Origin of the sequence: Amycolatopsis melonis, assembly GCF_040064235.1 — a bacterium.
GTDB lineage: Bacteria > Actinomycetota > Actinomycetes > Mycobacteriales > Pseudonocardiaceae > Amycolatopsis > Amycolatopsis melonis.
The window spans coordinates 254,883-310,438 of the sequence record NZ_JBDZYD010000007.1; the positions used below are offsets into that span (position 1 = coordinate 254,883).

Here is a 55,556-nt window from a genome sequence, read left to right on the forward strand (position 1 = left end):
CGGGCCCGCGTGCCGCCGGTTCGAAGAGCGGTTCGCGCAGGTCACCGGGACCGCGCACGCCCTGACGACCGCGAACTGCGGGTCGGCGCTCTTCCTCGGCCTCAAGGTGCTCGGCGTGCGGCCGGGCGACGAGGTCATCGTCGGCGACTACACCTTCCCGGCCACCGGCCACGCCGTCGTCCAGGCGGGCGCGACCCCGGTGTTCGCCGACATCCGGCCGGACATCTTCAGCGCCGACCCGGCGCACGTCGAGGCGCTGGTCACCCCGCGCACGGTCGGCATCCTCGCCGTCGACGTCGCGGGCCAGCCCGGCGACTTCGACGAATACCGCGCGATCGCCGACAAGCACGGCCTCTGGCTCTTCGAGGACGCCGCGTGCGCCGCGGGCGCGACGTACAAGACCCGCCCGGCAGGCAGCCTCGCCGACCTCGCCGCGTTCTCCTTCCACGGCCGCAAGGGCATCACGGCAGGCGAGGGCGGCGCGCTGGTCTCCGACCGCGAGGACCTCATCGCCCGTGCCCGCAAGCTGCACACCTACGGCATCGAGCCGGCGATCAGCCGCGAGGGCTCGGACACGCTGCCGATCCCGGAGTTCCACGAGCTCGGCTGGAACTTCCGCCTGTCGGACGTGCAGGCCGCGATCATGAACGTCCAGCTCGACCGCCTGCCGGACCTGCTCGCGGCCCGCCGTTCGGTCGCCAAGCGCTACCACGAGGCGTTCGCCGACGTCGACGCCCTGACCGTGCCTGCCGAGCTGCCCGACCGCGAGCACCCGTGGCAGGCCTACCTGCTCACGGTCGCGCCGGAGATCAGCCGCGACGCACTGGCCCTGCGGATCCGCTCCCAGGGCGTCCAGTGCAACTTCGGCACGTACGCCTCCCACCTCCAGCCGGTCTACGGCCCCCAGCCCCCGCTCCCCGTCTCGGCCGACGCGTTCGCGCGCCAGCTCGCCGTTCCCATGCACGCCAACCTCACCGACGCCGAGGTCACCCGCGTCGCCGAGGTCGTGCGCGCCGCCGTGCAGTCCCTGTCCTGAAGCCGCCTACCGAGGAGAAATTGGTGTCCGACAAGAAGGTGCTCTTCACCGGGGGCGGTGGGTTCATCGCCGCGCACGTCATCCCGCTGCTGATCGAGGGTGGCTACACGGTCCGGATCTTCGACAACATGACGCGCGGCGACCGGGCCCGCGTCAACGAGTTCGTCGCCACCGGCAAGGTCGAGCTGGTCGAGAAGGACGTCCGCTACGGCGGCGCGGTGCGCGAGGCGATGCGGGGCTGCACGCACGTCATCCACTTCGCGACGGTGTCGATCAACAAGTCGATCGCCGACCCGCACGAGTCGATCGACATCAACATGATCGGCAACCACAACGTGTTCGCCGCGGCCGCCGACGAAGGCGTCCAGCGCCTGGTGTTCGCCTCGACCGCGTCGGTCTACGGCGACCCGAAGCGGCTGCCGATGCACGAGGACGACGAGCTGCGCCCGCTGACGCCGTACTGCATCTCCAAGCGCGCGGGCGAGGACCTGCTGGGCTTCTACGAGCGCACCAAGGGCCTGTCCTGGACCGCGCTGCGGTTCTTCAACGTGTACGGGCCGGGCCAGAAGATCGAGGCGTACTACACCTCGGTCATCAACCACTTCATCCAGCGCCTGCGCGCGGGCCAGCCGCCGATCATCGACGGCCGCGGCGACCAGTCGATGGACTTCGTGCACGTGTCCGACCTCGCGCGGGCCGTCGTCGCGGCGCTGGAGTCGGAAAAGGCGAACCTGCCGATCAACATCGGCACCGGCATCGACACGTCGATCGCGGCGCTGGCCAAGATCCTCATCGAGGCCGTCGGCGTCGACGTCGAGCCGCTGTTCAACGAGCGTGACGTGCTGGTCTCGCGGCGCGCGGCCGACATCAGCCGGGCCCGCGAGGTGCTGGGCTGGGAGCCGCGGATCACCGTCGAGGACGGCATGCGGGACCTGGTCAAGGAAACCGAGTGAGTGCTACTGCGGGGCCTGCCCGAGGACGTGCGATGCGCATCGCGGTGGTGAACAACTTCTTTCCGCCGCGGGTGGGCGGCAGCGCGCACATGGCGGCCTCGCTGGCGGCGCAGTTCGTCGAAGCCGGGCACGAGGTCCTCGCGATCACGGCCGCGTACGGCGAGGCACCCGCCGAGGAGGAGCGCGACGGCTACCGCGTCGTGCGTCTCCCGGCGGTGAAGATGCCGCAGATCGGGCTGTCGATCGACTTCGACATGAGCTTCGCGTCGCTGCGGCCGGGCAACTGGCGGCGGCTGTGGAAGCTGCTCGACGAGTTCAAGCCGGACGCGATCCACCTGCACGGCCAGTTCTTCGACCTGTCGTGGCTGGCCGGTATCTGGGCACGCCGCCACGGCGTCCCGGCGCTTCTGACCATCCACACGCTGCTGATCAGCGAAAACAAGCTGTACGGCGGGGTGTTCCGGTTCCTGGACGCGGCGCTGGTGCGGCCGATCCTGAACTACATCAAGCCGCGCTACGTCATCCTCGACAAGCTGGGCGTCGACTACTGCGTCGAGCGCTACGGCACGAGCGACGCGAACTCGGAGTACTTCCCGATCGCGGTCGACACCGGCCACTTCGCGAAGCCGGTGACCAAGGACGTCCGCGCGGAGCACGGGATCGGCGACGCGCCGCTGATCGTGTCGCTGGGGCACGTGATCCCGCTGCGCAACCGGCTGCCGCTGATCGAGGCCCTGCCGTCCATTTTGGACAAGCACCCGGGTGTCCGGGTGATCGTGGTGGGCCGCGTCTACCACGACGCGTTCCTCAAGCGGGCGGCGGAACTGGGCGTCGCGGAGGCACTGGTCGTCACGGGCGCGGTCCCGAAGGAGGACGTCCCGGCGTACTTCGCGGCGGCGGACATCGTGACGCACGACCTCAACGGCGGCTGCGGCACGGCGTCGCTGGAGGCGATGCTGTCGGGCACGGCGACGATCGCGTCGGTCACCGAGGACAACTACCCCGGCATCGAGCTGCGCAACGGCGAGAACGTGCTGCTGGTCCGCCCGGACGACGCGGACGCGGTGGCCCGCACGGTGATCGAGCTGCTCGACGACCCGGAGAAGCGCGCGCTGATCGCGCAGCGGGAGAGCGAGCTGGTGCGGTCGAACTTCGGCCTCGACGTCGTCGCCGAGGAGCACCTGCGCACGTTCGAGAAACTGGTGTCGGAAGCCGATGTTCTTCGATGACGAGCGCAGCCACCGGCTGCGCCCGCAGATCCTGACCGAGCTGGTCTCGCAGTACATGAACGACGCCGAGCGGGCGGCGTTCTACGGGCTGCCGTCGACGTGCCGCGTACGCGAGCGCGTGAAGATCATCAGCCCCGAGAACCTGAAGATGGGCGACCACTGCTGGATCGGCGAGGGCGCGGCACTGGACGCGAGCGGCGGCCTGGAGATCGGCGAGCACACGAGCATCGGGCTGAACACGCTGATCTTCACGCATTCGAGCTGGCTGGCGAACATGACGCTGCAGAACCATTCGGGCAGCGACCTGATCGAGCGCAAGCCGGTGAAGATCGGCAAGGGCTGTTTCATCGGCGGCCTGGTGGTGATCATGGCGGGCGTGACGATCGGCGACTTCGCGACGGTCCAGCCGAACTCGGTGGTGGCCAAGGACGTCCCGCCGCGCACGCTGGTGGCGGGCAACCCGGCCCGGGTGTTCCAGCGCTACGACGAGGAGTACATCCAGGCCGAAGCCGAGCGCGTCCGCGCGGAGAACGCCCGCCGCCGCGCCCTCGCGGAGGAACGCGGCCAGTCATCGGGCTGGGGCGCCCCACCGGGTGACTTTTCGGAGTAGATTCCCCCGGTGACTGGGGAAAGAACAGCTACCGGGCGTCCCGACGACCGGATTTCGTCCGTGTTCCGCTTCGCGACCGAACTCGTGGCCTGGGTGGCGACACCGTGGGCGCTGGCGGGATATTCGTGGCCGCTGGCCGTGCTGTCGGTGGTGGTGCTGATCGGCCTGCCGACCTGCTTCTCGACACCGGGCGACAAGGCCAAGGTGATGGTCCCGGTCCCGGGCTGGGTGACGATCCTGCTGGTGCTGTTGCAACTGGTGGCGGCGGCGGTGAGTTCGTGGATCGCCTGGCCACTGTGGGCAGCGGTGGTGGTGACGCTGCTGGCGGCCGTCACGGTGGTCACCGAGCAGCCCCGCTGGCGGTGGCTGGCTGTCCGGCGCTCGTGACGGTTTCCGCTGGTGGGGCCCATTGGGCGGCTAGAGCCGGCCGCCGAGCAGCTTCGCCAGGGAGTCGTAGACGTCGGTCCGTGTCGGTGCGATGAAGAGCTGGGCGACCCGCAGCTGACCGTGGCTGTGTTTGCCCACGACGACCATCTCCGCGCCGTCGGCCATCTTGCACCGGGCGGCGGTGTCGCCGGCGCCCGGAACCGGCGTGGCGGCTTCGCCGCATTTCTTGGTGAGGGTGCCGATCATCGCCGACGGCGACGGGCCGCCGGGGAGGGCGGCCACGTAGAGCTTGGCACCCCGGCCGGGGTAGGTGCACTGGTATGCCTTGCCGGACCCCACGTTCTGCGCCGGCCCTTCGGTGCTTTCGTCGCTGCTCTTGTTCCCGTCCCCGACGACCTGCCGGAGTTCGATGCTCCCGAGGAACGGGCAGGCACCGGTCACCTTCGACGGCGACACGGCCGCGGCGAAGGTCGGCGTCGGCGTGGCCGTGGTGGTCTTGGGCTTGCTGACCGAAGCGGAAGTGGATGACGACGGCGCCGACGTCGTCGCCGGCGCCGCCGTCGTGGAGCCGCCCGAACACCCTGCGACCCAGGTCAGCAGGCATGTGGCGGCGAAGATTCCCCCCAATTTGCGCACGGAGGACAATCTAGCTCTCTGTAACCTGCTGTGGGATTGCGGTTACGCAACGTTTCGGCCGTGGCCGCGACGCAACCTTTCCCCGGCCCGTCCGTCGCTGGGGAAAGGAACGGGGGGTGCTGCATGGCGCGCGGGGACGAGGAGTTCGCGGAGTTCGTCCGCGCGTCGTCGGCCCGGCTCACGCACGCCGCCTACCTGCTCACCGGCGACCGTCACCAGGCGGAGGACGCCGCCCAGACCGCCTTCACCCGCACCTACGCGGCCTGGTCGCGGGTCCGGCACAAGGACGCCTACGGCTACGCCCGCACGGTACTGGTGAACCACGTCATCGACGGCTGGCGGCGCCCGCTCCGCGAGTACGCCACCGAGGCGATGCCCGAGCGGCCGGACCGGCTCGACGTCGACAAGGCCGTCACCCAGCGGGCCTGGCTGACCGCGGTGCTCAAGACGCTGACCGCGCGGGAACGCGCCGTCGTCGTGCTGCGGCACTTCTTCGACCTGCCGGAAGCCGATGTCGCCCGTGAGCTGGGCGTTTCGCTGGGTACCGTGAAGAGCACGAATTCGCGGGCGCTGGCCAAGCTGCGCGTCGAGGCAGGCACCGAGGACACGCTGATCGGAGGGAGCGGGCGATGAACGATCTCGACGACTTCCGCGCCGCACTCCGGCAGCCGCCCCGCGAGCCGTTCGCCGAGCCGGACCTGGCCCGGATCATGGCCGACGGGACGCGCCTGCGGCGTCGCCGCCGCGTGCTGACCGGTGCGGGCGGGATCGCCGCCGCGGCCGTCGTCGTGCTCGTCGTGGTGTTCGCCGTCCAGCTGCGGCAGCCCGCGCCCGCGCCGGTCGCGCAGCCGCCGTCGGCCGCCCTGTCCACGACGTCTCCGGCACCGTCCGGCGAGAAACCGATGGGGGACGTCGTCGGGACCGGGATCCGGACCCGCGACGGCCGCGGCGAGCTCGTCCTCTACGCCAGGGCCATCGCCCTGCCCGAACTGCCGGAAGTCGGGTTCGGCCTGGTCGTCGGCGTCCGGTCCGGGACGTCGCTGCAGTCACTGATGGTGACGAACGAGTTCCGCGGCTCCGACCGTTCGTTCGGCTTCCACGCCACCGACGGCGGCGAGACCGTCGGCAACCAGGTCATCCCGGTCTTCGGCTACTTCGCCGGCCCGGCGGCGCGGATCACGACCACGGTGCACGGCCGGACCGTCGAGGCTCGCCTCGCCCGGTGGAGCGAGGACCCGAAGGTGGTCATCTTCTGGTTCAACCCCGACGTCGTCCCCGACTCCGCCGTCCTGACACCCCTGATCGCCTACGACGCCGACGGCAAGCGCCTCACCAAGTAGGCGGCTAGGCCGCGGCCTGCGTCAGCACCTGCTCGACGACGTGGTGCGACGGCAGGATGAGGTCCCGCTCGGTGTCGGCGTCGATCTTGCCTTCGAGCAGGTCGCAGAACCGGTCCAGCTGCGTCGCGAGCGGCTCCCGCGCGGTCACCAGTTCCGGGATCTCGATGACCGTCTGCTGCCGGTAGCCGAGGCCGTCCGGGGTGACGGAGTCGTGCGAGACGTGCCGGTAGATCGTGACGTCGCGGCGGAGCAGGTCGATCTCGATCAGCCGGTCCAGTTCCGACACCACCAGCGAGCGGACCTTCTTCTGGCCCAGCCGGGACGCCGACACCGTGGCCAGGCCGGTCGGGAACGACAGCACCGTCTCGATCGTGTCCTCGGCGCCCTCGGCCGACTGCGGGTGGAAGTAGCCCGCGCCGGACGTCACGCGCGACGGCGTCGCGCCGCCGAAGAACTGGATCGCCAGGTCGACGTCGTGCACCAGCAGGTCCCACGCCACGCCGGTCTTGATCCGCGGCGCGTACGGGCCGTGGCGGCGCGCCATCAGGTGCACCGGCTCGTGTACCAGCGCCCGCGCCGTCATGACCGCCGGGTTGTAGCGCTCCAGCAACCCGCACATCAGCGGGACGCCCTTGGCGGCCGAGAGGCTGACGATCTCCTGCGACTTCTCGAAGCTGTTGCAGACCGGCTTCTCGACCAGCATCGGCTTGCCCTGGCCGAGGATCTCCTGCGCCAGGTCGTAGTGCGCCTCGGTCGCCGACGCGAGCACGACGGCGTCCACATCGGACAGTGAGCCGATCTCCGGCGTCCACTGCGTCTCGTACCGCTCGGCGACCGCCTTGCCGGCTTCTTCCCGCGGGTCGATCACGCGGACCAGGTCGACGCGTTCGTTGGCGGCGAGCACCCGGGCGTGCAGGGAGCCCATGTTCCCGGTCCCGACAAGAGCGATCCGATGCGTCATGCGCCCAGTACCTCGCGAACGGTCTCGATGATGGTGTCCAGGTCGGACTCGGACAGGTGCGGGTGGACCGGCAGCGACAGCGCCTGTTCCGCCACGGCGCGAGCCACCGGGAAGTCCTCGACGCGGGCGCCGGGGATCAGGTCGTGACCCGCGTAGCAGTCGTAGTCGAAGACGATCTTGGGGTAGTAGATGCCGTTGCCGATGCCGCGCTCGGTCAGCGCCGCGGACAGCTCGTCGCGCGAGAGCATCGCGTGCGGGCCGACCAGCACGGTGTACTGGTGCCAGACGTGCTCGCGGCCCGGCAGCACCTGCGGGACGTCCAGGCCCGGCGTGCCGGCGAGGCCCTCGGAGAGGCGCTTCGCGTTGGCCTGGCGGGCGGCGGTCAGCTGGTCGAGCTTCGCCAGCTGCGGGATGCCGACGGCGGCGTGCAGGTCGGTCATCCGGTAGTTGTGGCCGGCGACCTCGTACTGGTAGCGGGCGCGCATGCCCTGGTTGCGCAGCACGCGCAGCCGGTCGGCCAGCGCGTCGTCGTCGGTGGTGATGACGCCGCCCTCGGCGGTGGTGATGTTCTTCGTCGCGTACAGCGAGAAGCAGCCGATGCCGAACGAGCCCGCCGGCTTGCCCTCGAACGACGCGCCGACGGCCTGCGCCGAGTCCTCGATCACCTGCAGGCCGTGCTCGGCGGCCAGCGGGACGAGCTTGCCCATGTCCGCCGTCTGGCCGTAGAGGTGCACCGGCATGAGCACCTTCGTGCGGTCGGTCACGGCCGCGGCGACGGCGTCCGGGTCGATGCTGAAGTCGTCGCGCCGGATGTCGGCGAAGCGGACGGTCGCGCCGGCCTCGAGGATCGCGTTGAGCGTCGCCACGAAGGTGAACGGCGACGTGATGACCTCGTCGCCCGGCTGCAGGTCGAGCACCTGGATCGCGGCGACCAGCGCGGTGGTCCCGCTGTTGACCGCGATCGCGTGCTTCGTCCCGGAGACCGCCGCGAAGGCGTCTTCGAAGCGCTTGACCATCGGTCCCTGTGCGATGGCGCCGGAACGCAGCACCTCGACGACGAGGTCCTCCGCGTCGCGTACGTCGACCACGGTGATGGGGATCATGGGCAGTCTCTCTCGGCAGGCGATTTCGGCGCGTCCGGTACAGTGAGCCGCCGGTTCTGCGCCCGGCCGCCCTGCAGCAACGCGGGCCACACGTTACCGGGCGCGGTAGCACGCCCAGTACCCAGCCGCCGACGAACGGACGACCACCCGTGGCCAACCGCATCCACCCGACCGCCGTCATCGGCGAAGGCGTCGAACTCGGCGAGGACAACGTCATCGGCCCGTTCACCGTGATCGCCGGCCCGACGCGGATCGGCGACGGCAACTGGATCGGCCCGCACGTGACGATCGGCACGCCCGGCGAGGACCGTAACCGGCCGCACCCCGCCGCCTGGGCGGACGCGCCGTCCGGTGACCCGGATCACGACGGTCACGGCGTCGTCATCGGCAGCCGCAACCGCATCCGCGAGTACGTCAGTGTCCACCAAGGGACCTGGCGGACAACGACCGTCGGCAGCGACGGCTACTACCTCCGCAACTCCCACATCGCGCACGACTGCCTGGTCGGCGACGGCGTGACGATCGCCTCCAACGCGGTCACCGGTGGCCACTGCCACATCTGGGACGGTGCGAACCTCGGCATGGGCGCGATCCTGCACCAGAAGGTCGTGATCGGGCCCGGCGCGATGATCGGCATGGGCTCGGCGGTGCGGCGCGAGATCGGCGCGTTCACCATCGCCGTCGGCAACCCGGCCCGCGTGACCGGCGTCAACGTGGTGGGCCTGTCCCGCCGCGGTCTCGACGAGGAGACGATCGAGGCCCTCGGACCGTGGCTGAAGGGCAAGGCGGGTCTCCCGGACGTCACCCTGCCCGGCGACCTCTCTACCTTGGTAAAGGCGTGGGACGCCCGCCCGCGCGAAGAGCACTAGGAGCTGTGAGCATGTCGGAAGTCGCCCCCAAGCTGCGCGAGGTCTTCGTCGAGGCGCTGGATCTCGACGGTGACGTGGACGTCGAGAACCTGAAGTACCGCGACATCGAGGCGTGGGACTCGGTCGGTCACATGGCGCTGGTCGCGGCCATCGAGGACGAGTTCGACGTCGAGTTCGACACCGACCAGGTCATCGACATGTCGAGCTTCAAGGTCGCCGTGGACATGGTGACCGAGCTCCAGGCGAAGAATGACTGATCTGACCGGCCGCGTCGCGCTCGTCACCGGCGGGACGCGGGGGATCGGCCTGGCCACCGTCCGCGCCCTGGTCGAGGCGGGCGCGACGGTCGTGCTCACCGGCCGCGACGAGTCACGGGCCAAGGAGGCGGCCGCCTCCGCGGGCGCGGCTTCCGGGCTCGCCCTCGACGTCACCGACGCGAAGGCGGTGGCTTCGCTGGTCAGGGGCGTCGCCAAGGAGCACGGCAAGCTCGACATCGTCGTCGCGAACGCCGGGATCATGGAGGACGCGCTCCTCGGCATGATTCGCGAGGAGACCGTCGACACGACGCTGAGCACGAACGTCGCCGGCACGCTGCACACCGTCCAGGCCGCGGCCCGGGCGATGCTGCGGAAGAAGACCGGCGCCATCGTCGTGCTCGCCTCGATCGTCGGCGAGTACGGCAGCGCAGGTCAGACGGTGTATGCGGCGTCGAAGGCGGCGGTGGCGAACATCGCGCGGTCGGCGGCGAAGGAACTCGGCCGGTCCGGCATCCGCGTCAACGCGGTCGCGCCGGGCGTGATCGAAACCGACCTGACCGCGGGCCTGAGCGAGGACGCGAAGGCGGAGAACGCCGGCCGGACGCCGCTCGGGCGCCTCGGCCGCGCGGAAGAAGTGGCGAACGCGATCCGGTTCCTGGTGAGTGACGAGGCGTCCTTCGTCACCGGGCAGGTGCTGGGCGTCGACGGAGGCTTGGTGCTGTGACGTTGCTGGGTGCGGGGGCTCGGCTGGTGGACGTGGCCGGGGGCCGCACACTGGCGGGCGCGGAACTGTCGGCCGAGGTCGGCCGCTCGATGGAAGCGCTGAGCGCGCTGCCGGCCGGAGTCGTGTTCGCGCGGATGTCGGTCGACCTGCCCAGCGTGCTGACCTACCTTGGCGCGTTCGAATCCGGCCGGGCGATCGCGCTGATCGACCCGGCGCTGGACGCCGACGTGCTGGCCGGGCTGGTCTCGCGGTTCCGCCCGGCGGCCGTGCTGTCGGCGTCCGGCGACGCGCCCGCGGGGTACGTCACGCGTGGCGCCGACTGGGTCCGCACGTCAGCCGACGGCGTGACACCGCATCCCGACCTGGCCGTCCTGCTCCCGACCAGCGGATCGACCGGCAACCCCAAGCTCGTCCGGCTCTCGCGGCAGGCGATCCTGGCCAACGCCGACGCCATCGCGCAGGTGCTGCACATCGACGCCGACGAAGTCGCGCCGACCTGCCTGCCCCTGCACTACAGCTACGGGCTGTCGGTGCTGAACTCGCACCTGGTGCGGGACGCGACCATCGTGATCGAGCCGTCCGGTGTGCTCGGGCGCGGGTTCTGGGACGCGGTGAACACCTACGGCGTCACGTCCCTGTCGGGCGTCCCGTACCACTACGAAATGCTGCGGCGGCTCAAGTTCGACCCCGCGAAGTACCCGACGCTGCGCACGCTGACGCAGGCAGGCGGGAAGCTGCGCGACGACCTGATCGCCGAGTTCAACGACAAGATGCTCGCCGTCGGCGGCCGGATGTACGTCATGTACGGCCAGACCGAGGCGTCCCCGCGGATGACGACCGTGCCCGCCGAACGGCTGGCCGAAAAGCTCGGTTCCGCCGGGCCGGCGCTGCCGGGCGGGTCGTTCTCCGTGCGCCGGGACGACGGGTCGGAGACCACGCATCCGAAAATTGTCGGTGAGGTCGTCTACCGTGGGCCCAACGTGATGATGGGCTATGCGGACGACGAGTCCGGACTGGCCAAGGGTGACGAATACGGCGGCGTGCTCGCCACCGGTGACCTCGGGTACCTCGACGAAGAGGGGTACCTGTTCATCACCGGGCGGCTCAAGCGCATCGGCAAGGTGTTCGGCAACCGCGTCAGCCTCGACGACCTCGAGCACGCCGTGCGTGCCGCGGCGGTCGGGATCGACGTGGTGGCGGCGGTGCCCGCGGGTGACAAGGTGGTGCTGTTCGCCGAGGGCGCCGATGCCGGCATCTGCAAGGACGCGTCGAAGGCGCTGGCCGAGCGGCTGCACCTGCACGCCAGCGGGTTCGACGTGCGCCCGATCGACACCGTGCCGCTGCTGGCCAGCGGCAAGATCGACTACCGGACCTTGGAGGGGCGGGTATGAGCGTGTTCACGCGGTCGCAGGCAGACCGGGAAGCTTTGCTGCTGCCCGAACTTGCTTCGCTCACCGCCCACCATCGGGTGAATTCCGAGGGCTACGACCGGATCCTGGCCTCGCTCGGGATCGCGCCTTCCGCGTCCTTCGCCACGATCGCGGACCTGCCGTGGCTGCCGGTGCGAATGTTCAAGACGCACGATCTCAAGTCGATCCCGGACAGCGAGGTGTTCAAGACGCTGACGTCGTCGGGCACCACCGGTGCCGGCGCGTCCCGGATCTACCTGGACAAGGAGGCGGCGGGCGCGCAGACCAAGCAGCTGGGCGCGACGCTGCAGGAGGTCCTCGGCGGCGAGCGGCTGCCGATGCTGATGGTCGACACCATCGGCATCATCAAGAACCGCCGGTCGTTCTCGGCGCGCGGCGCGGGCGTGCTGGGCATGGCGAACTTCGGCCGCAAGCACACGTACGTGCTCGACGAGAACGACAAGCCGGACGTCGAGGCGGTCAAGAAGTTCCTCGCCGAGTACGGCGACAAGCCGTTCCTGATCTTCGGGTTCACGTTCATGGTCTGGCTGTACCTCTACGAGGTCGCGCGCGACCACGGGCTGGACCTGTCGAACGGCATCCTCATCCACAGCGGCGGCTGGAAGAAGCTGATCGACCGCGCGGTGGACAACGCCGAGTTCCGGCGGCGGTTCAAAGAGGACACCGGCCTGACCCGGATCCACAACTACTACGGGATGATCGAGCAGATCGGCACCGTGTTCCTCGAAGGCCCGTCCGGGAACTCGCTGTACTGCCCGGACTTCGCCGACGTCGTGATCCGCAACCCGGAGACGTGGGAGGAGCAGCCGGTCGGCGAGCCGGGCGTGATCGAGGTCGTCTCGACGCTGCCGCGGTCGTACCCGGGGCACGTGCTGCTCACCGAAGACCTGGGTGTCTACAACGGAATCGACGACGGCGACTGGCCGGGCAAGCACTTCTCCGTGCTCGGCAGACTGCCGAAGGCCGAGGCCCGCGGGTGCTCGGACACGTTCTCGGGAGCGGCCGCATGACGTCCCTGACTCAGCGTTTTCCTGCGGCGGCCCCGGTTCCGGTCGGCGCTCTGGTCGACGAGCTGCGTGCCGAGCCGCCCGGCGGACGGCTGCGCGTGGGCGACCCGCGGATCGTCGAGTTCGTCACGAAGTTCGCCCGCAAGCTGCTGGCCCCGGCCACCGCGCGCCGGTTCCCGGAGCTGGCGTCGCTCGGCTTCTTCCTGCGCAAGGGCGAAATCGCCAAGGCGTTGTCCACTCTGGACGCTTCCGGCACGGCGCTGCGCTTCCCGCGCGGCCTGGTGTTCCACGTGCCACCGGCGAACGTCGACACGATCTTCGTCTACTCGTGGGCGTTGTCCGCGCTGGCGGGCAACCACAACGTCGTGCGCGTGTCGTCGCGCTCGGCGGGTGCTGCGGAGGCGGTGCTGGAGGCACTGAACGCGGCACTGTCCGAAGTGGACGCCTCGGTGGCGGACGCCATCCGGGCGACCCAGCGCATGGTGACCTACGACCGCAGCGACGAGGTGAGCGGCGCCCTGTCGCTGGCGGCGGACCTGCGCGTAATCTGGGGCGGCGACGCCTCGGTGGCGGCGCTGCGGAAGTACCCGCTGGCCCCGCACGCGCGTGACCTGACGTTCCCGGACCGTTCGTCGTTCGCGGTGGCGTCGGTGGCGGGCTGGCAGCGAGCGTCGGCCGAAGAGCGCCGCGCGGCGGCCGAGGGCTTCTACAACGACTCGTACTGGTTCGACCAGGCCGCCTGCTCGTCCCCGCGCGCGGTGTTCTGGGTCGGCGACGCCGCCGGTGCCCAGGCCGCGGGCCAGGAGTTCCGCACGCTGCTGGCGTCGGTCCTGGCGGCGAAGCAGCACGTCACGGAGCCGGCGATGGCGGTCCAGAAGCGCGTCTCGGCCTACGGCGCGGCGGTCGACGGCCTGGTCAAGGAGATCGAGTTCCAGGGCAACGGCCTGGCGACGCTGGAGCTGACGGACCCGGCGGTGCTCCCGCGCGAGTGGCTGGGCGCGGGCACATTCGCGAACGCGCAGGTGTCGTCGCTGTCGGAGCTGGTCCCGATCGTGGTCCGCAAGGACCAGACGGTCAGCCAGTTCGGCTTCTCGGCGGAGGAGCTGACGGCGTTCGCGCACGAGCTGGCCGGCCGTGGGGTCGACCGGATCGTGCCGTTCGGCTCGGCCCTGACGTTCTCCGCGGTCTGGGACGGTTACGATCTGCTCTCCGAGTTCAGCCGCCTGGTGACGGTGCAGGCCTGAGGAGATGTGTCGATGACGACGGTCGAGGACCTGCCTGCTGCGGGAAAGCAGCCGAAGTCCGCCAGGGCGCGGATCCTCGACGTCGTCCGCTGGGCCGCGATCGTCCTGGTCATCGCGTTCGCGGCAAAGCAGCTGGCCGCGAACTGGGCCGAGTTCTGGCACACGCTGCGTGACGTCGCGTGGGAGTCCTCGCTGCTCAGCCTGCTGGCCCTGGTCGCGGCGATCATGGTGTCGACCTGGGGCTGGCAGGTGATGGTCGACGACCTGGGCAAGCCGGTCGGCTACGCCAGGGGAGCGCAGATCTGCCTGGTGGGTTCACTGGGCAAGTACGTGCCGGGTTCGGTCTGGGCGTACCTGCTGCAGATGGAGCTGGGCCGCAAGGCAGGCGTGGCCAGAGCCCGCATCTTCACGGGCTCACTGATCCAGCTGGCCGTGGGCGTGGTGTCGGCACTGGTGGTCTCCCTCCTGGCGGCCCCGGCGGTGTTCAGCAACAGCCCCCGGGCGCTGTGGTTGTTCGTCCTGATCCCGCTCGGCCTGGCGATGCTGCACCCGAAGATCCTGACCTGGGGAACCTCCCTGGTCCTGCGCATCCTCCGCCGCCCCCCGCTGCAGCATCCCCTGGGCTGGCGAGTGGTGACGAAGGTGTTCACCGCCTCGACGGCGGCCTGGTGCCTCCAGGGAGTCCACCTGTGGCTCCTGGCCAATTCGGTAGGAGCCCCCGGCTTCGGCGGTTTCGTCCTCTGCGTAGGCGCAATGGCAGTGGCGATGACGGTCGGCACGTTCGCCTTCATCCTCCCGAGCGGAGTAGGAGTCCGCGAAGTAGCCCAGGTAGCAGTCCTGACGGCCAGCGGCCTGACGGTAGGCCAGGCAACAGCGTTCGCGGTGGCCTCCCGAGTGATGTTCACGGTGGCCGACCTCCTGACGGCAGGCCTGGCAGCAGTAGCCGCCCGCTCAACCCGCCCCGCCGTCACCCCAGCCTGACCCAGCCCGCGGCCCTTGGCCGAGCGTGCCGTGGGCACCTCACCCCGGCCTGACGATCCGCCTCCACGCCCGCTGCCGCGAGTTCCCGCGGGTAAGCAATCCCCAGGTTGTCCACAGCCCTTACGCACATGTGGACAACTCCGCCGCCCAAGCGCCCAACCAGCCTTTTTGTCGCCCACCCCCGATAGAATGGACCTGGGGACGCCCCCCTGGGAGTGGCGGGGGCTGGTCCGGTGGTGTCGGCGGTGGTAGCGACCCATTCACCTCATCCGACGACATGAACGAGTCGTTCACGTCATCCGGGGCGGCCCGCGAGATCACGACGGGGTCCTGGGAGCGGCGGGGCCGACCTCAGCATCCCCGGCGAACTACCCCCAGCCGAGCCAGCCCCCCCCGAACCCCCGTCAACCCACCAGCCGGTAAATCACCGAGTCCGAATTGCGCCACACTTCCTTCAAGAACGGCTCCCGATCCAACCCCACCAGCCCCGGCTGATAAGGGGGCTTCCCCGGCTCGCTCGACGGCTTCCCCAGAATCACCCAATGGATGTTCAACCGCCGGACGGCGGCGCGCACCGCCGGGTCCGTCTGATAATCGCGAAAGTGTCCCGCCAGCAACAATGCGTCCGATGGCAGGAGCGTCTCGTCGAAATGGCCCGCCACCGTCCGGACTCCGGACAATGCGTACGTCCATGCCGTTCCGTCGAAGCGGTCGTTCATCGCCCACTCGCCCGGGGCCGCCAGCCTGCCCAGTTCCTCCATCGCCGCCTGCTCGCCCGGGGTCACTCGCAGCTGGCCCTGGTAGCCCGTGTACACGCGGGCGCCGTTGGACCGGACATACAGCCCGTTCGACAACACCACGAAACCCAGCAGCACCACCACCGCGATCGCCGCCGCCGGCACGCGGGACGGCAGCCGTTCCCGTAACCACGCCTGGGTGGATGCCAAGCCGTGGGCTGCCAACACCGTCAGGGGAATCGCCGCCATCGAAAAGAAGCGGTACGGGTCGTCCCACCACGGGCGGGACAATGCCATCACGATCGGCGAATTCGACGACGCCACCGCCATGTACGCCAGGCCCGTCACGCCCGCCGTCAGGCCGATCCAGCGCAACGACCCCGCCCGCGCGAAGAACACGATTCCCAGGAACAGCGCCACCGACAGCCACACCTGCGGGTGCGGCTCGTAGTGCTGGAATCCCAGCAACGCCCCCAGCGCCGTCGTCGCACGATACTCGCTCGGCCAGCCGTAGTACGGCACCGCGCTCTCCGCCAGCCCCAGCGCGCCGAACAGCTGGAGCCACGCCACCAGCAGCGACACCACCGCGATCGGCAGCAGCGCCAGCAAATCACGCACCACGCCGCCCGACAGCCAGCGTTGCACCAGCAGCGGCCCCGCGAACAGGATTCCGCCGAACAACGTCGACGAATGAATGCACAACAGCCCCACCGCCGCCAGGACCAGCACCAGGCCCGTGTCCAGGGCGACACGCTCCAGGTACCGGCGCAACGCCACCGCCGCCAGCGGGGTCAGCGTCACCCCCAGCGCGAACGGCAGCAGCGGCCCTCGGTCCATCGACTCGTAGACGCCCATCACCGGCGCCACCGCCGTCAGCGCCACCGCGCCCGCCAGCACCGCGCGGCCGCGGAACTCGCGGACCAGCGTCACCAGGGACAGCGCCAGCAAACCCGGCAGCAGCACCGTGTTCGCGTCCAGCGTCGCCGGGATCGGGGCCCCGCCGAGCCGGTACGTCACCGACGCCAGCAGGTGGTAGGCGTTCGGGTAGAACACCGGCGCCGCGTCGCCGTACCAGTTCACGTGGCCCGTGCCGAACAGGCTGCCGTCGCCCGTGTCCGCGATGTAGCGGACCGCGTTGCCGTGGTACACCGCGTCGAAACCCTGGGGCAGCGCGCCGATCCGGCCCATGCCCAGCAACGCCGCGTACGCGCCGACCGCCGCCGCGAACAGCAGGCAGGTCGCCACCGCGAGGTGCCCGCGGCGGTCCCACAGGCCCGGCTCCGGTTCCGGGTTCCGGCGGCGGACCGTCAGTTTCCGGGCACCGAACGCGATCGCGGCGAACACCACCGTCGAAACCGCGTACGTCAGCGGCGTGAACGGCACGCCCATCGCCGCCGTCCACGGCCCGGTGAGACCGCCGATCGCGTAACTGAGCAACGGGGCCAGCCCGGCCAGGGCCCAGCCGCGCAAACCCGCGGCGAGACCGGTCAGCAGGCCCGGGACGGCGATGACGAGAATGGCGACGCTGACGGAGAGCACGGTGGAGAGTAAGCCGCCCCGGATCCGTCCCGTGCCGCGGGGTGACGCATTTCGGTGACGTCACTTCGGCCGTCCGAAATGCCACCCGATCGGGTTATATTTACCCCTGCTTCGCCCTGATTGACTGGCGCGGGTGCGTGATGTTCGGATTTTTCGGACGAGGACCGGCGAACCGAAAGAAACGCATCACTGCCCGTGATCGATAACCTGGCGAAGAGGGCGTGGCGACGAGGTGAGGGGGCCGGGTGGTCTACGCGGTCGTGCTGGCGTGGCTGGTGCTCGCCGCGATCGTGGTGCTGACCTGGAGCCGCCTGGACACCGAACGCGGCTGGCGCGGCACGGTCGTCACGCTCACCCTCGGCCTCTCCCTGCTGCACCAGCTGCTGTTCGCGACCGTCACCGAGGACGCGTTCGTCTCCTTCCGCTACGCGCAGAACATCGCCGACGGCAACGGCCCGGTCTTCAACCCCGGTGAACGCGTCGAGGGGTACACGAACTTCCTCTGGCTGGTGCTGATCGCCCTGCCGCGCGCGGCTTTCGGGGCCGACGTGCGCAGTGCCGCCGTCGTGTTCGGCGTCGTCTCCGCGCTCGGCTGCGTGCTGCTGGCGTACTTCCTGGTCAACCGGATCGTCGCCGGGGCAGGCGGCGGGGACCGGCCCGCCATCGGGGTCGCCGCCGCGGTGCTCACCGCGAGCGCCGGCGGCCTGGCCGTCTACGGGCCGTCCGGCTCCGAGGTCCCGCTGTTCGTGCTGCTCGTCCTCGCGGTCTGTTACGCGCTTGCGGCGCGGCGCCCGGTGGTTGCCGGGGTGCTCGTCGCCTTCGCCGTGATGACCAGCCCGGAAGGCCTGGTGGTGGCCCTGCTGGCCGGGCTGTGGCTGGCCGGCGCCGCCCTGAAGAAGGAGCACAGCTGGTGGGCGCCCGCGGGGTATGCGCTGGGCGCGCTGGTGTTCCTGGTGCCCCGGCTGGCCTGGCGGGTGACGTTCTACCAGCACTTCCTCCCGGCGCCGCTCGCCGCGCGGCTGGGTGGGCCGGTCGGCTCGCGGCTGTCCGCCGGCTGGCCGTACCTGTCCGGGTTTTCCCTGGCCCACCAGGGTTTCCTGCTGCTCGGCCTGGTCGCGGCGGTCGCGTTGGTGCTGCGCCGAACGCAGGCGCGCGAGGCCCGGGCGCTGATCTGGCTGCTGTTCGCGACGGCGCTCGCGTTCGCCGTCGTCGCCGTGCCCGCCGGGGGCGATCCCGGTCCCGCGTGGCGGCTGCTGGCCCCGGTGCCGCCGTTGCTCGCGGTCGCGTCCGCCGCGACCTACGGCGTGCTCACCGCGGAGGTCGCGGCCAAGCCGGCGCCGCGGCCGCGGGCGTGGCCAGCCGCGACCCGGCTGGTCCCGGTCACCGCCTGCGGGCTCGCCGGGATCGCGGTGCTCGTCTCGGTGTTCAGCCCCGAGATGCTCGACCGCGTGCGCGACTGGCGCGCACACGGCAGCGAACTGGCCGAGATCGGCGGCTGGCTCGGCGAGTACCTGCCGCCGGGGTCGGTGGTCAGCGCGGCCGCGCCCGGCGCGCTCGCCGCCCGCGACGGGCAGCTGCTCATCATCGACGTCCTCGGCCGCACCGACGACCACATCGCCCGCGAAGGGCGCCACGACGGCGGCATCGCCACCGACTACGACTACGTCGTCAACGGCCGCCGTCCCACCGTCGCGATCCCCGCCGACGGCGGTTACCTCGACCGCCAGCACTGCGCGATCGACCCGGTGTACGCGGGCCAGTACGAGGTCGCGACGTTCCGCCGGGTCGGCACGCCGTACTGGGTCGTCGTGTACCCGCGTGCCGAGCAGGCGAAGTCCGTGGTCGCCGACCTCGACAAGGGGCCGGACTTCCGCTACGTACCCTGTCCGTCGTGAAGCTCGAAGCCCCGGACCGGCGGCTGGGCGCCGAAGCCCGGCTCGGGATCGGGGTGTTCGGCGCGTCGCTCGCCCTGTTCGTGGTGCGGTTCCTGGTGCCGCGCCCGATCGCGATGTCGAACAACGGCGACGGCGGCCGCGTCCTGTGCGGTGCCGGGATCACCTGGAAGGGCCTGCCCGAGCCGTTCGTCCACCTCGTCTACACGGCCCCGCCGGGCGTGCCGCCGTGCCGTCCGACGTACCTGCTGACGCAGAGCTGGCTGGCCGACCTGGCCGTCCGGCTCGCGCGGGTCGCCGGCTTCCCGCACACGCTGAGCCTGGTCGTGCTGGGCCTGCTGAGCAGCGTCATCGCGGCGGCCGCGGTCACCGAGATCGTGCTGGGCCTGCCCGGCGGGCGCCGGGTCCGCCTGGCCGTGGCGGCCGGGCTTCTGCTGGTCGTCGCCGATTCGGCGTTCTTCGGGTACTTCGCCGCGATACTCGGCGAAGGCCCGGCCTTCCTCGGGCTGCTGCTGAGCACCGGCGGCCTGCTGCTGACCGCGCGTGACGGCCGCTGGAGCCACGCGGGCATGGTGGTGACGTTCGCGGGCGGCGTCCTGGCGGTCAACGCCAAGGTCCAGACGCTGGCCATCCTGCCGATCCTCGCGCTCGCGGTCCTGCTCGTCCGGCCGGGCACGCTGCGCGGAGTCCGGCGCTGGGCGTCGGCGGCGCTGGTGATCGGCGCGATCGGGGCCGTCACGCTGTACGCGCAGCAGAGCGTCGAACCGGCGGTGGCCCCGGACGGCACGCTCGCGGCGCGGCCGGGCGACGACTCCCGCGAGATCAACGTCTTCAACTCGATCTTCCTCAACATCGTCGACGGCAGGCACGACACCCAGGCGGACCTGGCGGAACTCGGGCTGCCGCCGTCGTTCGCGCAGTACGCGGGCAACGGCTGGTGGCACCCCCACCCGGCCACGATGGACCCGCTGTACCCGCAGTACCGCGACCGGATGAGCCGCCGGAACGTCGTGACGTACTTCGGGACCCACCCCGGCCGGACGCTGGAGGTGCTGAACCGCGCGGCCACCGACCAGCTCACCGCGCGGCCGGACTACCTGGGCAGCTTCGACGAGTCCGCCGGGTTCCCGCCGCACGCCCAGGAGCACCGGGTGCCGGTGGTGTCGTGGCTGACCGGCCTGGTCGCGCCGCTCGGGCTGGTCGCGCTGGTGCCGATCTGGCTGCTCGTGCTGGCCGCTGCCTGGAGGCGGCGCCGCACCGCGCTGGGAGTGGTCCTGGCGTTCCTGTTCGCCGTCTCGCTGACGCAGTTCGGCACGGCGGCCCTCGGCGACGGCATCGAAGGCATCAAGCACCAGTCGGTGGCGCTGTTCTCGCTCCTGCTGGCCGTGGTCCTGGCGGTCGCCGGAATGTGTTCTCCCTCGCTGAACGGCCGGGGACAACCTACGGTCCCGTAACCTTGCCGGATGGCCGATCTCGTCTACCCGCCCGTGATCGCGGCGGCCCGGACCATGTTCCGGGTACTCGACAACCGCATCCGGGTCGAGGGTGCGGAGCACATTCCGCGGCGCGGTGGGGCCGTCATCGCGTGCAACCACATCAGCTACCTGGACTTCATCTTCTGCGGCCTCGGAGCGCGCCCGGCCAAGCGGCTGACGCGGTTCATGGCGAAGAAGGAGATCTTCGAAAACCGCATCGCCGGCCCGCTGATGCGGGGGATGCACCACATCGCCGTCGACCGTTCGGCCGGGCAGGCGTCCTACGCCGAAGCCGTCGCGGCGCTGCAGGCAGGCGAGGTCGTCGGCGTCTTCCCGGAGGCGACGATCAGCCAGTCGTTCACCGTGAAGGAGATCAAGTCGGGCGCGGTCCGGATGGCGGCCGAGGCCGGGGTCCCGCTGGTGCCGATGGCGCTGTGGGGCACCCAGCGGCTGTGGACGAAGGGCAGGCCGAAGGACCTCACCCGGCGGCACGTCCCGATCTCGATCCTCATCGGCGAGCCGATGCACCCGGCGGCCGAAGACGACGCGGACGTCCTCACCAAGGACCTGCGCACGCGGATGAGCGCACTGCTCGACCGCGCCCAGGCCGAGTACCCGGAGCGGCCCGCGTCCGACGAGGAACGCTGGTGGCTCCCGGCCCACCTGGGCGGCACGGCACCGACCCCGGCCGAGGCCGCCGAGCTGGACCGCCGCTAGAACCAGCGTTCGAGGACCTGGGCGACGCCGTCCTCGGCGGCCGGGCCGGTGACCTCGTCGGCCACCGCGAGGACCTGCGGGTGGCCGTCGCCCATCGCCACGCCGTGGCCGGCCCAGCGGAGCATCTCGACGTCGTTGGGCATGTCGCCGAACGCGATGACGTGCTCAGGGGCGACTTCCAGGCGCTCGGCGAGGTCCGCCAGCCCGGTCGCCTTCGTGATGCCGTGCGCCGACAGCTCCACCAGGCCGCCGGACGACGAGTACGTGACGTCGACCTCGCGGTCGAACAGCGCGTTCACCGCTTCCGCCATCTCCTCCGACGACATGCCCCGGTGGCTGACCAGCAGCTTGATCGCCGGGTGCCCGAGCACCTCGGCGCGCGGGCCGGTGCGGCCTTCGCCGTCGCCCCACGGGTTGTGGTAGTCCGGCTCGATCACGAAGTTGCGCATGTCGTGGTCGACCGCGCCGGTGGCGGCGCGCTCGGCGGCCAGCCGGCAGCCCGGCAGCGCCTTGTCGAGGGCGTGCGCGATGTCGTGCAGCAGCGTCGGCTGGAGCAGGCCGTGGACCTCGACGATCTCCTCGCGGCCGCAGTCGTAGAGCACCGCGCCGTTCGCGCACACCGCGTAACCGGTCAGCTCCAGCGGCCCGGCGATCGGGGCGATCCAACGCGGCGGGCGGCCACTGGCCAGTACGAACGGCACGCCCGCCTCGACCGCCCGGCGGACGGTCGCGATGGTGCGGCGGGTGAGCGTTTCCGAAGGGCCGAGCAGGGTGCCGTCGACGTCGGACGCGATCAGTCGGGGTTTCTCCACCCGGCCATTGTCCCTGACACATCCGGGTGAAGGTCTGCCCGTCCGGACAACTGTCGGTGGTAACCGATACCCTCCGCCTTCCTCCCCGCCCCCACCCTCAACGGAGAAGCTTCGCTTCACTGTTACTTTCCGTACTGTGCGAGTAGGCATCGTGATTCTCCCGGAAGACCGGTGGTGGGCCGCCGAGCCGAAGTGGCGCGCCGCCGAGGAGTACGGCTTCGACCACGCCTGGACGTATGACCACCTGGGCTGGCGCAACCTCGTCGACGGGCCGTGGTTCTCCGCGGTCCCGACCCTGACCGCGGCGGCGATGGTCACGTCCCGCATCCGGCTCGGCACCTTCGTGGCGTCGCCGGTCGCGCGGCACCCGGTGCCGTTCATGCGCGAGCTGAACACCCTCGACGACATCTCCGACGGCCGGTTCGTCCTCGGCGTCGGCGCGGGCGTCGACCACGGGAGCTACGACGCCAAGGTCCTCGACGGCCCGGAGCTGACGGCGAAGCAGCGCGCCGACCGCTTCACCGAGTTCGTCGAGGCACTCGACGGGTTGCTCATGACCGACAAGTTCGACTTCGACGGCGAGTACTACACCGCGCGCGCGGCCCGGAACCTGCCGGGACCGGTGCAGCGCCCGCGGCTGCCGTTCGTGGTTGCGGCGAACGGCCCGCGCACGATGACGCTGGCGGCGCGCTTCGGCGCGGGCTGGGCCACCACGGGCAAGGGCGGCGAGACCGCCGACGAGTGGTGGCGCGGCGTGCGGCAGCTCACCGAGGTCTTCGACCAGCGGCTCGACGCCGCGGGCCGCGAGCGCGCGAGCATCCACCGGTACCTCAGCCTGGACGCCTCGCCGGTGTTCTCGCTGACCAGCGTCGAGGCGTTCCGCGACGCGGTCGGCCGGGCGGGGGAGCTGGGCTTCACCGACGTGATCGCGCACTGGCCGCGGTCGTCGTCGCCGTACGAAGGCCGCGAAGCCGTTCTGGAACAGGTCGCGAGCGACGTCCTCCCGGAACTCCACGGTTAGTACGAACGGGTGACATTCGGGCGGCCGGGAAACCGTTTGCCGCTCCGCAGGCGTCATGGCCTGTAGACGTCCGAGATCAACCCCGGGGGTACGGGAGCCCTCGTGGCCGCGGAGGGAGCCGCGGCCACGAGGGCGCTTTTATTTCACGATCCGGTAGATCACAGCGCCGGGGTTCCGGTAGACCGGCTTGACGAAGTCATGCCCGTCCAGGTGCTGCAGGCCCGGCGCGATCGGCGTGTCCCGGCGGATGGTGCCGCTGCCCACCAGCACGTAGTGGATGTTCAGCCGCCGCACCGCCGCGCGGACCTCGGGGTCGCTGTCGTAGTCGCCGAAGTGCCGGGCCAGGTAGAGCGCGTCCGGGGGCGCGACCCCCGCGTCGTAGTGGCCGGCCACCGGGTGCACGCCGGTCAGCGCGTACATCCAGGCCGTGCCGTCGAGCCGGTCGTTGAGCACCTTCTGGTCGGCCGGGATGCCGACGGTCCCCAGCTTCTCCATGGCCTCGATCTCGTCGGCGCTCACCGGCGGGACCACCTCGCCGGGCAGGCCGTTGTAGTACAGCAGCGACACGGTCTTGGCGTTGGCCGCGCGGTAGAACCCGCCGGTCAGCACGCCCATCGCGACGACCAGCAGCACCGCGGAGGCCAGGCCGACCCGCCCGGTCAGCCACGGCCGCGCCCGCACCCACGCCCGCCCGCTCGCGATCTTCGCCAGCCACCGCTGGGTCTCGCTCATGCCGTGCGCGGCGAGCAGGCACAGCGGGATCGACGCCAGCGCCATCAGCCGGAACCGGTCGTTCCACCAGGGGCGCGACAGCGAGACGACCCAGGCTTCGCCGCCGAAGCACGCCACGACCACGAACAGCGCGGACAGCCCGAGTGCCGACAGCACCAGCCAGCGCATCCGGCGCAGCGCCACCAGCGTCAGGACGCCGACCGCGAGGAACACCGTCAGCCAGACCTGCGGCACCGGCAGCACCTGCTTGAACGTCGCCAGCATGGCCAGCGCCTTCCACACCGGCATGTGCGAGCCCCAGGCGTGGTACGGGTACGACCCCGACGTGAAGCCGATCGCGCCGAGGATCATCGGTGCCGACAGCAGCCCGGCCGCGACCATCGCCGGCACCATCCGCAGCACGTCGCCGCCGACGACCCGGCCGCCGCGCCTGCCTTCGGGGACGCCGTCGACGCGCCGTCCGCGCAGCGCCCGGTACCAGCGCTGCACCACCAGCGGGAACGCGAACAGGATCGCCCCGAACAACGCGCTCGAATGCGCGGCGAGCAGGCCGGACGCGCTCAGCGCCAGCACCGCGCCCGTGTCGACGCCGGGCCGGACGAGAAACCGCTGCAGCGCGACCACGGCCAGCGGCGTCAGCACGATGCCGAGCGCGAACGGCAGCAGCCCGCTCGACACCGACTCGTACGCCCCGGTCGTCGCGCCGCCCGCGACCAGCGCGGCACTGCCCGCGAACACCGCGCGGCCGCCGAGCTGGCGCACCAGCGCCACCAGTGCCAGCGCGAAGAGCCCGGCGATCGGCATCGTGATCGCGTTGAGCGTGACCGGGATGGACGTCCCCGACAGCTCGTAGACCAGGGCGCCGGCCAGGTGGTAGGCGTTCGGGTAGAAGGAGCCGTCCGGGTACCAGTTGATGGTGCCCATACCGGTCAGCGAGCCGTCGCCGGTCTCGGCGATGTAGCGGATGCCGTTCGCGTGGAACACCGTGTCCCAGCGCTGGAACACCGCGGTCGTCCCGCCGCGGCCGGAGACGACCACGGCGATCGACACCGCGACGGCGACCGTGACGCACGCCCCGACGGCCAGATGCGCCCGGCGCGTCCACGGCAGCACCGGTTCCTCGGCGCCGGGGGTGAGCCAGCCGCGTGCGGTGGCCAGGCGGCGCAGGCCGTACAGCACGGCGGCGAGCAGCAGGGTGACCGCGGTCACGCTCGGCGCGCCGTACGGGATGTGCGCGATGGCCAGCCACGGGCCGGCCAGTCCGGTCACGGCGTAGCTGAGCAGCGGCGCGAGCCCGGCCAGCGCCCAGCCGCGCAGGCCGGTGGCCCATCCGACGAGCCCGCCGGGAACCGCCAGCACGGCCAGATAGGTCGCCACCGCGCCGAAGTAGCTCCAGAAGTCCTCGGGTGCAGGCACTGCTTTCCAGGTGTGTCGTAGGCCGAAATGTGATAGTCGGGTGCGGGCCGGGTAACCGACCTGCGTACCCTCGACGCCCGTGAGCGCGCACACGAACCCCGCACAGATTACTGAAGACGATTTCGCAGGTTACGACCTCGTCGTCGTCGGGTCCGGCTTCTTCGGCCTGACCGTCGCCGAACGGGCCGCGGCCGAGCTGGGCAAGAAGGTCCTCGTCCTCGAGCGACGCAGCCACATCGGCGGCAACGCGTACTCGGAGCCCGACCCGGAGACCGGGATCGAGGTGCACAAGTACGGTGCGCACCTGTTCCACACCTCGAACAAGCGCGTCTGGGAGTACGTGAACCGCTTCACCGAGTTCACGAACTACCAGCACCGGGTGTTCGGCAAGTACCAGGGGCAGGTCTACCCGCTGCCGATGAACCTGGCGCTGATCAACCAGTTCTTCGGCAAGTCGCACACGCCGGACGAGGCCCGCGAGCTCATCGCGAAGCAGGCGTCGGAGTTCGAGACCGACGCCGCGCAGAACCTCGAGGAGAAGGCGATCTCGCTGATCGGCCGTCCCCTGTACGAGGCGTTCATCCGCGGTTACACCGCGAAGCAGTGGGAGAACGACCCCAAGAACCTCGGCGCGAACATCATCACGCGCCTGCCGGTCCGCTACACGTTCGACAACCGGTACTTCAACGACACCTACGAGGGCCTGCCCGTCAACGGGTACACCGCGTGGCTCGAGAAGATGGCCGAGCACGAGAACATCGAGATCCGGCTGAACGTCGACTACTTCGACGTGCGCGAGCACATCCCGGCGGGCACCCCGACCGTCTACACCGGGCCGCTGGACCGCTACTTCAACTACTCGGCGGGCCGGTTCACCTGGCGCACCGTCGACTTCGAGTCCGAGGTCGCCCCGACGGGTGACTTCCAGGGCACCTCGGTCGTCAACTACAACGACGAAGAGGTCCCGTACACCCGCATCATCGAGTTCCGCCACTTCCACCCGGAGCGGGACTACTACCCCAAGGACAAGACGGTCATCTTCCGCGAGTTCTCCCGCTTCGCGCAGGAGAACGACGAGCCGTACTACCCGATCAACACCCCGGAGAACCGCGAGAAGCTCGAGGCCTACCGGGAGCTGGCCAAGATCGAGGCGCGCGAGAAGAACGTCCTGTTCGGCGGGCGGCTCGGCACCTACAAGTACCTCGACATGCACATGGCGATCGGCTCGGCGCTGTCGGTGTTCGACAACAAGATCGCCCCGCACCTGACCGACGGTGCGCCGCTGGACGGGTCCCTCGATGCTTGAGAAGGGCACCCCGGCGGGTGAGGTCGCGGTCCTGGCGAAGGCCCAGGGCTTTCTGAAGAGTGAAGCTTCGGTGAAGGCTGCGCGCGGCCTTTCGCACTTCGGTGAGCACGCGCTCGGCTGGTTCGGCCTTGGCGTCCTCGGCGCCGTCGTCGACAAGAAGCGGCGCAAGGACTGGCTGGTCGCGTCGGCGGGCGTCGTCGGCGCGCACGCTGCCTCGATCGCGGTGAAACGCGTGGTCAGGCGGCCGCGGCCGGACCACCCGAGCGTCGAGGTCCTGGTCGGCACGCCGAGCAAGCTGAGCTTCCCGTCGTCGCACGCGACGTCCACCACGGCGGCGGCGGTGCTCTACTCCGGATTGACCGGGCGTAACCTGGTGCCCGCCCTGGTACCGCCGATGCTGGCCTCGAGGCTCGTGCTCGGCGTTCACTATCCGACAGACGTTCTGGCCGGTGCAGCTCTCGGGGGGCTCGTCGGCGGTCTGATACGACGGAAGCTGAAGAAGAACCCATGAGCGAAACGACCGAGCAGCGCCCCAGCGAGGAAACGGACGTGACCACCGAGGCTCCGGCGACCCCGGAGACGGCGTCACGCGGCCCGTTCGGCCTGGTCGGCGGCGTCGTCAAGACGGCGCGGCCGCGGCAGTGGGTGAAGAACGTGCTGGTCTTCGCGGCCCCGTTCTTCGCCTTCTCGAAGTCGACCGACCGCACCGGTCTGCTGATCGACGCGATCATCGCCTTCGTGGCCTTCTCCCTGACGGCGAGCTCGGTCTACCTCATCAACGACGCGATCGACGTCGAGGCCGACCGGGCCCACCCGACCAAGCGCAACCGGCCGATCGCGGCAGGCATCGTGCCGGTCCCCGTCGCGTACGGGGCCGCGGTCGTGTTCTTCCTGGCCGGCCTCGGCGTGTCGTTCGCGGCGAGCTGGCAGCTGGCGGTCGTGCTGGGCGTCTACGAGGCGGTCCAGCTCGGCTACTGCTTCGGCCTGAAGCACCAGCCGGTGGTCGACCTGGCCATCGTCGGCTCGGGCTTCCTGATGCGCTCGATCGCCGGCGGCGTCGCGGCGAGCATCTCCCTTTCGCAGTGGTTCCTGCTGGTCACGGCGTTCGGCTCGCTGTTCATGGTGGCGGGCAAGCGCTACGCGGAGATCATGCTGTTCGAGCGCACGGGCGCGAAGATCCGCTCGTCGCTGAAGAAGTACTCGGCCAGCTACCTGCGGTTCGTCTGGGCGACGTCGGCGGCGATCCTGATCATGTCGTACTGCCTGTGGGCGTTCGAGATCCGCCAGACCGAGCACAACTCGGTGTGGGCGGTCATCTCGATGGTCCCGTTCGTGGTGGCGGTACTCCGGTACGCGGTCGACGTCGACGGCGGCAACGCGGGCGAGCCGGAGGAGATCGCGCTCAAGGACCGCGTCCTCCAGGTGCTGGGCGCGACCTGGGTCGTGACGCTGTTCCTGTCGTTCTACCTGTGACTCTTCGTGAATCGACAGGTTCGATACAGGTGACACACAGCTGAGCGGCGCACCCTGAGGTGGTGGGGGCGGGCAGTACGCCCGTCCCCGTGACCCCAGGAGCAACGATGAACGACCAGCCGCGCGAGGTCCCGGAGCGGGCCGACCAGCCGACCGAGCAGGCCGGCGCCGAGAGCCAGGGCGGTCCCGCCGCGCCGGGAACCCCTCCGGCGGCCGACCAGCCGACCGAGCAGCTTCCCGTCGGCCAGGAGAAGCCCGCGGCACCCGGCACCCCCGAACCGGCCCCGGCCGAGGCCGCACCGGCCGCCGCGGACCAAACCGCGCCCGTGCCGCCCACGGCCGAGTCCGCAGCACCCGGCGCCGCCGACCAGACCACGGCCCACAGCCAGTCCGCAGCGTCCGGCGCCGCCGACCAGACCGCCGCCCACGGCCAGCAGCCTCCACCCGCGCCACCCACGCCGCAGCTCTCCCACCCCCACAGCGCCTGGGCCCCGCCCCCGCCACGGCAGCCGGGCGGATTCCGCCGTTTCGTCGGCCACCGCGCCACCCAGCTGGTCGGCGTCGGCCTGCTGGGTGCCCTGGTCGGCGGCGGGATCGTCGGGGGCATCGCCGCCGCGTCCCACCACGGCCCGCGGGACGGCCGTCCGGGCATCCACCGCCAGTACGACGGCAACCAGGGCTTCCCCGGCCCCGGCTTCCGCGGCCGCGGGGACGGCCACTGACCGGCCACTTTCACGTGAAAGTGGCGGCAGGCGGATGTGGCCTGCGCCACCGGGCCCCCGCTCAGATCACGGAAGCATCACGGCCGGGGTACCGTGTCCCGGATGCGAAGCGCCTCCGCAGAACTTCCCGAGGCCGCCGGTGCGCTGCCGTCGGCCGTGCCCGTCGCCCGCTCGCTGGCCCTGCCCGCGGGCGCCGCGGCGGCGTCCGCCCTCGTGTTCGCCCTGGTCAGCCGCCATCTCATCGATGACACCTACATCACGCTGTCCTACGCGAAGAACCTCGCCTTCCATGCCCACTGGGGCCTGATCGAGCAGGGGACGGCGAACACCGCGACCTCCCCGCTGAACGTCCTGGCCCTCGCCGCGGTCACGTTCCTCGTCCGGGACGCCGTGCTGGCCGCCGGGATCGTCTTCGTCGTCGCCCAGGTGCTGCTCGTGCTGGGCCTGCGACGGCTCGGCGAGCGCACCGGCCTGCCGGCGGCGTTCGCGCCACTGGCGTTCGCGTTGCTGCTGGTCAACCCGCTGCTGCTGTCCTCGGTCGGGCTGGAGGTCGCGCTCGGCGCCACCGGGGTCGTCTGGACGCTGGTGTACGCGGGGGAGCGGCGTCCGGGACGGCTCGGCGTCGTGATCGGGCTGCTCGCGCTCGTCCGGCTGGACCTGCTGCTCGTCGCCGCCGTGCTGTTCGCCGCCCGCCGGGAGTTCTGGACCGGCATCTGGCGCACCGCGTTCGCCGCGCTCGCCGTGACGCTGCCGTGGTTCGGCTTCAGCTGGGTGGTGCTCGGCTCGGCCGTGCCGGACACCCTCGTCATCAAGATCAGCCAGCAGTCGTGGGGACCGTTCGGCTTCACCAACGGCCCGCTGCTGTACTGGCGCAACTACCCGGCCGCCGCGGCGCTGTCGTTCCTGCCGCTGCTGCTGGCCGGCGTGGCCGGGGTGTTCTGGATCGTCCAGTACCGCCGCGGCTCGGAAACCGCCCGCCGCCTGACGCCGTTCGCGGCGCTCGCCATCGCCGGCGCCCTGCACTACGCGGCCTACAGCCAGCTCGGCGTGCCGCCGTACCACTGGTACTACGCGCCGAGCATCATCAGCGCGACGATCTTCCTCGCCGCCTGCGCCTCGGCGGTGCCGGAGCACGTCCGGCGCGGAACGTGGACGCTGGCAGGCGCGGTGCTGGCGGCGAGCGTCGCGGTGTACGCGCTGCCGGGCCTGCCCCGCCAGTTCGCGCCGATCACCAGCAACCACGCGTCGACGACGGAGTACCGAGAAATCGGCCGCCAGCTGGCGGCGATCGCCCACGGCCGCAAGGTCGAGACGGCGGGCGAGGTCGGCGCACTGGCCTACGCGTGCGACTGCCAGCTGGTCGACGAGTTCTCCGACCGCGGCGCGGTCGACCCGGCGATCGCCGAGACGAAACGCCGCAGCGGTGACGTCGGGCGCGCGCTGCTGGAGGCCAACTTCCACAACTTCGACCACAGCGTGGCGCCGCTGAGCCCGGACCTGGTACTGGCGACGACCCGCCGGACCCCGCCGCGGGCGGCGCTGGCGAGCTGGCGGATCGACTCGCCGTGGATGGGCAGCCAGAGCCTGTACCTGATGCCCGCCCACGCCGCGGGCGGCTGAAGTACCCTGGCGGGCGATGGGGGTTCTCCGACGCTGCCTGCGGCACGAAGCCGTGCTCTTCTCGAGCATCGGCCTGCTGCTGCGCGGCCGCAAGGACGTGCCGGACGACGGCGTGGCGCTGCCCTACGCCGGCCCGCAACGGCCGATGATCGTGGTGTTCCTGGTCGTCTCGCTCGTCGAGACCGGCGCGTTCCTGCTCGTGGACTTCGGCCCGGTCGGCGACACGCTGCTGCTGGCCGCAGAGATCTACACCGCCGCGTGGCTGCTCGGCTACCTGGCCGCGCTGGTGACCCGCCCGCACGTGGTGTCGCCGCACGAGCTGCGGCTGCGCGTCGGCGCGCTGTTCGACCTGCGCGTGCCGCTCGAGGACGTCGAGAGCCTCACCCGGCGCAAGGAGACCCACGCGAGCGCCCGTGGCCTCATCTGGGGCGACGAGGAGCTGGTCATGGGGCAGTCCATGGAGACGAACGTCGTCGCCGTCCTGCGCCGTCCGGTCGTCGCGACACGGCCGCTGGGCGGGACCGAGACCGTGCGCGTGGTGAAGTTCTTCACCGAGGACCCCGCGCTGGCGGTGCAGGCCTTCTCAGCCCAGCGCGCGTGACACCTTCATGCCCGCGAGCGCGTCGCGCAGGAACACCGCCGAGCCGTCGGTGAAGCCGAACCGGATCGACGGCGACGGCGGGAAGCTCACCCCGCCGGGTACCGCGTCCAGCCGGGCGACCACCCGCGCGTCGAACTCCTCCGCCGTCGTGAACGGCCCGCCGGTGGCGCCCTCCAGCAGGCTCGTCGGGTAGACGACGGCGAGGCGCTGGTTCGTCCAGGTCAGCCGGGCGTGGCCGGCGCCGCCGGCGAAGTGGTCGGCCAGCCGGACGGCGAGCTGGCCCGGGTCGCCGGCGGTGACCCAGTAGCCGAGTGCCGGGTCGTCGGCCCAGTCCTCGTCTGCGACCTCGGCAGTCGGCAACGGCCAGCGCCCCGGCCCGCTGGTCAGCTTCGGCGTCTCGCGCGCGGGCACGTACGGCGCGTGCCGGACGCCGCCGAGCGACAGCCCGACGTGCGCGTAGTGCGGCGCGCAGCCCAGCCGGAGCACCTCGCCGGGACGCAGCCAGTAGCCGCCCAGCTCGCGCCGGATGATTTCGTCGTCCTTCGCGGCGGTCTTGGCTGCCAGCTTCACCGGCCACCGTTCCTCGGCGAAGTCGAGCCCGGAACCGTCCACGAGGGACACCCGCAGCACCGGCTTGCGGCCCCGCTTGGCCCGCTCGACGCGCGCGATCCGGGCGCCGGGCAGCTCCGCCACCGGGACGAACTCCCGCAGCCCGATCGGCTCGCCCTCGCGGTTGGTGCCGTAGGTCCGCGTCCGGTCGGTGAAGATCTCGGCGACGTCCTTGCCGAACTTCGCGACGCCGCGGCCGAAGCCGATCGCCTTGCCCAGCACCGACTTCGCCGGCTCGGGCGCCGGTTCGGGCGGCGGCACCAGCGCGTCGAGCACCAGCAGCCGCGCCGGGGTCAGCACCCAGAGCCGCTCGATCGCCGCACGCAGCGGGATGCCGCGCAGGAACTCGTGCGCCAGCACGCCCGCGCGGTCGCCGAACGCGATCACCTGCGGGGGCGGCGGCTTGTCGGAGCCGCCGTCGTCCCCGCCCGCGATCGCCTCGAACAGGAAGTCCCCCGCGATCCCGGCCGCGCCCGAGCCGATCTTGCGCAGCAGGCTCTTGTCCGGCTGCCCCTCCGGCGTCAGGCCGCGGACGGCGAACGCCAGCACCCGGCCGTAGGTCGCCCACTGCGGCTGCTCGCCGGGGCGCAGGTACGGCCGGGACTGGCTGCCTGCGCCGATGGGGTCGGCGAGGCTCAGATCGGCAGCTTGCGGAAGAGCGGCCGGGGGACGTGCCGCAGCACCGACATCACCAGGCGGAACTGGGCGGGTGCCCACACCAGGTCCTTGCCAGCGCGCGCCGCGCCGACCGCGATCTCGGCGACCTGCTCGGCGGTCTGGGCCAGCGGGGCGTCCTTGAGACCCTCGGTCATCTTCGTCTTGACGTGACCCGGGCGCACGACCGTGACCTTGACGCCGAACGGCGCGAGCGCCTCGCCGAGGCCCAGGTAGAAGCCGTCGAACCCGGCTTTGGTCGAGCCGTAGACGAAGTTGGACCGCCGGACGCGCTCACCGGCCACCGACGACAGCGCGATCACCGTGCCGTGGCCCTGGACCTTGAGCTTCTCCGACAGCGCGACGCCGGCCGACACCGCCGCGGTGTAGTTCACCGTGGCCAGCTCGACGGCCTTCGCGTGGTCCTGCCAGACCTCCTCGGGATCACCGAGCAGGCCGAACGCGACGACCGCGACGTCGATGTCGCCGCCCTCGAACGCCTTGTCCAGCACGGCCGGGTGCGAGGCGGTGTCCTTCGCGTCGAAGTCCACAGTGGACACCTCGGCGCCGCGGTCCTTCAGGCGCTGGACGGCCGCCTCCAGCCGCGGCGACGGCCGCGCGGCCAGCACGACCCGCAGCGGCTTCTCGGCCAGGTACTTCTCGGCGATCGCCAGCGCGATGTCGGACGTGCCGCCGAGCAGGAGCAGGGACTGGGGGTTGCCCACCGCGTCGATCACAGTTCGAGCCTCCGGCTCATGTCAGAGGCGAAAACGCCTTCGGGGTCAACGGAAGCGCGCACCTTGCGCCACTCTTCGAGCCGCGGGTACATCTTCGCGAACGTCTCGGGCGAGGTGCGCGAGTCCTTCGCGGTGTACAGCCGCCCGCCCAGCTCCAGGACGTCCTCGTCGAGTTCCTGGCAGAACCGGCTCAGGCCGTCCTTGATCGGGAAGTCCAGGCAGATCATCCAGCCGGGGTGCGGGAACGACAGTGGTGCCGGGTTGCCCTCACCCATCTGCTTGAACACGTTGAGGAACGAGACATGTCCGGAGTCGGCGATCTTCTGGAGGATCCTGCGGAGCGGCTCGTGCGCGTTCAGCGGCGTCGAGAACTGGTACTGCAGGAAGCCCTTCGTGCCGTAGGCCCGGTTCCACTCGCCGAACAGGTCCAGCGGGTGGTAGAAGGCGGTCAGGCTCTGGATCTGGTCGCGCGCGTTCTTCGCGGTCTTGCGGTAGTACAGCTCGCCCACGGCGGTGAACGACAGTTTGTTCATGAGGCCGTTCGGGAAGATGTCCGGCAGCGTCGCCAACTGGCCCGGGTTGAACTTCAGCGGGTCGGTGCGCAGTTTCGGCGGCAGCTCGTCCAGCTTCGCCAGCGAACCGCGCTGGAAGGCCGCCCGTCCCAGCTTCGGGCCGCGGGAGATCGAGTCGAACCACCCCGAGGAATAGGTGTAGTTGTCCTCCGAGCCGTCGGTGACCAGCGCGAGGGTCTCGTCGAGGTTCGCCGTGCGCTGGATGTCGGCCTTGAAGTAGGCCGTCTCCGTCCGCGTCATCCGGATCTTCGCCCGGACGATGATGCCGGTCAGGCCGATGCCTGCCACGGTCGCCCAGAACAGCTCGGCGTCCGGGCCCTCGGGCGTCAGCGTGCGGACCTGCCCGTCGGCGGTGATCAGGTCCATCGACACAACGTGGTTGCCGAAGCTGCCCGCGCTGTGGTGGTTCTTGCCGTGGATGTCGTTGGCGATCGCGCCGCCGATGGTCACCTGGCGGGTGCCCGGCAGCACCGGGACCCACAGGCCGTACGGCAGCGCCTCGCGCATCAGCTGGTCGAGGCTGACCCCGGCGTCGACGTCGACGAGCGCGGTGTCCGGGTCGATCGAGTGGATCCGGTTCAGCGCGGTCATGTCGATCACGAGGCCGCCCGCGTTCTGCGCGGGGTCGCCGTAGGACCGGCCGAGGCCGCGGGCGATGACACCGCGCGGACCGGCCTGGGCGACGGCGCGCGCGATGACCTCCACGTCGTCGGTCCGCAGCACGTCGGCGATGGTCGGTGACGTCCGCGCCCAGCCCATGAGCGTGCGACGCTGTGTTTCGGGTACGTGGGTCACTCATCAAGTAAACCAGCGGCGCGAAGCGCCTCCGTTGAGGGTGGTGGCGGGGGCATGGATGGAGGTAGCCACGCCCAACCATGCCCGAGACGTGACCCTGAAGTGCCCGTCTCTACACTTTGCGCATCAAGGCACAAGCGCCCGCGCGGGTGACCATGACACAGGTGACGAGGTAATGCAGTGGTGGCGACCGATCCGCAAGCCGAGGTAGCGGCTGGGCAGTCCTCCCCGGGACTGCTGGGCCAGCTCATCCGCTTCGCCCTGATCGGGGGCTTCTGCGCCCTCGTCGACCTGGGCACCTACACGCTGCTGACCCAGCTGGCCGGGATGGCCGCTTCACCGTGGGTCGACATCGCGCGCGCTATCAGTTTCATCGTGGGCACGACCACGGCCTTCTTCCTGAACCGGAAGTTCACCTTCGCCGGCGGGCGCCGGGACGGGAAGGCGCAGATCGGCTCGTTCGTCCTCCTCTACACCGTGACCTTCTTCGTCGCGGTCGGGGTGAACCAGCTCATGCTGAACGTGCTGCCGGAGTCCGCGTGGCAGCACACCCTGTGCTGGGCCGTGTCGCAGGCCACCGCCACCGTGATCAATTTCGTGATGCTCAAGTGGGTCGTCTTCCGCGAGCCGTCGACCAAGGAGAACTGAGGACTTCCATGCCCGGTAAAACAGCAACCCCGGCGCCGACCACCCAAGCCGGCGCGGCCGCCGAGACGCGGTTCACCGAGCACACTCCGCAGGGTCGCCTGACGGCGCAGCGCGGGCTCTACGCCGGCCCGGCGCCGATCGTCAGCAAGGACCTGTACGCCGAGCTCGAGTGGGGCACGGCCGTGCGGGAACGTGCGGCGATCACGCTCGAACCCGCCACCAAGGTGTCGGGCAACACCTACTTCGGCCGCTTCCCGGCCAGCTACTGGCAGCGCTGGACGACGGTGACCGAGGTCTCGGTCGAGGCCGTCGTCACCGGCACCGGCCTGCTGTCGCTGGGCGCCTCCGACGTCGAGGGCGAGCCCCGCGTCGTCGCCGCCGAGCAGGTCAGCGACGTCAAGAAGGCCAAGGTCACGCTGACCGGCAAGCTGGACAAGTTCCACGACGGCGGCGCGCTCTGGCTGGACCTGGAGACCGAGGGTGGGCAGAACCTGCACGTCGAGCAGGTCCGCTGGACGGTCGAGGCGCCGGAGAAGATCCGCCCGACCGCGGTGACCATCTGCACGATGAACCGCGCCGACGACTGCCTGAAGAACCTGCAGGCGCTGGCCGCGGACGTCTCCTCGCTGGACACCCTGGACGCCATCTACGTCGCCGACCAGGGCACCGACCTCGTCGAGTCCCGCGACGGCTTCGAGCAGGTCGCCAAGGACCTCGGCGAGAAGCTGCACTACATCAAGCAGCCGAACCTCGGCGGGGCAGGCGGCTTCACCCGCGGCCTCTACGAGGTGGCCGGGCACACCGCGACCGAGCACGCGAACGTCCTGTTCATGGACGACGACGTCCTGCTCGAGCCGGACCTGGTGATCCGGATGACGGCGTTCTCCAACCGCGCCGCCAACCCGATCATCGTCGGCGGGCAGATGCTCAACCTGTTCCACCCGAACCAGCTGCACGTCGGCGCCGAGTACGCCCGGCTCAACACCCTCGAGCCCGGCCAGCCGGTCGAGCACTCGCTGTCGACGGCCGACCTGCTCGGCGTCGACGAGGAGACGCTGAAGCCGAACCGCCAGGAGCGGCGCCTCGACGCCGGCTACAACGGCTGGTGGTCGTGCCTGATCCCCTACGAGGTCGTGCAGGCGACGGGTTACCCGCTGCCGTTCTTCTTCCAGTGGGACGACGCGGAGTACTCCTACCGGGCCCGCGCGCACGGCTTCCCGACCGTGACGCTGCCGGGCGCGGGCGTGTGGCACGCGGACTTCCACATGAAGGACTGGGACGAGTGGCACCGGTACTTCAACCTGCGCAACTCGATCATCACCGCCGCGCTGCACTCGCCGTTCAACCTCAACCTGCTCTCGCGGGTGCTGATCTCCCAGCTGGTCCGCTACCTGCTCGGCATGCAGTACGGCCTGTCGGCCACGCTGATCAAGGCCGTCGAGGACTTCCTGGAGGGCCCGGAGATCCTGCGTGACGGCGGGGTCGAGGCGATGCAGGAGATCCGCCGCATCCGCGACGCGTACCCGGAGACCAAGCGCCACAAGGCCACCGACGTCCCCGGCATCGCGTCCAACGACATCGGCATCATCAACAGCGCGCCGCGGCCGAGCATGCAGCGCCTGGTGCTGATCAAGCGGATCCTCGACCGGGTGCTGGGCCGCAGCCGCTTCGGGCTCGGCGCGGTGCCGATCGACGAGGCGAACTGGTGGCACATCGCCCTGTTCGACACGGCGGTGGTCACCGACGCGAACCAGGAAGGCGTCCGCGTCCGGCACTACGACCGCGCGAAGATGTTCGACCTGGCCAAGCGTGGCGCGAAGGTGATCCAGCGGCTGCGCAAGGAAGGCGCGGCGGTGCAGGAGCAGTACAAGCGGGCCATGCCCGAGCTGACCTCGCGCGAGAACTGGAAGCGCCTGTACAAGCTCTGATCCCCGGCGTTCGCGAAGGCCGTCTCACGCTGGTCGTGGGGCGGCCTTCGCCGTTCAGGCGTGCAGGCCGAAGACCTGGTTCTTGCGGGCGAGGTCGTCGATGTAGGCGGCGGCGACGTGGGCGAAGTTGATCGCGACTTTCGAATCGTCCTTGGTGGTCACCGATTCGACGGCGCCCGCCTTGACGAGCTGGGTGAGCCTGCCGGCCAGCTTGCCGGATTCCTCGGCGGTCAGCGCGAACAGCAGCGGCTCGCCGCCGGTCGCCAGGTGCAGGACGAGTGCGGGTTTGGGGTCGGCCATGCGTCCATCGGACCAGCGGCGATCTTGGCAGGGCAAGCGGGTTCGCTGAGGGCGGAGCAGGTGGACTACCGTTTGCCCGAGATCGGAAGAAACCGCGGGGGGAAGACGCGATGCCTCACTCGTTCTCGCTGTCGCTGGCGGCAGTCGACATCCTGCTGGAGCAGCTCGGGTTCGGCCGCGCACCGACGCCGTTCGAGGTCCCGCACGTGGGCACGACGATCGAGCAGCGCGCAATGATCCGCGACGCGGTCGTCCGCGACCTGACCGGCCGCGGCCTGTGGCACCGCGGCCGCCTCGACGCGGACGCCGAGCTGGCGCTGAGGACGTTCGCCCACGGCGGCACCACCATCAACGCGGCCGCCGAGCTGGGCGACAAGCACCTGTTCGCCCGCGTCGCCTCCGACGGCCAGTTCGCGGTGCTGGCCCGCCAGGAGGAGAACCTGATCGTGTTCGAGGAGGTCCGCCCGACGGGCATCGTCCCGGCGATCGTCGACCTGCTCCCGCTGACCCCGCCCGCCCCCGGCCAGTCGGTGACGATCTCCCGCCCGGCCCCGCAGCCCCGCCACCAGCGCCGCGACGACACGTACGACCCGTTCGCCGGCGTGAGCGGCCCGCGCTCGCAGAGTGGTGGTGGCCCCCAGCTCCGCATGATCGAGCGGGTGTTCCAGGAGCCGAAGAAGCGCATCGGCCAGTTCACGGCCCAGACCCCGGCGGCAACGCACCCCCCGCTGGCCTGGTTCGACACCCCCTCCGGCCGCTGGCTGATGTCGACAAGGGACGCGGCCGACGGCCAGCGCTGGATCACCTACGCCCCGGCCGACAACGCCCGGCTGGCCCAGCAGCTGTATGCCCAGCTCGAAGGCCAGTTCTGAGCCGTCCGGAACCACTCGTGACGCGGCTGCGTCCGAGGTGAAGATCGGTGAACGGCCGTGGCGGAGGGTGTCCGGCTAGTAGACTCCCGGGTGCACACGCACGGGTGAAGCGATTCGGGGTGGAACAGCGATGCAGATGGCTGACGGCGGGGGCGGAGGCTCGTTCGCGGACGTCATGAGCCCGTTCTCGTCGGCAAACATGGCGGCGGCGGTGAAGAGCGTCACGGCCGAAACCCAGAAGCTGATCGCGGCGGCCAAGGGCGGCGGGTTCAAGATCACTCCCGAGGGCGTGAAACCGATCCGGGACGCGCTGACCGACCTGGTCAACGACCTCGGGAACCTGCAGTACCAGAGCTTCCGGCTGGACCAGGCCCCGCAGCTCGGTGACCACCCGTACGGGCACACGGTGGCGAAGCACGACCAGAAGAGCGCCACGGAGGCGGAAGGCTCGGCGACGCAGGTCCTGCAGCAGCTCAGGGAAGTTGCCAAGCAGGCCGACGAAGCACTCGCGAGGGCTGCGGGGCTCTACAAGGAAACCGAGAACCAAGCCTTCTCCTCGCTCCAGACCAAGCAGGCCTGAGGTATGACGAAACTTCTCGTTCGTGTTGTCCTTCCGCTCGTGGCCGGCGGTGCGCTGCTGGCCGGGTGCACCAGTACCCAGACGGGGACGGCATCGCCCGCGCAGTCGCCTTCGGCCAGCGCGCCCGGCACGCCGGAAAGTTCGCCTTCGGCCTCGGGTGGTGGCGGGACGCAGTCGATCACCGATGCCTGCTCGCTGCTGAAGATGAGCGACCTGAGCAGCTACGGCGAGTTCAACCCGCCGGTGCAGGACTCCGACGCGAGCGCGCGGTCCTGCAGTTACCGGCAGAAGATCGCCTCGGCGAGTGACACCGCGAAGGTGATCGGCGTCAACATCCGCGACACCGCGTCGGTCGCGCAGGTCAACGACACCGGCGGTGGGGTCCTCGACAAGGACGTCAACGGCAGGAAGGCGAAGGAAGCACCCGGCAGCGCGTCCCTGCCGGCCTGCACGCTCGCCCTGCCGGTGGGCGACGCGTCCCGGGTGGACGTGGCACTGGTCGGTGCCGATTCCGCGGACCAGGCCTGCCAGATCGCCGAGGCGGTGGCCAAGGCCGCCGTCGAACCGCGGCTGCCGAAGGGATAGGGGGAACCCCAGATGACGACGCAGAAGACTCCGGACAAGTCACCCCAGGAAGTCCAGAACATGGCGCCCGCGGAGCGGGACGCCTACCTGCAGAAGAAGGCCGAAGAAGGCGTCGACCCCGACAACTGGCTCTTCGGCTGGGTCCAGGACTTCGTGGCGCGGGCCCAGGCCAAGAACCAGGCCGAGCAAATGGGCAAGAAGAACGTCGAGGAAGCCACGAAGGGCCGCGATGTTCAATACGTCCAGGGGCTCCACGCGCCGAACGCGGACTACAAAGGTACCGACCACGCCCAGTTGCAGGCGTTCCTCCAGAGCAACCTCAACGTCGACCAGGTTTCCGACGTTTCGACCGCGTACCACGAAATCCACAAGGTCTTCGACAAGTTCGCCCAGTCGATGACCACCGCGGTCAACGCGTCCAAGGGCACCTGGGAAGGCCCCGCGGCGGAAAACGCCCAACAATACTTCACCAGCCTCAGCAAATGGTCCGACGCCAATTCCCAGAACGCGAAACTGGCCTCGGAAACCATTTACGACCAGGGGCAGGCCGCCGCCACGGCGAAGAACTCCATGCCTGCTCCCATTCCGTTCAGCTGGAAGGACGAGTTCAAGGACTGGGTCACCTCGAACCCGTTCAGCCTTGCCGACAACGTCGACAAGTCCATCCAGAAGCAGAAGGACAGCCAGGCCGCGCACGACCAGGCCGCGAGCGTCATGGCGACCTACGACAACAACCTCTACGAGGCCGCGTCGAAGCAGCCTGCCTTTGCTCCGCCGCCCAGCTTCAGCACCGGGTCCGGCAGCGGGGACCCCAACGGCTCCGGGGACCGGAACGGCATCAGCAACCCGAACGTCAGCATGCCGACCGGGCATCCGGTCGGTACGCCGAACGGGACGAACAACGCCTTCGTGCCCGGCACCACCGGGACGCCGCAGTTCTCCGGTCCCGCTTCGACGACCGGGTCGGGGTTCGTGCCGTCCGGCACCACCACGCCGTCCAGCTTCACGCCGGGTCAGCTGCCGGGTGGGGGGACGCCGAACCCGAACCAGCAGTTCGGCGGCATGCCGCCGATGAGCCCGATGCCGATGGGCGGCATGAACTTCGGCGGCGACGAGGCCTACAACTCCAAGGTCGGCGGTGGCCGCGGTGGGGGCGGGGGCTTCGGGCCCGGTGGCTCGTCCGCGGGCAATGCGACCGGCGCAGGCGCCGCGTCGGGTGCCGCCCGGCCGGGTGGCATCGGGGCGGCCGAAGCTGCTGCCGGACGCGGGATGGGCGGGCTCGGTGCGGGTTCCGCGAGCCGCGGGGGCATGGGCGCCGGCGGTGGCCTCGGGCACGGCCAGAAGGGCGAGGGCGACGAGGACACCGAGCACTCGCGGCCGACCTACCTCGTCGAGGGAGACCCCGACGCGGTCTTCGGCACCGACATGCGCACGGCGCCGCCCGTCATCGGCGAATGAGCGAAGGGCCCCGCGGGATGCGGGGCCCTTTCTCGTGAACCTCAGTAGCGGTAGAACTTCTCCGCGCGGCCCTGCCGCACCAGCTTCAGCCACTGCAGGAACGCCTTCGGGTCGCGCTTGACGCCCACGAAGTACAGTCCGAACCGGACGATCTCCAGTGCGCCGATCTTGCGCATTCCCGGCTGGGACAACAGGTATCCGCGGTTGCGGTAGGTGTAGTAGCGCTTGACCTCGTTCTCCGGGTCCTGCGCGTGGAACTTGCCGCCCAGCATCGGCTTGAACTCGTCCGAGCCGTCCGGGTGCAGGTACTTCGTCTTCAGCGACGTGCCGAACGGCAGTCCCGAGCGGGCCAGCCGCCGGTGCAGCTCGACCTCGTCGCCGCGGAAGAACAGGCGCAGGTCCGGCACACCGACGACGTCCAAAGTGGACGCACGGAACAGCGCGCCGTTCATCAGGGACGCGATGCCGGGCAGGAAGTCCACGCCCAGCTCGGACTGCGACCGCTTCCAGGTCAGGCCGCGGCGCAGCGGGAACGCCAGCTTGTCCGGCGCGTCGATGTTCGACACCACCGGCGAGATCTCCGCCAGGCCGCGCTTCTCCGCTTCCTCCAGCAGGATCGCCAGCACGTTCTCGTCGGCCGGGCGGCCGTCGTCGTCGGCCAGCCACACCCACTCGGCACCCAGCGACAGCGCGTGCAGCATGCCGAGGGCGAACCCGCCCGCGCCGCCGAGGTTCCGGTGCGACGGCAGGTACGTGTACGGCAGCGGGTAGTTCTCGACGACCTCGCGGGCCGAGTCGTCCGGCCCGTTGTCCACGACCACCAGGTGGTCGACCGGCCGGGTCTGGGCCGCGATGACCTTCAGCGAGTCCGCCAGCAGCTCGCGCCGGTGCCGCGTGACGACCACGCCGACGACCGCGCCGTCGGGCAGCTGCCGGGTCTCGCTGGCCATCATTCCCCGCCGTTCGTCGTCGCCACCGGCTCGATGCCGAAGCGCTCCAAGGTTTCCTGGCTCATGTTCTCGAAGGGATCGCGGCCCTTGTACGCCGTGAGGACGTCCCGCAGCGAACCCTGTTGCTTGAGGTGGCCTTCGTCCATCCAGATGGCCGAATCGCACAGCTCGAACAGGAACTCGTCCGAGTGGCTGGCGAACACCAGGATGCCGGAGCGCTTGACGAGGTCCTTGAGGCGGTCGCGCGCCTTGTTGAGGAACGCCGCGTCGACCGCGCCGATGCCCTCGTCGAGGATGAGGATCTCGGGGTCGATCGAGGTGACCACGCCCAGCGCGAGCCGCACCCGCATGCCGGTCGAGTACGTCCGCAGCGGCATCTGCAGGTAGTCGCCGAGCTCGGTGAACTCCGCGATGTCGTCGACGCGCTTCTCCATCTCCTTGGCGGTCATGCCGAGGAAGAGGCCGCGGATGATGATGTTCTCGACGCCGGAGATCTCCGGGTCCATGCCGATGCCGAGGTCGAACACCGGCGCGATCTTGCCGTTGATCCGCGCGGACCCGCGGGTCGGCTCGTAGATGCCTGCCAGCAGGCGCAGCAGCGTGGACTTGCCGGCGCCGTTGTGCCCGACCAGGCCGACGCGGTCGCCTTCGCGCAGCGAGAGGGTCACGTCGTGCAGGGCTTCGATGATCGGGACCTTGGTGTCGGTGCCGATCTTGCCGCCGACCTTGCCGAGGACCTTCTTCTTCATCGACCGCGTCTTCGCGTCGAAGATCGGGAAGTCGACGAACGCGTTGTGGACGTCAATGCTGACCATGTGTCACACCCAATAGGAGACGCGGGCACGGTAGTTGCGCATCGCGACCAGCGCGAGAGCCCAACCGACGACGGTGATGGAGCCGACCACGATCCAGTTCTCCGGCGAGAACTCCTGGCCGAGCAACGGCGCGCGGATCACCTGCATGAAGTGGTAGAGCGGGTTCGCCTTGACGATCGGCAGGATCCAGGAGACACCCTCCTTGCCGCCGCCGCTCATCAGCTGGTCGACCGGCCACACGATCGGCGTCCCGTAGAACAGCAGCTGGATCAGCGAGTTGACCACCTGCGGGATGTCGCGGAAGCGGGTGGAGATGATGCCGAACAGCAGCGTCACCCAGGCGGCGTTCAGGGCCAGCACCAGGAAACCGGGGATGGCCAGCAGGATGGTCCAGCTGAGGCCGGGGTGGCAGATGTGGCCCGCGACGCACTTCCCGTCGCCGAGCAGCGAGTACTTCTGGCTGAGCGCGCCGAAGAAGATCACCAGCACGGCCACGTAGACGATCATGTTGTGGAGCAGCATCATCGTCTGCCGCCACACCGTGCGCAGCATGTACACGCTCAGCGGCGCCGGGAGCTGCTTGATCAGCCCCTCGTTCGCGATGAACGTCTCCATGCCCTCGGACAGGCAGCCACTGATGAAGCCCCAGATGATGAAGCCCGTGGAGATGTAGGGCAGGAACACCTCGACCGGCAGCTTGAACAGCTGCGAGTACAGCAGGCCGAGGCCGAGCGCGAGGACGGCCTGGCTGATGGTGATCCAGAAGGGCCCGATGACCGAGCGGCGGTACCGCTGCTTGATGTCCTGCCAGCCGAGGTGACCCCACAGCTCGCGGTTGCGGAAACCGGCCTTGATGTCGGCGAAGGCACGCGCGAACGTCTTGCTGTCCGACCCCGGCGGGGCCGGCGTCGCGGCGGGTGAGTCGGCGGCCTGAACCGTGCTGGTGGCATGCACGTGGACGAGGGTACCGATGGGATGAGCGGCGTCCGGGCCACCCCGCCCGTGTGGTAGTGGTTATGGGCCGCTACGCGGCGAGGTGTGACCTTCGTACTGGTACTTTCTCGGCTTATGACTGCTGCTCTCGGCGCGGCGAGCCTGATGGTCAACCTGCTCGCGGCCTACGCCGACCGGCCGGACCCGCGATCGGTGGCCGTGGTCGGCAACCAGCCGCTCCCGCCCGACCCCCAGCGGGCGAAGGCGATCGACGCGTGCGACCTGGTGATCCGGGTCAACGGCTTCGTCGTCGACGAACCCGGGCAGGAGATCGTCGGCCGCCGCACGCACGTCGTCGTCTTCAACCGCGCGATCCGGGCCACCAAGCACGTCTTCCAGGACTACCGGAAGCGGCTGTACCTGCTGGTCGAGCCCGGCCGGATGCACTGGGAACCGGAGGACCTGCCGGGCTGGTGGCCCGCGGACCTCGGCGCGGTCCCGGTGCCGAACCGCGAGGTCGTGCTGCCGCTGTCGGACGCGCTGGGCCTGCCGACGCGCACCGAGCCGACGTGGTCGACCACCGGCACCCTGGCGGCCTGGATCGCCCGGACGTCGTTCCCGACCGCGCAGCTGGTGCTCACCGGGTTCTCGTTCATCGACAACCCGGACCAGACCTCGTGGGAGCACGCCGCGGGCGACTCCTGCATCGTCGGCCCGGAACACCAGATCGCCGCCGAGGGGCGGCTGCTGGACTCCTGGACCAAGACCGGCGACACCACCCTCCTGCGCTGAGCGCAGCACCGACTCCCCGAAGGAAATCCCCATGGCAGTGCAGAAACTGGGCAGAGGCCTGATCGACCGGATCGTCAAGGTCATCGACTTCCGCGTCGACGACCGCACCCGCGGTCTCGCCGCGCGCGTCAACGACCTCGAGCACGCGACCGCCGACCACCGGCGACGGCTGGACAGCGCCGAGCGCAGCCTGGAGGAGGCCCGCGGCGACCTGCGCTGGGCCCGCGCCGAGCTCGACCGCCTGATCCCGCACGTCGCGGCGCAGGAAGGCAGGCTGGAGACGCTGCGCGAGTCGATCGCGCTGGTGCCGAACGCCGACCCGCCGCAGCTGGCCGAGGCCCGCACGCTGATCGAGGAGATCCAGCGCCAGCACGCGCAGATCCGCGTCCGGCTCGCGGGCATCTCCCGCTACGAGGACCGGCTCCGCCGCCTCGAGGACCGGGCCGAGCAGCCCGTCACGCAGTAGGTGCGGGCCCGCGAGGCCACCGAAGCGGACGCGGGGCTGCTGCTGGGCTGGCGCAACGACCCCCGGACGCGGCAGGCGTCGCGGTCGGCGGCCGTGGTCGCCCTGGACGAGCACCTGGCCTGGCTGCACGGCGTGCTGGCCGATCCGGACCGGCTCCTGCTCGTCGTCGAGCACGAGGACGTCCCGGTCGGCACCGTCCGGTTCGATCGGGAGGACGGCGACGCCTGGGAGGTGAGCATCACCCTGGCGCCCGCGAGCCGCGGCCGCGGGCTGTCCGGGGCGGTGCTCGCCGAGGGGGAGCGGGTGGCGCGGGAACGCCTCGGCGTGCGGGTGGTGCTGGCCGCCGTGCACCAGGACAACGCCGCTTCGGCGGCCTTGTTCGAGCGCGCCGGGTACGCCGAAGCCGCGCCTGCCGTCGGCGGCTTCCGGCAGCTGCGCAAGACTCTGGGCTGACCCGCACCCGTCCACCCCGGGGAGGCACCATGCCCGCAGACGACATCCGGATCGGCGCGCACTCGATCGGCCCCGGCCACGCGCCGTTCGTGATCGCCGAGATGTCCGGCAACCACAACGGCGACCTCGGCCGGGCGCTGGCCATCGTCGACGCGATCGCCGAGACCGGCGCGCACGCGGTCAAGCTGCAGACCTACCGGCCCGACACGATCACCATCGACGTCGACACCCCGGCGTTCCGGATCGGCGACGCGCACGAGCTGTGGGGCGGCCAGAATCTGTACAAACTGTACGAAAAGGCCCACACGCCGTGGGAGTGGCACGAGCCGCTGTTCGAGCGGGCCCGCGCCCGCGGCCTGGAGATCTTCTCCAGCCCGTTCGACCCGACCGCGGTCGAGCTGCTGGAGTCCCTCGACGCGCCGGCGTACAAGATCGCCTCCTCGGAAATCGTCGACCTGCCGCTGGTCGAGCTGTGCGCGCGCACCGGCAAGCCGCTGATCATCTCCACCGGCATGGCCAACGTCGCCGAGATCGACGCCGCGGTGCGCACCGCCCGCGAAGCGGGCAACGACCAGCTGATCGTGCTCGGCTGCACGGCGAGCTACCCGGCCTCGCCGCGTGAGAGCAACCTGCGCGGCCTGCCGCTGCTGGCCGGGCTGACGCAGTCGCTGGTCGGCCTGTCCGACCACACGCCGGGCATCGGCGCGCCGGTCGCCGCCGTCGCGCTGGGCGCGGTGGCCATCGAAAAGCACGTCACGCTGGCCCGTGCCGACGGCGGCGTCGACTCGGAGTTCTCGCTGGAGCCCGCCGAGCTGGCCGCGCTGGTCACCGAGACGCACCGGGCGTGGGAGGCACTCGGCGAGCCGGTCCTGGGCCCGCGGGAGAGCGAGAAGGAGGGCCTGCGGCTGCGGCGGTCCCTCTACGTCGTCGAGGACGTCCGCGCCGGTGACGAGGTCACCACGGCCAACGTCCGGTCGATCCGGCCCGCGGGCGGGCTGGCCCCGGCCGCGATCACCCAGGTCGTGGGGCGCACCTTCCGCGTCGACGCCGCGAAGGGCACGCCCCTGACCTGGGACCTGATCTAGGCCCCGAAGAACGCGCGCACGGCGTCGGCCACGCGGTCGACGTCGGCGTCCGTCAGCGACGGGAACAGCGGCAGCGACAGCTCCTGCGCGTAGTACGCTTCGGCGTTCGGGCACAGCCCGCGCCGGTACCCGAGGTCCTCGAACACCGGGTGCCAGTACGCCGGGATGTAGTTGACCTGGACGCCGATGCCGGCGCCCCGCAGGTGGTCGAACAGCGCCCGGCGGCGGCCGTCGAGGACCCGCAGCGGGTAGAGGTGCCACACCGGGTCGGCGCCCGGCCGGGACGGCGGCGTGGCGACGCCGTCGACGTCGGCCAGCGCCGCGTTGTAGCGGGCGTGGATCTCGGCTCGGCGCTTCTTGAACTCCGCGAGCCGCTTGAGCTGGCTGCTGCCCAGTGCGCAGAGGACGTCGGGCAGGCGGTAGTTCAGCCCGAACTCGTGCACCTCCTGGTGCCAGCCGCCTTCGTCCGGATAGCGCTGCTCGGCGCGGTCGCGGACCAGGCCGTGGTTGCGGAACTTCCGCGCCCGGTCCAGGAGGTCGTCCCGCGGGGTGACGACGGCGCCGCCTTCGGCCGTCGTGAGGTTCTTGGTCGGGAAGAACGAGAACGTCGTCAGGTCGGCGATCGACCCCACTGCCCGGCCCTGCCAGGACCCGCCGACGGAGTGCGCGGCGTCCTCCAGCAGCAGCGCGCCCGCGTCGTGGGCGACGCCGGCGAGTTCGTCCAGCTCGGCGGGCAGCCCGGCGTAGTCGACCGCGGCGACGACCTTGGTGCGCCCGGTGACCGCGGCCTTCGCCGCCGCGACCGAAAGATTCCCGGTGTCCGGTTCGACGTCGGCGAAGACCACCTTCGCGCCGTGCAGCGCGGCGGTGGCGGCGGTCGCGACGAACGTCATCGGCGAGGTGACGACCTCGTCGCCCGGCCCGATCCCGGCCGCCGCGTAGGCGACGTGCAGGGCGGCCGTTCCCGAGGTCACGGCGACCGCGGGCGTCCCGCCGGTGTGCGCCGCGAGGTCCGTCTCGAACTGCCCGACCGCGGGCCCGGTGGTCAGCCAGTCGCCGCGCAGCACGCCGACGACGGCCTCGATGTCCTCTTCGCTGATCGACTGGCGGCCGTACGGGAGGAAGTCACCCATGCTGCTCGACCAGCTCGCGCAGCTCCTCCGCGTCCAGCCAGAGGTCGTTGGTGTCCGAGCGGTAGGCGAAGCCCTCCGGCATCGGCGTGCCGCCCGCCGGCGGCTCGAAACCCCAGCCCGCGAGGTGCGGCTGGACGACGTAGCGGTCCTTGAGCTGCACGGTCCGGCGCGCGTCGTCCGGCGCGATCATCTCCTCGTGCAGCTTCTCGCCGGGCCGGATGCCGACCTCGTGCATCGGGCTGCCCGGGGCGATCGCCTGGGCGAGGTCGACCAGCCGCATGCTCGGGATCCGCGGCACGTACAGCTCACCGCCGTGCATCTGGTCGAACGAGTCGACCACGAACCGCACGGCCTGCGGGAGCGTGATCCAGAACCGGGTCATCTCCTTGTGCGTGATCGGCAGCGACTCGCCCTGCTCGGCCAGCTTCCGGAAGAACGGGATGACGCTGCCGCGCGAGCCCATGACGTTGCCGTAGCGGACCACCGAGAAGCGCGTCACGTGCGCGGCCGCGTAGTGGTTGCCGCTGATGAACATCCGGTCGGCGCACAGCTTGGTGGCGCCGTAGAGGTTGATCGGGCTGGACGCCTTGTCGGTCGACAGCGCGACGACCTTCTTGACGCCGGTGTCGATCGCCGCCTCGATCACGTTCTGCGAGCCCACGACGTTGGTCTGGACGAACTCGAACGGGTTGTACTCGCCGGTGTCGACCTGCTTGAGCGCGGCGGCGTGCACGACGTAGTCGACGCCGTGCATGGCGCGCTCCAGACGGCGGCGGTCGCGGATGTCGCCGATGAACCAGCGCAGCCGCGGGTCGTCGCCGAACAGCTGCCGCGTTTCGTACTGCTTGAGCTCGTCGCGGGAGAGCACGACCAGGCGGCTCGGGTTCAGCTCGGCCAGCGCGTGCGCGATGAACGCCTTGCCGAAGGAACCGGTCCCGCCGGTGAGCAGGATGCTGGAGCCATCCAGCTCGGACATCGTTGACCTCCGCGTTTCGGGGTAAGTGCCGTCGGCCATCATGTCACCCATGCGTGGAGCGCCCGGTGTCAACGCCGTCATCCAGGCCCGGTCGTCGTCGACCCGGCTGCCGGGCAAGGTGCTGCGCCCGCTCGCCGGCCGCAGCGTGCTGGGCTGGGTCGTCCGGGCCGCGGCGGCCGCGCCGGGCGTCGACGAAGTCGTGGTCGCGACGTCTTCGGACCCCTCGGACGACGCCGTCGCCGCCGAAGCCGCCCGCTGCGGCGCGGCGGTGGTCCGCGGCCCGCTCGACGACGTCCTCGGCCGGTTCGCGGTCGCGCTGCGCGAGCACCCCGCCGACGCCGTGATCAGGCTCACCGCCGACTGCCCGCTGCTGGACCCGGCGCTGATCGGCCAGCTCGCGGCGCTGTGGCGGGCCCAGCCGTCGCTGGACTACGTGAGCACGACGCTGGTCCGGACCCTGCCGCGCGGCTTCGACGCCGAGCTGGTGCGCGCTGCCGTGCTCCAGGAGCAGGTCGCGACCGCCACCGGAGCGGACCGCGAGCACGTCACCTCGGGCATCTACACACAGCCGTCGCGCTATGCGTGCACCGGCGTCGTCGTCAGCCCGGCGGCCGGCGACCTGCGCGTGACGCTGGACACCGCGGAGGACTGGGACCTGCTTTCGGCGATCGTGGCCGAGCTGGGCGACGGTGTCGCCGACTGGCGGGCGGTGGTCGCGCTGCTGCGGTCGCGCCCGGACCTGGTCGCGCTGAACGCGCACGTCGAGCAGAAGAAAGTCGCCCGGTGAAGCTGCTGCTGCGCGCGGACGCGTCGGCGGCCATCGGCGCCGGGCACATCGCGCGGGTGGTCGCCTACGCCGAGCGGGCGGTCGCCCGCGGCTGGCCGGTGACGTTCTCGGGCAGCGTCGAGAACGCGGAGTGGCTGGCCGCGCGGTTCGACGAGCTGGGCGTCTCCCGCCTGGCGCCGGAGTCGCCGCTCGGGGAGGGCTTCGACGCGGTCGTCGTCGACCACTACGGCCTCGGTGACGTCCGCAAGGAGGTCAACGCGGCCGGCGCGGCGCTCGTCTCGATCGAGGACGACGTCTTCGGCCGCCGCCCGGCCGACATCGTCGTCGACTCGGGCTTCGCCCCCGGGCCGCGGCCTGACGACGGCTCCGACGTCCTGCTGCGCGGAGTCGCGTACGCGCCGCTTCGCGACGTTGTGCTGCGTACGCGCGAGCGTCGTGCGCCTGGCGGCTCGCCTCCGCACGTCACTGTGGTCCTGGGCGGCGGAGCCGAGTGGGCCACGACGGTGGCGTTGCTGCTTCGCGCGCTTCGCGACACTGAACTGCCGTTCGTGGCGGACGCCCTGGTGCGGGGTGAACCGGCGCTGCCGGAGCTGCGGCCCGGCCAGACGATCCGGCTCTCCGCGCCGAGCCCGGCGCTGCTGGACATCCTGGCGACGACCGACGTCGCCGTGAGCGCGTCCGGCGTGACGTTCGTGGAGCTGTGCTGCCTCGGCGTCCCGACGGCGGCGGTGCAGCTGGTGGACAACCAGGAGCCGGGCTACCGCGCGGCACTCGGCCTGGGACTGGCGGCCGGTCTCGGCCCCGCGGACACGCTGGCGGACCGGCTGCCTGAGGTGACCGCCACGCTGCGCTCGCTGCTGTCCGACGCCTCGCTGCGCCGGTCGCTGTCGGGCACGGCGTCGTCCGTTGTGGACGGACGCGGCGTCGACCGGGTGCTGGATTGCCTGGAATCGAGGACCGGAGCTGTCCGCGACGGCTTCTAGCGTCGAGGAATGACATCCACCCCGTTCCGCATCGACGTTCCCCAGTCCGACCTCGACGACCTCCGCACGCGGCTGGCGAACACCCGCTGGCCCGACCAGCCGGAGGACACAGGCTGGCGGCTGGGCGCGCCGGTCGGCTACGTGCGTGAGCTGGCCGAGTACTGGCGCACGGGCTTCGACTGGCGGGCGCAGGAGGAGCGGATCAACGCGTTCCCCCAGTTCACGACGACGATCGACGGCACGAACGTGCACTTCCTCCACGTGGTGTCCCCGGAGCCGGAGGCACCGCCGGTGCTGCTGATGCACGGCTGGCCGGGATCGATCGTGGAGTTCCTCGACGTGATCGGCCCCCTGACGGACCCCCGCGCGTACGGCGGCGACCCGGCGTCGGCGCTGACCGTGGTGGTCCCGTCCCTCCCCGGCTACGGCTTTTCGGGCCCCACCCCGACGCCGGACTGGGGCCCGGACCGCATCGCGCGAGCGTTCGCGGCACTGATGACCGACCTCGGCTACGAGCAGTTCGGCGCCCACGGCGGCGACTGGGGCGCGATGATCGCGCGCGAGCTGGCGGTCCAGTTCCCCGAGCGCCTGCTCGGCATCCACGTGACGATGCTGGCGTCGGCGGTCCCCCGGACGCCGGCGGACCTCGAAGGCCTGTCGGGCGCAGAGCTGGCCGCGGGGCAGCGGGCGCTGGAGAAGGGCCAGGCGTTCTCGGTCTCGGGAACGGGCTACGCGATGATCCAGTCGACCAAGCCGCAAACGCTTGCGTACGGCCTGCACGACTCCCCGGCAGGCCAGCTGGCCTGGATAGCGGAGAAGTTCCGCTCGTTCTCGAACACAACAGAGGACCTGATCGACCGCGACGACCTCCTGGCGGACGTGTCGATCTACTGGTTCACCGGGACGGCGAACTCCTCAGCCCGCCTGTACGCGGCCCTGACAACGGGCTGGGGCGCGCCTGTGCCCCTGAACCCGGTCCCGACGGGCGTCGCGGTCTTCCCGGACGACATCGGCCTGCCGATCCGGACTCTGGGGGAGCGGACGGACAAGATCATCCGCTGGACGGAGTTCCCCCGCGGCGGTCACTTCCCGGCACTGGAGGAACCGGACGCGCTGATCGGTGACCTGAGGGCGTTCTTCACTGAGCTTGGGTGCATCCGCGCCGGTCACACCAGTCGCGAGGAGTCTCGGTAGTCCCACCAGCAACGCGCCCCTGACCGGAGCCGCCGCTGAACGAGTCGTGCGTGGTGCGACCACCCGGTCACCGGCTTGGCTCGGCGGAGAATTTCACAGGTCCTGAATGACTCATTCAAGACACCAAGAAGCCCGACCAGCGGCCCCAATCCGCGGGAAGCGACCTCGCGGAGCCGAACTGACCCGAGCCGAGGATCAAGCGGCCCGCGCAACTCCATGGCAGGGTCCCGGCAACTCTCGTGAACCGGCCGATCCACGCCCGGTCACTTGACGGCGCCTTCGGGAGGTAACCCGGGCGACTTGAATGAGTCATTCAGGGCGTCCGACGAGGTGAATGAGTCATTCACGGCACCACAGCGGCGCCACGACCCGACCCCCGGCCGGTCGCTGCCGGGGCCGGACTTGCGCAGCGACACCGCGGCCCCCGCCCTTCCCTTGGCAGGGTTCCGGCAAAGTCGCTGTGCCGTGGGGTGACCGGACGTCATGAACGAGTCGTTCATGACGTCTGACGACAGGAAAGAGTCGTTCATGTCATGGAGCCGCAGGCTTGCCGGGTCCGGCGTCCGGGCCTGCTGGCTCACGCTGCGCTGAGCCGAGGGGGCAGCAGGCCCCGAAGCGGCCCCCGCCCTTCCCTTGGGGGGCGTGCCCAGCTCCAGCCTACCGCCACCCCAGGACAAAACCGGCCGAAAGCGAGTTGTCCACAAGGGTTGTCCACAATCCCCATGGTCTGTGGACAACCCCGTGGCCGCCGTCAGAGGTACTGGCCCGTCCCCGAAATCCCCGGCCCGTGGTCCGGCCCGTGACCGTGCCCGCCGGCCCCCGATGGGCCCGCCGGCAATCCGCGCCTCATCTGCTCCAGCTGGACGCGGGCCGCCATCTGCTGGGCGAACAGGGCCGTCTGGATTCCGCTGAACAGGCCCTCGAGCCAGCCCACCAGCTGGGCCTGGGCGATTCGCAGCTCCGCGTCCGACGGGGTCGAGTCGTCGGTGAACGGGCGGACCAGGCGCTCCAGCTCGTCCTGCAGCTCCGGGGCCAGCGCCTTCTCCAGCTCGCGGATCGACGTCTGGTGGATCTCGCGGACCCGCGTGCGGGACGCGTCGTCCAGCGGGGCCGCGCGGACCTCCTCCAGGAGCTGCTTGATCATCGTGCCGATCCGCATCACCTTCGCCGGCTCTTCGACGAGGTCGCCCACCGACTCCGGGTGGTCGTCGCCGTCGGGGGGAGGCAGCTTGGCCGTGCCCACCGGTGTGCCGTCCGGTCCGACGACCACCACGTGGGGTGAAGATTCCTGGCCCGGGTCACCCGCTGTGAAGTTCGGCTCGGTCATGTGCTCCATCCTGGCTTGCGTTTCGCCACGCTCCGCGACACCCACGGGGTGTCCGTCTCCGAGCGTAGCGGCTTCCGGGGTTCCCGGTGGCTCTCCACCCAACCCCGGACGCGCGGCGAAACCGCACGTCCGTACGGTGTCCCCATGGCGTTCGACGTCGCTCGTATCCGTGGGCTCTTTCCCGCGCTGGGTGACGGCTGGATTCACTTCGACGGCGCCGCCGGAATGCTGGTCCCGGAACAGGTCGCTTCGGCCGTTTCCACGGCGATGCGCGCCCCGGTGTCCGGGCCGGGCGGAGCGTTTCCGGCCTCCCAGCGCGCGGAAAGCATCGTGACCGCGGCCCGCCGGGCCGTGGCCGACCTGGTCGGGGCCGACCCGGCCGCCGTCGTGCTCGGGCCGAGCGCGCCGGTCATGCTGCGCCGGCTCGTCGACGCGCTCGCCGAACGCTGGACGATCGGCGACGAAGTCGTCGTGTCGCGGCTCGACGAGCAGGCCAACCTCGCGCCGTGGCAGCGTGCCGCGAAGCGGGTCGGCGCCGTCGTGCGCTGGGGCGAGATCGACATCGAGACGTGCGAGCTGCCCGCGTGGCAGTACGAGCAGCTCGTGACGGCGCGCACGAAGGCCGTCGCGGTCACGCTCGCGTCCGGTTCGGTCGGCACCCGGCCGGACGTGCCGACGATCATCGAGTTCGCCAAGCGGGTCGGCGCGCTCGTCGTCGTCGACGCCACCTACGCCGCGCCCTTCCTGCCGCTGGACATCAACGCACTCGGCGCCGACGTCATGGTCGTGTCGGCACAGGCGTGGGGCGGCCCGTCGGTGGGCGCGCTGGTGTTCCGCGACCCCGAGCTGATCGAGCGGATCCCGTCCACGTCGCTCGACCCGATGGCCCGCGGCGCCGCGCGCCTGGAACTCGGCCCGCACGCCTACCCGCTGCTGGCCGGGCTGATCGCGTCGATCGACTACCTCGCCGGTCTCGACGACGCCGCCACCGGATCCCGCCGCGAGCGCCTGGTCACCTCGCTCGGGTCGGCGAAGTCCTACCACGCCGGGCTGCTGGCCCAGCTGTCCACGGAACTGCTGTCGCTGCGGCACATCATGGTCATCGGCAACGCCATGCGCCGGATTCCCGCGCTCGCCTTCGCCGTCGCCGGCAAGAAGGCGCCCGAGGTCGCCGAATACCTGGCAACTCAGGGGTTGTGCGCCTTCGCCGACGACGGCACGAGCGGCGTCTTCGCGTCACTGGGTGTCGGAGAAGTGGGCGGCGCCGTGCGGATCGGGCTCGCCCACTACTCCAACGTCTTCGAAATCAACCAGCTCGTGCGAGTCCTCGAAGAACTCCGTTAGCTCCGCCTTCCTCCCCGCCGCCACCCTCAACGGAGGCGCTTCGCGCCGCTGTTATGACTTCGCGGCCAGCAGCACCTTGCCGAACACGCTGCCCTCCTCCAGGGCCCGGTGCGCGGCCGCGGCTTCGGCCATCGGCACGACCTGGCCGACGATCGGCTTGACCGAACCCTGCTCGACCAGCGGCCACAGCCGCTCGCGGACGTCGGCGACGATCGCCGCCTTCTGCTCCGGCGGGCGGAAGCGCAGGCCCGCCGCGAACACGCTCGCCCGTTTGCCGAGCAATGCCCCGACGTTCAGCTCGCCCTTGACCCCGCCCTGCATGCCGACGATGACCAGCCTGCCGTCCTGCCGCAGCGCGTCCAGGTTGCGGCCCAGGTAGGACGCGCCCATGTTGTCGAGGATGACGTCGGCGCCGCCGGTCTCCTGGCGGAGCACCTCGACGAAGTCCTGGTCCTTGTAGTTGATCGTGAGGTCGGCGCCGAGCTGGCGGCAGCTTTCGAGCCGGTCCGCCGAGCCCGCGGTGACGGCGACCGTCGCGCCGAGCGCCTTGCCGACCTGGATGGCGTGCGTGCCGACCCCGCCCGCACCGCCGTGGACCAGCAGGACCTCGCCCTCGGCGAGCTTCGCGTGCATCACGACGTTGGACCAGACCGTGCAGGCCACCTCGGGCAGCCCGGCCGCCGCGAGCAGGTCCACCTCGCCCGGCACCGGCAGCAGCTGCCCGGCCGGGACGACGACCTTCTCCGCGTAGCCGCCGCCGGAAAGCAGCGCGCACACCTCGTCGCCGACGTTCCAGCCTTCGACGCCTTCGCCGAGTTCGGCGATCGTGCCGGAACATTCGAGACCGAGGATTTCGCTGGCGCCGGGCGGCGGCGGGTAGTGGCCCTGGCGCTGCAGCAGATCCGCGCGATTCACCGCGCTCGCCGCGACTTCCAGCAGCACTTCGCCGGGGCCGGGACGCGGATCCGCGACCTCCGCCCACTCGAGAACGTCCGGGTCACCTGGTTCACGGATGGTGATCGCGTACATGTGTCGACTGTATACCGCCGGGTGAAGGTCCCGCCGAATGACGCATTGACGTCCTTCGCAAAGCGAACAAAGGTGAGCAACCATGTCACTCTTCCGAACCAGGTTCCTCCCGCCGGCGGCCTTGGCCGCCTGCGCGACGCTGACACTCGGCCTCACCCCGGCCGCGGCAGCGGACACCCTCCCGGACGGCCCCGCACTGGCGAAGCAGCTCGTCAAGAAGGTCGACGTCAACGGCGTCAACCGGCACCTCGTCGCCCTGCAGCGGATCGCCGACACCCAAGGCGGCACCCGGGCGGCGAGCACCGAAGGGCACAAGCGGTCCGCCGAGTACATCGCGACCAAGCTCGAAGCGGCCGGGTTCCAGGTGACCCGGCAGGAGTTCCCGTTCACCTACTCCGAGACCCTCGCGCAGAAGCTGACCGCGGGCGGGGCGAACGTCCCGATCATCGCCATGGAGTACACCGTCTCGACGCCGGTCGGCGGCATCACCGCGCCGCTCGCCGTGGTCGCGGTCGACGCCACCAGCGGCTGCGAGGCCACCGACTACACCGCCGACGTCGCGGGCAAGATCGCGCTGATCAAGCGCGGCGGCTGCTCGTTCGCGCAGAAGCAGCAGACCGCCGCGGCCGCGGGCGCGGTCGGCGCGATCGTCTACAACAACACCGACGGCGATCTGAACGGGACACTGGGGGACCCGGCGAACGCGAAGATCCCGACCGGC

56 protein-coding genes (2 of these 56 cut by a window edge) are annotated in these 55,556 nt (G+C 70.8%); 39 read left to right on the forward strand and 17 right to left on the reverse strand.

The window, feature by feature from the left end:
• The 5 genes in view from ABJI51_RS20515 to ABJI51_RS20535 are tightly spaced (at most 32 nt apart) and all read left to right on the forward strand, a layout consistent with a single transcriptional unit that may run on beyond the window.
• Positions 1–1,036: the 3' portion of a DegT/DnrJ/EryC1/StrS family aminotransferase gene (locus ABJI51_RS20515; protein ID WP_348952707.1), read on the forward strand. 101 nt of this gene lie to the left of the window's left edge; only the last 1,036 of its 1,137 coding nucleotides appear in the window; the start codon falls outside the window, past its left edge; it ends in the stop codon at positions 1,034–1,036.
• A 23-nt stretch (positions 1,037–1,059) separates the two neighbouring features.
• The gene (locus ABJI51_RS20520; RefSeq protein ID WP_348952709.1) at positions 1,060–1,989 is read left to right on the forward strand and encodes an NAD-dependent epimerase/dehydratase family protein; all 930 of its coding nucleotides are present in this window, start codon (positions 1,060–1,062) and stop codon (positions 1,987–1,989) included.
• Positions 1,990–2,021: 32 nt separating this feature from the next.
• Positions 2,022–3,218, forward strand: a complete 1,197-nt coding sequence (locus tag ABJI51_RS20525; protein ID WP_348952711.1) for a glycosyltransferase family 4 protein — start codon at positions 2,022–2,024, stop codon at positions 3,216–3,218.
• Positions 3,205–3,828: an acyltransferase gene (locus ABJI51_RS20530; RefSeq protein WP_348952713.1), complete on the forward strand. Its 624-nt coding sequence runs from the start codon at positions 3,205–3,207 to the stop codon at positions 3,826–3,828. Before ABJI51_RS20525 ends, ABJI51_RS20530 begins: the two co-directional genes overlap by 14 nt.
• 9 nt (positions 3,829–3,837) lie before the next feature.
• The gene (locus ABJI51_RS20535; RefSeq protein WP_348952715.1) at positions 3,838–4,215 is read left to right on the forward strand and encodes a hypothetical protein; all 378 of its coding nucleotides are present in this window, start codon (positions 3,838–3,840) and stop codon (positions 4,213–4,215) included.
• A gap of 30 nt (positions 4,216–4,245) precedes the next feature.
• Here ABJI51_RS20535 and ABJI51_RS20540 read toward each other — a convergent pair whose 3' ends face one another.
• Positions 4,246–4,851 (reverse strand): hypothetical protein, encoded by a 606-nt coding sequence (locus ABJI51_RS20540; protein WP_348952717.1) that lies wholly within the window; start codon positions 4,849–4,851, stop codon positions 4,246–4,248.
• Between the two features lie 123 nt (positions 4,852–4,974).
• Here ABJI51_RS20540 and ABJI51_RS20545 point away from each other — a divergent pair, with 123 nt between their 5' ends.
• Positions 4,975–5,484, forward strand: coding sequence for a SigE family RNA polymerase sigma factor (locus tag ABJI51_RS20545; protein WP_348952719.1), 510 nt, complete (start codon positions 4,975–4,977; stop codon positions 5,482–5,484).
• On the forward strand, positions 5,481–6,191 hold the full coding sequence (locus tag ABJI51_RS20550) for a hypothetical protein (RefSeq protein WP_348952721.1): 711 nt from the start codon (positions 5,481–5,483) through the stop codon (positions 6,189–6,191). The genes ABJI51_RS20545 and ABJI51_RS20550 overlap by 4 nt, the downstream gene beginning before the upstream one ends.
• A gap of 4 nt (positions 6,192–6,195) precedes the next feature.
• Here ABJI51_RS20550 and ABJI51_RS20555 read toward each other — a convergent pair whose 3' ends face one another.
• Together ABJI51_RS20555 and ABJI51_RS20560 are read right to left on the reverse strand one after the other, a co-directional pair.
• Positions 6,196–7,152: a Gfo/Idh/MocA family protein gene (locus ABJI51_RS20555; protein ID WP_348952723.1), complete on the reverse strand. Its 957-nt coding sequence runs from the start codon at positions 7,150–7,152 to the stop codon at positions 6,196–6,198.
• Positions 7,149–8,255, reverse strand: coding sequence for a DegT/DnrJ/EryC1/StrS family aminotransferase (locus tag ABJI51_RS20560; RefSeq protein WP_348952725.1), 1,107 nt, complete (start codon positions 8,253–8,255; stop codon positions 7,149–7,151). Before ABJI51_RS20560 ends, ABJI51_RS20555 begins: the two co-directional genes overlap by 4 nt.
• A 149-nt stretch (positions 8,256–8,404) precedes the next feature.
• Here ABJI51_RS20560 and ABJI51_RS20565 point away from each other — a divergent pair, with 149 nt between their 5' ends.
• The 7 genes from ABJI51_RS20565 to ABJI51_RS20595 are packed head-to-tail and all read left to right on the forward strand — an operon-like array spanning position 8,405 to position 14,767.
• Positions 8,405–9,124 (forward strand): acyl-ACP--UDP-N-acetylglucosamine O-acyltransferase family protein, encoded by a 720-nt coding sequence (locus ABJI51_RS20565; RefSeq protein ID WP_348952727.1) that lies wholly within the window; start codon positions 8,405–8,407, stop codon positions 9,122–9,124.
• 11 nt (positions 9,125–9,135) lie between these two features.
• Complete coding sequence (locus ABJI51_RS20570) at positions 9,136–9,381, forward strand: acyl carrier protein (RefSeq protein WP_348952729.1); 246 nt, start codon at positions 9,136–9,138, stop codon at positions 9,379–9,381.
• Entirely contained in the window at positions 9,374–10,105 is a 732-nt protein-coding gene (locus ABJI51_RS20575; RefSeq protein WP_348952731.1) for an SDR family NAD(P)-dependent oxidoreductase, read from the forward strand. Before ABJI51_RS20570 ends, ABJI51_RS20575 begins: the two co-directional genes overlap by 8 nt.
• Positions 10,102–11,496 (forward strand): AMP-binding protein, encoded by a 1,395-nt coding sequence (locus ABJI51_RS20580; protein ID WP_348952733.1) that lies wholly within the window; start codon positions 10,102–10,104, stop codon positions 11,494–11,496. The genes ABJI51_RS20575 and ABJI51_RS20580 overlap by 4 nt, the downstream gene beginning before the upstream one ends.
• Entirely contained in the window at positions 11,493–12,545 is a 1,053-nt protein-coding gene (locus ABJI51_RS20585; protein ID WP_348952735.1) for a LuxE/PaaK family acyltransferase, read from the forward strand. The genes ABJI51_RS20580 and ABJI51_RS20585 overlap by 4 nt, the downstream gene beginning before the upstream one ends.
• Complete coding sequence (locus tag ABJI51_RS20590) at positions 12,542–13,786, forward strand: acyl-CoA reductase (RefSeq protein ID WP_348952737.1); 1,245 nt, start codon at positions 12,542–12,544, stop codon at positions 13,784–13,786. The genes ABJI51_RS20585 and ABJI51_RS20590 overlap by 4 nt, the downstream gene beginning before the upstream one ends.
• A gap of 12 nt (positions 13,787–13,798) precedes the next feature.
• Entirely contained in the window at positions 13,799–14,767 is a 969-nt protein-coding gene (locus tag ABJI51_RS20595; RefSeq protein ID WP_348952739.1) for a lysylphosphatidylglycerol synthase transmembrane domain-containing protein, read from the forward strand.
• A gap of 404 nt (positions 14,768–15,171) precedes the next feature.
• On the opposite strand, the gene ABJI51_RS20600 is transcribed toward ABJI51_RS20595, so the two are convergent.
• Positions 15,172–17,043 carry a DUF6541 family protein gene (locus ABJI51_RS20600; RefSeq protein ID WP_348952741.1) on the reverse strand — a complete coding sequence of 624 codons (1,872 nt, stop codon included), beginning with the start codon at positions 17,041–17,043 and terminating at the stop codon, positions 15,172–15,174.
• 245 nt (positions 17,044–17,288) lie between these two features.
• Here ABJI51_RS20600 and ABJI51_RS20605 point away from each other — a divergent pair, with 245 nt between their 5' ends.
• The 3 genes from ABJI51_RS20605 to ABJI51_RS20615 are packed head-to-tail and all read left to right on the forward strand — an operon-like array spanning position 17,289 to position 21,127.
• Entirely contained in the window at positions 17,289–18,938 is a 1,650-nt protein-coding gene (locus tag ABJI51_RS20605; protein WP_348952743.1) for a DUF8728 domain-containing protein, read from the forward strand.
• Positions 18,935–20,389, forward strand: a complete 1,455-nt coding sequence (wsfD, locus tag ABJI51_RS20610) for a glycan biosynthesis hexose transferase WsfD (RefSeq protein ID WP_348952745.1) — start codon at positions 18,935–18,937, stop codon at positions 20,387–20,389. The genes ABJI51_RS20605 and wsfD overlap by 4 nt, the downstream gene beginning before the upstream one ends.
• Positions 20,390–20,398: 9 nt before the next feature.
• A complete protein-coding gene (locus ABJI51_RS20615; protein ID WP_348952746.1) occupies positions 20,399–21,127 on the forward strand; it encodes a lysophospholipid acyltransferase family protein in 729 nt (242 codons plus the stop codon).
• Here the strand turns inward: ABJI51_RS20615 and ABJI51_RS20620 are convergent.
• Positions 21,124–21,924: an HAD family hydrolase gene (locus ABJI51_RS20620; protein ID WP_348953043.1), complete on the reverse strand. Its 801-nt coding sequence runs from the start codon at positions 21,922–21,924 to the stop codon at positions 21,124–21,126. The genes ABJI51_RS20615 and ABJI51_RS20620 overlap by 4 nt on opposite strands.
• Before the next feature lie 151 nt (positions 21,925–22,075).
• On the opposite strand from ABJI51_RS20620, the gene ABJI51_RS20625 reads away from it, so the two are divergent.
• Positions 22,076–22,960: an LLM class flavin-dependent oxidoreductase gene (locus ABJI51_RS20625; protein WP_348952748.1), complete on the forward strand. Its 885-nt coding sequence runs from the start codon at positions 22,076–22,078 to the stop codon at positions 22,958–22,960.
• Between the two features lie 138 nt (positions 22,961–23,098).
• Here ABJI51_RS20625 and ABJI51_RS20630 read toward each other — a convergent pair whose 3' ends face one another.
• Positions 23,099–25,108 (reverse strand): DUF6541 family protein, encoded by a 2,010-nt coding sequence (locus ABJI51_RS20630; protein WP_348952750.1) that lies wholly within the window; start codon positions 25,106–25,108, stop codon positions 23,099–23,101.
• A gap of 79 nt (positions 25,109–25,187) precedes the next feature.
• Between ABJI51_RS20630 and glf the strand changes: the two genes are divergently transcribed.
• From glf to ABJI51_RS20660, 6 genes are all read left to right on the forward strand, one after another.
• A complete protein-coding gene (gene glf, locus ABJI51_RS20635) occupies positions 25,188–26,414 on the forward strand; it encodes a UDP-galactopyranose mutase (protein ID WP_348952752.1) in 1,227 nt (408 codons plus the stop codon).
• Positions 26,407–26,925: a phosphatase PAP2 family protein gene (locus ABJI51_RS20640; RefSeq protein WP_348952754.1), complete on the forward strand. Its 519-nt coding sequence runs from the start codon at positions 26,407–26,409 to the stop codon at positions 26,923–26,925. The genes glf and ABJI51_RS20640 overlap by 8 nt, the downstream gene beginning before the upstream one ends.
• Positions 26,922–27,887 carry a decaprenyl-phosphate phosphoribosyltransferase gene (locus ABJI51_RS20645; RefSeq protein WP_348952756.1) on the forward strand — a complete coding sequence of 322 codons (966 nt, stop codon included), beginning with the start codon at positions 26,922–26,924 and terminating at the stop codon, positions 27,885–27,887. The genes ABJI51_RS20640 and ABJI51_RS20645 overlap by 4 nt, the downstream gene beginning before the upstream one ends.
• Before the next feature lie 107 nt (positions 27,888–27,994).
• A complete protein-coding gene (locus tag ABJI51_RS20650) occupies positions 27,995–28,609 on the forward strand; it encodes a hypothetical protein (protein WP_348952758.1) in 615 nt (204 codons plus the stop codon).
• 102 nt (positions 28,610–28,711) lie between these two features.
• Positions 28,712–30,229: a hypothetical protein gene (locus tag ABJI51_RS20655; RefSeq protein WP_348952760.1), complete on the forward strand. Its 1,518-nt coding sequence runs from the start codon at positions 28,712–28,714 to the stop codon at positions 30,227–30,229.
• A 16-nt stretch (positions 30,230–30,245) separates the two neighbouring features.
• The gene (locus tag ABJI51_RS20660; RefSeq protein WP_348952762.1) at positions 30,246–30,830 is read left to right on the forward strand and encodes a hypothetical protein; all 585 of its coding nucleotides are present in this window, start codon (positions 30,246–30,248) and stop codon (positions 30,828–30,830) included.
• Here ABJI51_RS20660 and ABJI51_RS20665 read toward each other — a convergent pair.
• From ABJI51_RS20665 to dprE1, 3 genes are read right to left on the reverse strand one after another with little or no spacing between them, the layout of a single operon-like run.
• The gene (locus ABJI51_RS20665; RefSeq protein WP_348952764.1) at positions 30,813–32,156 is read right to left on the reverse strand and encodes a hypothetical protein; all 1,344 of its coding nucleotides are present in this window, start codon (positions 32,154–32,156) and stop codon (positions 30,813–30,815) included. The genes ABJI51_RS20660 and ABJI51_RS20665 overlap by 18 nt on opposite strands.
• Positions 32,075–32,830, reverse strand: a complete 756-nt coding sequence (gene dprE2 / locus ABJI51_RS20670; RefSeq protein ID WP_348952766.1) for a decaprenylphospho-beta-D-erythro-pentofuranosid-2-ulose 2-reductase — start codon at positions 32,828–32,830, stop codon at positions 32,075–32,077. Before dprE2 ends, ABJI51_RS20665 begins: the two co-directional genes overlap by 82 nt.
• Positions 32,827–34,161, reverse strand: coding sequence for a decaprenylphosphoryl-beta-D-ribose oxidase (dprE1, locus tag ABJI51_RS20675; protein ID WP_431605648.1), 1,335 nt, complete (start codon positions 34,159–34,161; stop codon positions 32,827–32,829). Before dprE1 ends, dprE2 begins: the two co-directional genes overlap by 4 nt.
• 216 nt (positions 34,162–34,377) lie before the next feature.
• Here dprE1 and ABJI51_RS20680 point away from each other — a divergent pair, with 216 nt between their 5' ends.
• Together ABJI51_RS20680 and ABJI51_RS20685 are read left to right on the forward strand one after the other, a co-directional pair.
• Positions 34,378–34,845 carry a GtrA family protein gene (locus ABJI51_RS20680; RefSeq protein WP_348952770.1) on the forward strand — a complete coding sequence of 156 codons (468 nt, stop codon included), beginning with the start codon at positions 34,378–34,380 and terminating at the stop codon, positions 34,843–34,845.
• 8 nt (positions 34,846–34,853) lie between these two features.
• The gene (locus ABJI51_RS20685) at positions 34,854–36,773 is read left to right on the forward strand and encodes a glycosyltransferase (RefSeq protein WP_348952772.1); all 1,920 of its coding nucleotides are present in this window, start codon (positions 34,854–34,856) and stop codon (positions 36,771–36,773) included.
• 54 nt (positions 36,774–36,827) lie between these two features.
• On the opposite strand, the gene ABJI51_RS20690 is transcribed toward ABJI51_RS20685, so the two are convergent.
• Positions 36,828–37,073, reverse strand: coding sequence for a hypothetical protein (locus tag ABJI51_RS20690; protein ID WP_348952774.1), 246 nt, complete (start codon positions 37,071–37,073; stop codon positions 36,828–36,830).
• A gap of 110 nt (positions 37,074–37,183) precedes the next feature.
• Here ABJI51_RS20690 and ABJI51_RS20695 point away from each other — a divergent pair, with 110 nt between their 5' ends.
• The 4 genes from ABJI51_RS20695 to ABJI51_RS20710 all read left to right on the forward strand — a co-directional run bounded on the left by ABJI51_RS20695 (position 37,184) and on the right by ABJI51_RS20710 (position 40,568).
• On the forward strand, positions 37,184–37,945 hold the full coding sequence (locus ABJI51_RS20695; protein ID WP_348952776.1) for an ESX secretion-associated protein EspG: 762 nt from the start codon (positions 37,184–37,186) through the stop codon (positions 37,943–37,945).
• Positions 37,946–38,075: 130 nt separating this feature from the next.
• Positions 38,076–38,525 (forward strand): hypothetical protein, encoded by a 450-nt coding sequence (locus tag ABJI51_RS20700; protein WP_348952778.1) that lies wholly within the window; start codon positions 38,076–38,078, stop codon positions 38,523–38,525.
• A 3-nt stretch (positions 38,526–38,528) separates the two neighbouring features.
• The gene (locus tag ABJI51_RS20705; protein WP_348952780.1) at positions 38,529–39,110 is read left to right on the forward strand and encodes a DUF3558 family protein; all 582 of its coding nucleotides are present in this window, start codon (positions 38,529–38,531) and stop codon (positions 39,108–39,110) included.
• A gap of 12 nt (positions 39,111–39,122) precedes the next feature.
• Complete coding sequence (locus ABJI51_RS20710) at positions 39,123–40,568, forward strand: hypothetical protein (protein WP_348952782.1); 1,446 nt, start codon at positions 39,123–39,125, stop codon at positions 40,566–40,568.
• A 41-nt stretch (positions 40,569–40,609) separates the two neighbouring features.
• On the opposite strand, the gene glfT1 is transcribed toward ABJI51_RS20710, so the two are convergent.
• Genes glfT1 through wzm form a run of 3 tightly spaced genes read right to left on the reverse strand, consistent with a single transcriptional unit; the run spans position 40,610 to position 43,287 of the window.
• Positions 40,610–41,518: a galactofuranosyltransferase GlfT1 gene (gene glfT1 / locus ABJI51_RS20715; protein WP_348952784.1), complete on the reverse strand. Its 909-nt coding sequence runs from the start codon at positions 41,516–41,518 to the stop codon at positions 40,610–40,612.
• Entirely contained in the window at positions 41,518–42,333 is an 816-nt protein-coding gene (gene wzt, locus ABJI51_RS20720) for a galactan export ABC transporter ATP-binding subunit Wzt/RfbE (RefSeq protein WP_348952786.1), read from the reverse strand. The genes glfT1 and wzt overlap by 1 nt, the downstream gene beginning before the upstream one ends.
• 3 nt (positions 42,334–42,336) lie before the next feature.
• Complete coding sequence (gene wzm / locus ABJI51_RS20725; RefSeq protein ID WP_348952788.1) at positions 42,337–43,287, reverse strand: galactan export ABC transporter permease subunit Wzm/RfbD; 951 nt, start codon at positions 43,285–43,287, stop codon at positions 42,337–42,339.
• Between the two features lie 144 nt (positions 43,288–43,431).
• On the opposite strand from wzm, the gene ABJI51_RS20730 reads away from it, so the two are divergent.
• The 4 genes from ABJI51_RS20730 to pseI are packed head-to-tail and all read left to right on the forward strand — an operon-like array spanning position 43,432 to position 46,062.
• The gene (locus ABJI51_RS20730; protein WP_348953044.1) at positions 43,432–44,058 is read left to right on the forward strand and encodes a hypothetical protein; all 627 of its coding nucleotides are present in this window, start codon (positions 43,432–43,434) and stop codon (positions 44,056–44,058) included.
• 31 nt (positions 44,059–44,089) lie between these two features.
• Complete coding sequence (locus ABJI51_RS20735; RefSeq protein WP_348952790.1) at positions 44,090–44,524, forward strand: hypothetical protein; 435 nt, start codon at positions 44,090–44,092, stop codon at positions 44,522–44,524.
• Entirely contained in the window at positions 44,525–44,977 is a 453-nt protein-coding gene (locus ABJI51_RS20740) for a GNAT family N-acetyltransferase (protein WP_348952792.1), read from the forward strand.
• A gap of 29 nt (positions 44,978–45,006) precedes the next feature.
• Entirely contained in the window at positions 45,007–46,062 is a 1,056-nt protein-coding gene (gene pseI / locus ABJI51_RS20745) for a pseudaminic acid synthase (RefSeq protein ID WP_348952794.1), read from the forward strand.
• On the opposite strand, the gene ABJI51_RS20750 is transcribed toward pseI, so the two are convergent.
• Both ABJI51_RS20750 and pseB read right to left on the reverse strand, forming a co-directional pair.
• Positions 46,059–47,195 (reverse strand): DegT/DnrJ/EryC1/StrS family aminotransferase, encoded by a 1,137-nt coding sequence (locus ABJI51_RS20750; protein ID WP_348952796.1) that lies wholly within the window; start codon positions 47,193–47,195, stop codon positions 46,059–46,061. The two genes, pseI and ABJI51_RS20750, sit on opposite strands and share 4 nt — an antisense overlap.
• Complete coding sequence (pseB, locus tag ABJI51_RS20755; RefSeq protein ID WP_348952798.1) at positions 47,188–48,171, reverse strand: UDP-N-acetylglucosamine 4,6-dehydratase (inverting); 984 nt, start codon at positions 48,169–48,171, stop codon at positions 47,188–47,190. The genes ABJI51_RS20750 and pseB overlap by 8 nt, the downstream gene beginning before the upstream one ends.
• Before the next feature lie 40 nt (positions 48,172–48,211).
• On the opposite strand from pseB, the gene ABJI51_RS20760 reads away from it, so the two are divergent.
• The 3 genes from ABJI51_RS20760 to ABJI51_RS20770 are packed head-to-tail and all read left to right on the forward strand — an operon-like array spanning position 48,212 to position 51,135.
• Complete coding sequence (locus ABJI51_RS20760) at positions 48,212–48,958, forward strand: cytidylyltransferase domain-containing protein (RefSeq protein WP_348952800.1); 747 nt, start codon at positions 48,212–48,214, stop codon at positions 48,956–48,958.
• A complete protein-coding gene (locus ABJI51_RS20765; protein ID WP_348952802.1) occupies positions 48,955–49,941 on the forward strand; it encodes a spore coat protein in 987 nt (328 codons plus the stop codon). The genes ABJI51_RS20760 and ABJI51_RS20765 overlap by 4 nt, the downstream gene beginning before the upstream one ends.
• A gap of 9 nt (positions 49,942–49,950) precedes the next feature.
• Entirely contained in the window at positions 49,951–51,135 is a 1,185-nt protein-coding gene (locus tag ABJI51_RS20770) for an epoxide hydrolase family protein (RefSeq protein ID WP_348952804.1), read from the forward strand.
• Positions 51,136–51,886: 751 nt separating this feature from the next.
• Here ABJI51_RS20770 and ABJI51_RS20775 read toward each other — a convergent pair.
• On the reverse strand, positions 51,887–52,471 hold the full coding sequence (locus ABJI51_RS20775; protein WP_348952806.1) for a bacterial proteasome activator family protein: 585 nt from the start codon (positions 52,469–52,471) through the stop codon (positions 51,887–51,889).
• Between the two features lie 135 nt (positions 52,472–52,606).
• Here ABJI51_RS20775 and ABJI51_RS20780 point away from each other — a divergent pair, with 135 nt between their 5' ends.
• Complete coding sequence (locus ABJI51_RS20780) at positions 52,607–53,806, forward strand: cysteine desulfurase-like protein (protein WP_348952808.1); 1,200 nt, start codon at positions 52,607–52,609, stop codon at positions 53,804–53,806.
• A 51-nt stretch (positions 53,807–53,857) separates the two neighbouring features.
• Here ABJI51_RS20780 and ABJI51_RS20785 read toward each other — a convergent pair whose 3' ends face one another.
• On the reverse strand, positions 53,858–54,835 hold the full coding sequence (locus ABJI51_RS20785) for an NAD(P)H-quinone oxidoreductase (RefSeq protein WP_348952810.1): 978 nt from the start codon (positions 54,833–54,835) through the stop codon (positions 53,858–53,860).
• A gap of 82 nt (positions 54,836–54,917) precedes the next feature.
• Here ABJI51_RS20785 and ABJI51_RS20790 point away from each other — a divergent pair, with 82 nt between their 5' ends.
• Positions 54,918–55,556, forward strand: partial view of a M28 family metallopeptidase gene (locus tag ABJI51_RS20790; protein WP_348952812.1) — the 5' portion only. The gene runs 903 nt beyond the window's last position; the window shows 639 of its 1,542 coding nt (coding positions 1–639); it begins with the start codon at positions 54,918–54,920; the stop codon falls past the right edge of the window.

Excerpts from the sequence above, each read along its gene's own strand:
- ABJI51_RS20560 (WP_348952725.1), bottom strand. The coding sequence starts at position 8,255 with ATGATCCCCATCACCGTGGTCGACGTACGCGACGCGGAGGACCTCGTC.
- ABJI51_RS20785 (WP_348952810.1), bottom strand. The coding sequence starts at position 54,835 with ATGTACGCGATCACCATCCGTGAACCAGGTGACCCGGACGTTCTCGAG.
- ABJI51_RS20685 (WP_348952772.1), top strand. The coding sequence starts at position 34,854 with ATGCCCGGTAAAACAGCAACCCCGGCGCCGACCACCCAAGCCGGCGCG.
- ABJI51_RS20570 (WP_348952729.1), top strand. The coding sequence starts at position 9,136 with ATGTCGGAAGTCGCCCCCAAGCTGCGCGAGGTCTTCGTCGAGGCGCTG.
- ABJI51_RS20730 (WP_348953044.1), top strand. The coding sequence starts at position 43,432 with ATGGTCAACCTGCTCGCGGCCTACGCCGACCGGCCGGACCCGCGATCG.
- ABJI51_RS20640 (WP_348952754.1), top strand. The coding sequence starts at position 26,407 with ATGCTTGAGAAGGGCACCCCGGCGGGTGAGGTCGCGGTCCTGGCGAAG.
- pseB (WP_348952798.1), bottom strand. The coding sequence starts at position 48,171 with ATGTCCGAGCTGGATGGCTCCAGCATCCTGCTCACCGGCGGGACCGGT.
- dprE1 (WP_431605648.1), bottom strand. The coding sequence starts at position 34,161 with ATGGGCTGGGCGCGGACGTCACCGACCATCGCCGACGTGCTGCGGACC.
- ABJI51_RS20735 (WP_348952790.1), top strand. The coding sequence starts at position 44,090 with ATGGCAGTGCAGAAACTGGGCAGAGGCCTGATCGACCGGATCGTCAAG.
- ABJI51_RS20575 (WP_348952731.1), top strand. The coding sequence starts at position 9,374 with ATGACTGATCTGACCGGCCGCGTCGCGCTCGTCACCGGCGGGACGCGG.
- ABJI51_RS20660 (WP_348952762.1), top strand. The coding sequence starts at position 30,246 with ATGGGGGTTCTCCGACGCTGCCTGCGGCACGAAGCCGTGCTCTTCTCG.
- ABJI51_RS20760 (WP_348952800.1), top strand. The coding sequence starts at position 48,212 with ATGTCACCCATGCGTGGAGCGCCCGGTGTCAACGCCGTCATCCAGGCC.
- ABJI51_RS20655 (WP_348952760.1), top strand. The coding sequence starts at position 28,712 with ATGCGAAGCGCCTCCGCAGAACTTCCCGAGGCCGCCGGTGCGCTGCCG.
- ABJI51_RS20695 (WP_348952776.1), top strand. The coding sequence starts at position 37,184 with ATGCCTCACTCGTTCTCGCTGTCGCTGGCGGCAGTCGACATCCTGCTG.
- ABJI51_RS20525 (WP_348952711.1), top strand. The coding sequence starts at position 2,022 with ATGCGCATCGCGGTGGTGAACAACTTCTTTCCGCCGCGGGTGGGCGGC.
- ABJI51_RS20780 (WP_348952808.1), top strand. The coding sequence starts at position 52,607 with ATGGCGTTCGACGTCGCTCGTATCCGTGGGCTCTTTCCCGCGCTGGGT.
- ABJI51_RS20690 (WP_348952774.1), bottom strand. The coding sequence starts at position 37,073 with ATGGCCGACCCCAAACCCGCACTCGTCCTGCACCTGGCGACCGGCGGC.
- ABJI51_RS20650 (WP_348952758.1), top strand. The coding sequence starts at position 27,995 with ATGAACGACCAGCCGCGCGAGGTCCCGGAGCGGGCCGACCAGCCGACC.
- pseI (WP_348952794.1), top strand. The coding sequence starts at position 45,007 with ATGCCCGCAGACGACATCCGGATCGGCGCGCACTCGATCGGCCCCGGC.
- ABJI51_RS20705 (WP_348952780.1), top strand. The coding sequence starts at position 38,529 with ATGACGAAACTTCTCGTTCGTGTTGTCCTTCCGCTCGTGGCCGGCGGT.
- ABJI51_RS20530 (WP_348952713.1), top strand. The coding sequence starts at position 3,205 with ATGTTCTTCGATGACGAGCGCAGCCACCGGCTGCGCCCGCAGATCCTG.
- ABJI51_RS20615 (WP_348952746.1), top strand. The coding sequence starts at position 20,399 with ATGGCCGATCTCGTCTACCCGCCCGTGATCGCGGCGGCCCGGACCATG.
- wzt (WP_348952786.1), bottom strand. The coding sequence starts at position 42,333 with ATGGTCAGCATTGACGTCCACAACGCGTTCGTCGACTTCCCGATCTTC.
- ABJI51_RS20750 (WP_348952796.1), bottom strand. The coding sequence starts at position 47,195 with ATGGGTGACTTCCTCCCGTACGGCCGCCAGTCGATCAGCGAAGAGGAC.
- ABJI51_RS20545 (WP_348952719.1), top strand. The coding sequence starts at position 4,975 with ATGGCGCGCGGGGACGAGGAGTTCGCGGAGTTCGTCCGCGCGTCGTCG.
- ABJI51_RS20585 (WP_348952735.1), top strand. The coding sequence starts at position 11,493 with ATGAGCGTGTTCACGCGGTCGCAGGCAGACCGGGAAGCTTTGCTGCTG.
- ABJI51_RS20595 (WP_348952739.1), top strand. The coding sequence starts at position 13,799 with ATGACGACGGTCGAGGACCTGCCTGCTGCGGGAAAGCAGCCGAAGTCC.
- ABJI51_RS20700 (WP_348952778.1), top strand. The coding sequence starts at position 38,076 with ATGCAGATGGCTGACGGCGGGGGCGGAGGCTCGTTCGCGGACGTCATG.
- ABJI51_RS20590 (WP_348952737.1), top strand. The coding sequence starts at position 12,542 with ATGACGTCCCTGACTCAGCGTTTTCCTGCGGCGGCCCCGGTTCCGGTC.
- ABJI51_RS20775 (WP_348952806.1), bottom strand. The coding sequence starts at position 52,471 with ATGGAGCACATGACCGAGCCGAACTTCACAGCGGGTGACCCGGGCCAG.
- ABJI51_RS20770 (WP_348952804.1), top strand. The coding sequence starts at position 49,951 with ATGACATCCACCCCGTTCCGCATCGACGTTCCCCAGTCCGACCTCGAC.
- ABJI51_RS20550 (WP_348952721.1), top strand. The coding sequence starts at position 5,481 with ATGAACGATCTCGACGACTTCCGCGCCGCACTCCGGCAGCCGCCCCGC.
- ABJI51_RS20555 (WP_348952723.1), bottom strand. The coding sequence starts at position 7,152 with ATGACGCATCGGATCGCTCTTGTCGGGACCGGGAACATGGGCTCCCTG.
- glfT1 (WP_348952784.1), bottom strand. The coding sequence starts at position 41,518 with ATGGCCAGCGAGACCCGGCAGCTGCCCGACGGCGCGGTCGTCGGCGTG.
- ABJI51_RS20645 (WP_348952756.1), top strand. The coding sequence starts at position 26,922 with ATGAGCGAAACGACCGAGCAGCGCCCCAGCGAGGAAACGGACGTGACC.
- ABJI51_RS20710 (WP_348952782.1), top strand. The coding sequence starts at position 39,123 with ATGACGACGCAGAAGACTCCGGACAAGTCACCCCAGGAAGTCCAGAAC.